This window comes from Capnocytophaga endodontalis, from assembly GCF_002209445.1.
Classification (GTDB): domain Bacteria; phylum Bacteroidota; class Bacteroidia; order Flavobacteriales; family Flavobacteriaceae; genus Capnocytophaga; species Capnocytophaga periodontitidis.
On record NZ_CP022022.1, the window covers coordinates 2,459,900 to 2,517,570 of the forward strand.

A 57,671-nucleotide genomic window follows, 5' to 3' on the forward strand; every position below is an offset into this window, starting at 1 on the left:
ATGAGGTGCTCAGTAATCCTGAAAACCGTGCTAAATACGACAAGTACGGAGAACATTGGCAATATGGCGAGGAGTACGAAAAAGCTCAACAACAGCAACGCGCTCGCGGTGGAGGCTTTGGCGGGTTCGGAGGTTTTGAAGGTTTTGAGGGCTTTAGCGGAGGCAATTACTCTAATGAAGATTATTCCGATTTCTTTAAAGATATGTTTGGCGGACGTGCGGGTGGCTTTGGCAGAGGTTATAGTAGTGCTTCAGGTAAATTCAAGGGGCAAGACCTCTATGCCGATATGTCCCTCCCTTTGCGCGAAGTGGCTACCACTCAGCAACGCACCTTTACAGTAAATGGCAAAAACATACGTATTACTGTGCCAGCAGGAGTATATGAAGGTTTACAAATCAAACTCAAAGGTCACGGACAAGAGGGATATAACGGAGGTCCTAATGGCGATTTGTACATTACTTTCCACATAGAACCCGACGCTCAATTTGAACGCAATGGTAACGACCTGAAAACAACCGTAAATATTGACCTCTACACTGCTATGTTAGGCGGAGAGGTGCAAATAGATACTTTAAGTGGCAAGGTAAAAATGAAAGTAGCCCCTGAAACCCAAAACGGTACTACGGTGCGACTCAAAGGTAAAGGATTCCCCGTATATAAACAAAAAGACAGCTTTGGCGACCTCTTTGTTACTTACCAAGTGCAGTTGCCTAAGCACCTCACTGAGAAACAAAAAGAATTATTTGAACAACTTAAAAATTCATAGTTATGGAAGAGAGAATATCAAGAGAAGACATCGTTCGTTTGTACAATATAGAAGTCACTTTTTTCGACGATTTAGCCTCCAGCGGGCTCATACAAACGGAGGTCATCAACAACACTACTTACCTTCATTATGACCAACTTTCGGATTTTGAACGCTTTACAAATTGGCATTACGACCTTGAAGTGAATATGGCAGGGTTGGAAATCATTCATCACTTGTTACAACAGATTGAAGAACTCAGAGGAGTAAAATTTGAATTAGCAAATTAACAAATTTTCAGAATTGCATTCTTACGCTCAAACCATAGCTTCTTACAAGTGGTAGTGAGGTATATTTTGGGCTATCAACATCATAAGTAGCTATTAACGACATACTAAGGTCATTCAAGCCTTTCATCTCAAATTTTCCCTTAAAATGATAAGTAAGGGCGGCTTCTTGCAAGCACACTTTCTCACCTGAGCGGGTTTTAAACAAGAAATTTAAATCAAAATCATTATAGTTCATTTTTCCGCGCCAACCTAATTGTGTATGAGGATAGGTAGCTGCAACAAGTTGGGTCTCCCAATAGAATCCTGGAGTTTTAGGGTAAGGATTGGGTTTTTCGCTAATGTAGCCTAAAACAAGTTCTACACCTTGTTTATTGATTTGATTGCGATAAAAAGTAACCCCAGCAGAGAGACAATCAAACAACCATTTAGTATCTAAACCTATCTCATAACACATAGAGCGTTCTGACTGCCAATCGTAAGGGTCTGTTATTGGGGTATAACCAGCACGCAATTTAGCATAACCTAATGTTCTTTCATTCATATCTAAAAATTGATGTAAGAGCATTGCTATACTTACTGAGGGAGTGAATAGGAGTTTATTATTGTCATAAATATGATTTAAATATTTTTCAGTACGTCCTGAAAGAGTAAGAAGCACTTTAGATTGCCAATCTACTTCGGTAATTGCAAAAGCAGCTTGGGTGTTACTTTCATCGTACAAAGCCCCTAAATGACTCTCTAAGTTAAAATTAGTTGAGAGTTTTTTACTATACCTAAAGATGATATCAGCGTATTGTTGTTTATAAGTGGAGTGTGCTGTAATAAGATTGTTATCCATACGAAAATGCCCAGTGAAGGATAAACCTCTACCTACTACATAATTTGCCTTAGCTAAAAACATATAGCGGTCTTTCATTTCAGTGTATTGATTGTGATAACCGCTTGGAGTGCGCTCATACTGATGGATATAATTAGCTGAAAGATCTATGTTCAATTTATCATTCAACAAAGAAGTTGCATTGTGTAAATAGCTATTATAGCGATTATAGGAGTCGTTAGGCACAATACTTGTTGATTCTAAAGAAGCTAAAGAAGCATATATTCTATTTTTTGCTCCTTTCTTAAAGTTTTGTCCTCCTGAAAAACTCACTGCATTTTGGTATACATATCCCGTTCTATAAATATCTTCTGAAGAAAGTGGTTTTAACAACTCGGCTGATGAAGAGAAATTGACATTCAGTTTCTTACTTGTAGATTTTTTAGTGCGAATAAGTACTACCCCATTAGCTGCTGATGCTCCATAAATAGCCGCAGCTTGAGTACCTGGCAAAACAGTAAGACTCCTTATATCCTCAGGGTTGAGATCGGAAGGATTGTCTATAGGTACTCCATCTACTATATAACGCACTTTGTTACCTCCTCTTATCTCTAAAGCATCGCGTTGTAGTAGTACCCCTGCAATCCTACCTTCAAGACTATTGAGAAAATTCATCTGTTTTACTTCAGTAAGTTCTTGACCTCCTATAGATTGTTGCGGGTAAGTAAATGTTTCTTCCTCTTTCCTTCGTTCGAGTGAAGTGTAGAAAAGTATGCTCATAGGTCCATAACAAACTGTTCCTATACTTTCTTCTTCTAAAACAATTTTAAAGTGTTTTTTCTTAGCTTTACCTTCTATTTTTTTGTATTGTTTTTCATATCCCATAAAGGCAATTTCAAGCATATCACCTTCTTTTGCTTGGAGCTGAAATTTACCGTCTAAATCTGTCATCACCACTTGTGGAGGTTCTGTAGGAGGAGAAGTTTTTACAACTATTGGAACAAAAGAAATTGGATTTCTTTCTTTTGCATCTATCACACGCCCAGTGATATTTTTCACTTGGGCGTGTAAAGTTGCTCCTAATAGAAAAAGCAAAAGTAAGAGGTGATGTTTGTTCAGTTTCATTGTCAATTTTCTGGTGGAAATCTATAACCATTGCCAGTAGCACTATCAAAAGAAGCTCCTGAGGGCAGGCTGATTATAGGCATTCCATAAGACGACCAATCCCAGAGCCCTGTTTCGTCGTCGGTTACCTCTTTGGTATTAAAATCTATTTTTTTGCCGTTGAGAGGCAAATAAAGTTGTAAATCTTTGTTAGTAGGTAAAGTATGCCATAGGTTAGCTTTAAGTTCTTGTTGAGTAAGAGCTCTTCGCCAAAAGCGTAACTCTCTCAAGCGCTGGTTACTACCTGCTATATAGAGATTTCTAAGTTGTACAGATCCTCCTTGTAACAATTGGGTAGCAACAGGTTTGCCATTTACAAAAGCACGTAAAGTGTTGCCATCATAAGTAAACGATAGAGCATACCATTTGTTTACTTGAGGAGCGAAAGCTGTTGTAGGAATTTCGAGAGCGGTAACGGTATTGAGTCGCACTTGTAATTGTCCGTTTTTAAACGCTATTTCTAATGGATTTGCTGTATTTTTATTGAGCCCTATGATAGGTACTTCACCAGTAAGACTTTCCACATACACTGTAGTTTCAAAACTCCACTGCTCAAAAACATTACTTGAAGAAAGAATTTCGGTAGAAGTTACCGAAGTTGTGCCCATTTTTAACACTTTACTATATCTGTTAGGACGAATCACCAACAGCAAATGTTCTTGCCCATCAATTGCTTGTATGCTTTTTCTATTCACAATTTGCAAGGGAAGGGCATACACTTCATCATCATTGTTAAAAATGAGATTCTTTATGGTAATTGTTATAGAAGTTTCACGTTCACCTTTGCCAAATACGATGATTTCATCAACTTTGTATTTATCAGCAGGCAACAATTTGTAGTCCACTCCATAACGTTCATTATAATCGGCGAGATACTGCGCATCCCCTGTAAGAAGTTCAGCAAATAGGTTTTTCTCAGCCGGATAGATGAGTTGAGCTTTTACGTTTTCTAAGTTGTTTTCTTGGTATTCTTGCACAAATACCTCTTGCGATTTATTGCCTACAAAATAAACCTTTTGGTCAATATTAGGATGAGCAATTTTTTCGGTAGTTTCATCTTTACAAGCTACTATTGAGAGCAAGCTGAGTATTAAAAATATTTTTTTCATCATTATAGAATTTTAGAATTGCATTTTTACATTCAATCCGTAACTTCTTACGGAAGGCAACATAAATTTATCATAACCGCTGCCATAAGTACCTACTGAAGGCACTATTTCGGGGTCGAATGGTGCTTTGTTATAGAGCATTAGCAGGTTGCTACCTACTAACGACACACTGAGATCTTTCAACCCTTTCACAATAAAACCTTCTCTAAAATGATAGGTAAGAGCAGCTTCTTGCAAGCGAATATTAGTAGCCGAATATTGATAATCGGCAGCAGTTCTATTGACTACAAAAGGAACATAGTTAGCACGATTATCAGCAGAGGCTTTAGAAACCCCATAACGATCGAAATAACGTTCTGTTTCTGAAAGGACTATCCCACCTAAACGCGCTTTGAACAAGAAATTTAAATCAAAATTTTTATAGCTCAATTTTCCTTTCCAGCCTAAGAGCCAATCAGGGTTTGTAGAGCCTAATTTATTGCCATTAGCATCGTATATATCGCCTATTTCACCTCCTTCACGCAAGGTGTACATACCATTAGTAATCTCACGAGGTAGGCTCAGTATTTTATTTTTATTAGTAGAAGCAATGATTTGAGTTTCACCTTTCAATGCTCTGTTATACTTAAAATAAGTGTATCCAAGTGCTACTTCTACTCCTTGATTTTGTACCTCTCCCGCTTGTTGCCACAAAATGGGAACTAACTGATTGTTAGTACGGGTGTGATAGAATGTAGCATTCAATGAAAGATTGTTAAACCATCGGGTATCTAAACCTACTTCGTAAGAGGTGGTACGTTCTAATTGTAAATCAGCAGGGTAGTTAGGTAAAGTATACGAATCACCTATCCAAGCGCGAGAAGTTTCGGCAACGCCTAACCCCGCATAGCTCATAGGGGCGGCTACTTGGCTGTAACCTCCGCGCAATTTGGCATCTTTCAATATATCTTTATTTATATTTACATATAAGGGTATTGCTAATCCTATTGACGGACTGAAGACTGTACTTTCGCTTGTGTAAGGAAAATCGGATGGTTTATCAGCGCGACCTGAGAGAGTGAGGTATAATTTATTTTTCCAATCTATTTCAGCCATTGCAAAGAAAGCAGTATTGCTTCTTTTTCCCCATAACGGGTGAAAAATCGCCGTAGGAGCTGCAATATTGCTTTGAGTGAAATTGTTTACATTTGTCAGATTTCCTCTATAACCATCTACTTGAGTGTCATAGCCTTCATAAGAAGCTCCTATATGAGCGTCTAAATCCAAACCTAAAACCGTTTTATTATAATGAACGATAACATCGGCATATTGTTGTTTAAAGGTTTCTTTCCAATGAGCATAATAACCGTTAGCAGCTGCATAAGCAGGAAGTGTGGAAGCATAACGCTTGTCGTCCATAGTAGAAGAAGTATTATCCATACGAAAACGAGCTGCCACTTCTAGATTATCCATAATTTTGTAGTTCGCTTTAGCTGAAAACATATAGCGATTTTTAGTAGCAGGACGCAAATTGCGATAGGCAATCCAATAAGGATTTTGGATATTTTCTCCTAAATTAGCAGGAGTATCAGGAGTTCCAGACCCCGCTATCCAATACTGTTTATCATAACCTGCTACAGCATCATAACGCTCAAAATAACGCTCTTGAGCAAATTGTTCACCTCTTGGATATAGATATAAACCTACTATAGGGTTGAAAGCAATGCCCGAAGCAACCTGATTGCGCTCATACTGACGGATATAGTTACCTGAAAGATCTATATTCAACTTATTTTTTAACAGAGAAGTGCTATTTTGCAAATAAGCGTTGTAACGGTTATATACGCTATTAGGCACTATCCCTCCTGATTGCAAAGAAGCTACTGAAGCATACGTTTTATTATTGCCACCTTCAAAATTAAATCCACCTGAAACATTTAGTGAATTTTGGTATAGGTGACCTGTTCTATAAAAATCATTGATATTAAAATCAGTACCCTTAGGTAAGGCGCGAGTAGAGAGAGAAGTGTATTGTCCTAAGTCATTGCCATAAGTTTCTTGGAACTCAGGTTTTGTTAGTTTATTTACAAATTCTACTGAGGAAGACAAGTTAATATTGAGTTGATTGTCATTAGCCTTCTTAGTGCGAATGAGCAGTACCCCATTAGCAGCCGATGCTCCATAGAGGGCAGTGGCTTGTGCCCCTTGTAGTACTACGACCTCTGCAATGTCCTCAGGATTAAGGTCGGATATACCTTCGCTGGTATCTCTGCCATTGCTCCCAAACCCTCTTTCAGCTTGGTTGGCTATAGGCATTCCATCCACCACATAAAGCACGTTGTTATCGCCAAAAAGCGAGCGAGCCCCGCGCATAGTAGCTTTAGTAGCCCCACCGATACCCGTCGCACTGCGCTGGATATGCAAACCCGCAACCCTGCCATCAAGGCTATTTACAAAATTTGCTTGCTTGACTTGAGTGAGGTCTATGCTTGATACAGCTTGTTGTAGATAGGTTAAACGATATGGGACTTTTTGAATCCCCAAAGCCATAGTTTTTGGAGGAATAGTAATAAAAGGGAGGATACAAATGCCTATTTTTTCCTCTTTTAAAACCACCCTAAAATTGATAGTTTTATTTTTCCCCTCTACTTTTCTTTTTTGGGTTTTATAGCCTAAAAAACTAAACTCAAGTATATCACCTACTCTGGCTTTGAGTTCAAATTTACCATCAATATCTGTAGAAACACTTTTAGAATTTTTTGATGAATTTGTGTTTTTAATAATTACTTCAACTGATGGTAGAGGCTCATTGTTCTCATCGAAAACTTCCCCTGTAATAGTTTTCTTTTGAGCTTGGAGAGCTCCTGAAGTTAGGAGCAACAAGGTTAAAAGAAGTTGTATTTTCTGTTTCATAGCGATATATTTATAAATATACCCCGCAAAAATAATACTTCTTAGTTAAAAATACAAAATTTTTATATTTTTTTAACGTTTAAAAATGAATTTTGAGCATCAATCCTGTATTTTTGGGTGTAGAAGGAGGTGCAGAATGGTAGAGCGACACATTGAGAAAATAGGCAACATCAAGCAAACCTCTTAAATTGTAACTAAGCGAAAGTTCTTGTAAGTGTAATTGTGTAGTGTTGGAAGTGAGCAGAGCTGTAAGTTGCCAATTATTATCACTCATATAGGTTTGCCACCCCAAACGCCAAGATGTTCCTATTTCTTTTTCATTAAATGAAGTGATGAACTTGTTGCGCCAAGTATATTGTTTGTAGTAGTATACCCCTCCTATTCTCATTTCTGCTCCTTCAGTTTGTAAGCGATTGTTGAGTAAGGAAGTATCTTCTAATGAAGTGCGATATAGGGTAGCATCACAAAAGAAACTACCCCACCATTCAGTTTCAAATCCTATTTCATAAGAAGAATCTTCTCCCCAAGTATATGCCCCACGTAATTTACTATTAGTAAGTTCTTTATTTCTCTTTTTTTGTAATTTTTTAAAGATGTGATGTGGTAACACTGAAGCTCCTATCGTAGGTCGCCAATACAAGGCGTTCGCTGAGCTTACTGTAGGAAAATCACGCCTTGCCGAAAAATACAGATAGGCTTTCTCATCATATTCTAAAGAAGTAAGCCCAAAAACAGCTGTTTTATCTCTTTCATAAGAAGTTCCTAAATGAGAATGGAGTAAAAAACCATAATCTAAATAGCATAGATAATTGAGCAACACATCGGTATAATAAGAAAGTTTTTCAGAAAGCAAAGAACGATTGTCTAACCTAAAATGAGTCCCTACATTAAAATCACTCCCATTTCTATAAGTTAGTGCTCCTGAAAAAGCATAGAAATTTTCAGGAGCTACTAATGTTTGTTGATTTTGGTGAGAATACCCCCCTGAAAGATCTAAATTCAACCCCGCTCTACCGATATAACTATTATGGCGAGCAAAGAGTTGATAGCGTTCATAAGGTGAAAATTGATTTTCTCGCCCTGATTGCAAGGAAGTAGCTGATAGATAGGTTTGATGCTCATCATTATTACCCATATATAAACTAATTGCATTTTGTGCAATTGTTTTTCCGTTGCTATAAACGCCCGTAGCCGATGAAAAATTACGTTTTGCTTCCCAGTTTTTTCTTATTTTAGTAGTAATTACAACAGCTCCATTAGATGCCTCACCTCCGTACAAGGCAGCTGCCGAGGCACCAGGCAACACTTCTATTTGTTGTATATTTTGTGGGGTTAGATACGCAATATCATCAGCATTTTGGCTTATAGGAATACCATCAACTACATAAAGCACCTTCCCACCTCGGATTGTACTTGTACTTGCGTTGAAACTCAAGGCGCGTCCTTCCAAAACATCAGTCAATTGAACCGTAGGTAGCTCTCGATAATCTCTTGAATATATATTTTGCCCTTGATAAGGCAAGTTTTCCCAATATTCGCGAACACCAGGTGCCGCTGGAAACATCAATCGTGGAGCCCCTGGAATATCACAAAGCGTTTCAGTCTCTTCCTCTTTGAGAGTAATATTAATTTTTTTAGTATCTTCTTTGATAGTGCGTTCTATCTTTTCATAACCTAAAAAAGAAAATTCTAACACTTCACCTACAGACACTTCTATACTAAAATTCCCATCAAAATCGGCTACAGCTCCACGTTTAGTGCCTTTTACCCACACCGAAGCTCCAAACATAGGGATGTGCTCTTCATCTACTACTCTCCCTGTTACAGTAAGGGTTTGAGCCAATGAAGGTAAAGCAAAAAGCCCTAAAAAAGCAATTATAAGTATATTTTTTAGATTCATAGAGCAGAAATTTAAGGCAAAGATACAAAATAATTAGTAAATTTTAAAAATTAGAAAACTAGCAAATTAGTTTTTTTTTGCTATTTCAAAAAAATATTATACTTTTGCCTGATTTTTAGTTTATAAATAGAAAAAACAAGAATGGCTCGGTCTATTGATTCTTTTAACAAACGACGATTACTCACTTCCTATTTTTCGGTAATAGTGAGCATTACCTTAGTACTCTTCCTATTGGGATTCTTTGGTTTTTTAGTGTTCAGTACTAAAAAGTTAGCCAATCACTTCAAAGAACAAGTAACTGTTACTATCCTCATTAAAGACGAAGCTAAAAGTGCCGATATCGCTCAATTACAAAAAACACTCTCAGTAGCTTCATTTGTAAAATCATTGCGATTTATCTCCAAAGATGAAGCTGCTGAAACCTTTAGCAAGGACATAGGCGAAGATTTTGTGAGCTTCATTGGTACAAACCCCTTACAAAATGTTATCGACTTGAGCTTAAAAGCCGATTATGCTGAACCCGATAAAATGGCAGAAATAAAACGTGAATTAGAACAAAACTCTTTTGTATCGGAAGTAGTATACGATCAATCCCTCGTCGCTCTCATTCACGAGAACGTAAATAGAATAGGACTTATTACTTTAGTATTTAGCGCACTCTTCACCTTTGTATCGGTACTGCTCATCAATGCTTCTATTCGCCTATCTATCTACTCTAAACGTTTTATTATCAAAACAATGCAATTGGTAGGTGCCACCCGTAGTTTTATACGTCGCCCGTTTATCCGCACTAATGTACGCTTGGGTATTTTGAGCGCTTTTCTCGCTATACTGCTATTCTACGGGGCACTCTTAGCAATTGTAAAATCATACCCTGAGTTTTCTATATTATTAGACAAAACGATATTATGTGTCGTTTTTATAGGAATTTTCGCTATGGGAATTCTCATCAGTTGGTTGAGCACTTATTTCGCTACACAACGATTCTTAAACTTAAACACAAACGATCTCTACTATTAAATAAACAACAGATATGAAACATCATTCAACTTCTATATTCGGAAAGAAAAACTATCTCATAATGGGAATAGGATTAGCGGTAATCGCTATTGGTTTTATACTGATGAGCGGTGGCGGAAGCGACAACCCCGCAGTATTTGATACGTCGATTTTCAATTTCAGACGCATTCACTTAGCCCCTGCTTTGGTGCTATTAGGCTTTGCTATTGAAATATATGCCATTTTAGTAAAACCTAACGAAGAAGAAAATACAAAAAAAAATGCATAAGGCTATGGTGATTGTGACTCTACAGCGCGAAAAGTGCATAGGATGTAACTATTGTGTAGAGATGGCACCAGAGCAGTTCCAAATGTCTAAAAAGGACGGCAAAAGTGTACTATTACGCTCTACCGAGAAAAAAGGTTTTTTTACACTCAAAAGTTATGACGATAGCATTTTTGAAGATTGTGAAAAAGCTCAAAAGGCTTGTCCTGTAAAGATTATAACTACTAAAAAAATATAATAACAATGAAGAAAATAGTATTATTATCAATATGTTTATTAGCTTCTTATAGTATAGAAGCCCAATATATAGGACTCAAAGCTGGGTACAACTACGCTACCCTAAAAGGCAATGTGAGTGACAGTGCTAGCTTTAAACCTTATCACGGTTATTTTGCAGGAATTACATTAGAGTTCCCGCTCTCTAATTTGTTCTCTCTACAAGTAGAAGGTATTTACAACCGACGTGGAGCAAATATCACCTCCAATACTTACGGCAAAGCTAAACTGAGTTTAGATTATATCTCTTTACCTGTGATGGCGCGCTTCAATGTAGGAAAAGGTATCAACTTGCACATAGGACCTCAGTTAGAATATCGTATCGACAAACCTAACTTTTACTTTGATGCAGGTACCGACCCTGTAACACGTGTAAAAGACGATGCATTAGACATTATCGATGGAGCAATGACTGTAGGCATTGGTTATATGACCGACTCTGGGTGGTTTTTTGAAGCACGCTGGGTACAAGGGCTCACCAGTATTTTTGAGTCAGACGAAACTAGTCTCACTCGCACAGGTATCAGTCCTGATTACAATTTCAAAAATAGGACACTTTCTGTAGGGGTGGGATATAGGTTTTAAATAACAAATAAATTAAGTAATAGGTTACAGATGATGAGAAAATTTATAATTATTATAATACTTTTTATAGGATTGTGGGGTTGTGAAAAAGAACGACGTGCACGCAATCCTTACTTGGGTGAGGTGCCTATTAATCTTGATGTTACAGAACTTGATATGCTAAGATATCGACTTCAGAGTATTGGTAATAGTGCTTTTATTTCTCAACAAGGGCTCAGAGGCATTTTTGTTACTTGTTATGGTGAAGGACGTTATTTAGCTTGGGAAGCTGCTTGTCCTAATCACTCTTTAGACGGCTGCTACAGCAGGTTATACAGCGTTAAAACCCCTACTGAAGAAGCTAATTATGAACTCCACGATTATACTTATGTAAGATGCTCTTGTTGCCATACAGTTTACAGTCTAACTACAGGTAATCCTTTTGTTTTAGGAAATATTGCTAAACCTTATCCTCTACTCAACTACAATGTTACTGTATCGGGAACCTCTGGTAAATATTCGTTAAAAATCCGCAATAACTAAATGCTCTCAAAATACTTTGAAAATACAAAGCCCATCACCTTTATCATAGTACTATTAGCACTTTTGATAGGCGATGGGCTATATCAATTTCAGATATTACAACAGCCTTTAGAGGTTGGGGCACATCTTTTATTTTTGTCTATCAACCTTACACTACTTCTATTTTCCTTAATATTACTACACCAAATAGATAGATGGAATGAACTCACCGAAACTAAAAACAGTTATTCTATCGCCTTCTTCAGTATTTTAATAGTGCTCTTTCCTACTCTTTTTGACAATATAAAATTAGTAGGAGCTAACTTACTGATCATCATAGCTCTGTGGAGAGTACTTACCTTAAAAACTGGAGAGGGGATTCCTCAAAAGTTATTGGATACCTCCCTACTCATTATCTGTGCGAGTTTGCTACATCCTTGGGCATTGGTATTCATACTAAATGTATGGACTTCGCTATTATTCTATGGAGCTGAAAAGCGCCGTTATTGGTTTATCCCCCTCTTAGCTCTTTTAGTAATTGCTTTATTAGGAGGAGCTATACTTATAATATTACAAATACCTTTTTCTTTTGATAGTTATTACAACTTAGTAACTACCGATATAATGCGATTATTACAACTTCCCTCCTACCCTATTGCCACAACAATTGCTTTAATGAGTTTAGGATTGTTATTTTTAGTATCAATAGTGGTGTATTATTTCAGAAGTACTTATCACAGCATTAGCTCAATAGTGGTAGTACAATTTTTATGGGTAGGTTTGCTTGTAGCATTTTTATCAAAAGAAGTGATTTATATTTTTGCCCCCATAGCCATACTTTTTGCATTGTATATCGAAAAAATACGACTATGGTGGCTAAAGGAAACTGTACTATGGATACTATTATCTCTGCCTGCTACAATACTCTTACTCCATTTTATTACCAAAAGCTAAATCGCCTGCATCACCTAAGCCAGGCACTATATAACCGTGATCGTTGAGGAGTGGGTCGATAGTAGCAATCCACAAGTGAGTGGTTTCAGGAAATTTATCTTCTAAATATTCTATCCCTTGTTGTGCCCCAATTACAGCAAATAAGTGTATTTCTTTAGGAGTTCCTAAAGGCTTCAAAGCGTTGAACACATTGGCAAACGAACGACCTGTAGCCAGCATCGGGTCGGCTAAGAAAAGTATTTTACCATCTAAAGAAGGAGAGGCAAGATATTCTACCATTATATCAAAATCGGTTTCGGAAGTATGCTTGCGATATGCTGATATAAAAGCATTATCTGCATTGTCAAAATAGTTCATCAAGCCTTGATGCAATGCCAAACCAGCACGCAAAATAGAGCAAATTACAATCTCATCTTTGGGTAATTGTACTTTTTTTTCACCTAATGGGGTAGTAATTATCTCAGTTTTGTAGTGTAGAAATTTACTCATTTCATAACACAATACTTCGCCTATACGTTCTAAATTTTTACGAAAACGCATACGGTCTTTTTGGATATTTACGTCGCGCAACTGGGCGATAAATCGGTTTAATACAGAGGGCTCTTCGCCTAAATGGTGTATAATCATTGGTGTGGTAACTTTAATATTTTCAAGCCACAAAAGTAGTATATAATTTATTAATTTCCAAATTTGCTAATTTGCTATTTTATTTTTTGGCACGCTATTTGGGATAATCACAGCGAAACATTAAACAATAATTAAGCGTATGAAAAAAACAATCACTAAATTAACAGCTTTTATTGCTATAATGCTACTCACCACTACTGCTTATGCCCAAGAGTTTCACTTAGGAGCTAAAGCAGGTGCTAACTTAGGAAAATTGGATGGTGTTGCCTATAGTAAAGGCTTCAAATTGGGATACCAATTGGGCGGCTTTGTAGAATATGACTTCAATGACAAATGGGGGCTACAAGGCGAGATTCTATTTAGCCAAACTAACACAAAGTTCCGTGATAGTTATCAATCAGTGTGGGATGAAAAGTTTGATAAAGAAAAGACTTTGAACTATGTAGGCGTACCTTTACTCTTTAAATACAATCCTAGTGGGTTGATTTCATTGCACGCAGGGCCGCAGTTTAGTTTTCTTGCTAATAAAGATGATAGCACTTGGGAAAATGGTAAAAAACTTTTCAAAGATACCGACTTCTCGTTAGTTGCTGGTGCCGAAGTAAATTTAGGTCCGCTCTTTGCTTACGGTCGTTATGTATGGGGCTTTTCTGATATTAGCAATACCCTTAAAGAGAAAGCCACTACCCAACAAATTCAACTGGGTGTAGGCGTACGTTTTTAGACTTACGAATATATTAGTTAATTAGAAGATAGGTTTTAAGGATTAACAAGTATCACCTTAAACCCTATCTTGTTTTTTTAATATAGTAGATATTTTTTTCTTACTTCTTTAAATTTTCCTAACTCTTTTTGCCAGGTTTGGCGTATTTCAGCTTCAGTTTTACCTTCTATAATTTGTTTTTTTAGAGTATCGGTACCTGCTATTCTATTGAAAGAGGAAGTGAAGAAAGGCGTTTTTACCCCCTTACTTTGTTCAAAAGCTTTTTTAAGCCAAGAAAGATTGAGTTGGTTTAAGCGAGGTGTTTTGCTCAAATCTTCACCATAACACAATTTCCCATTAAACTTTGGATTTTTATCTCCTGCATTAGGGTGGGGTGTAAAACTAAATGTACTTTTTGAAAAATAAGGTGAACCATAAATTTGAAACTGCTGAGAAGTACCACGCCCCATACTCACATTAGCCCCCTCGAAGAAACACAAACTGGGGTATAAATTTATCGACATATCATTAGGCAGATTGGGCGATGGTTTTACTGGTAGTCTATAGGGTGTTTGGTGAGTATAGTTCGCTAACGGAATCACCTTTAAATCAGCAGTAACACCTCCGTGCAACCACTTTTCACCATTAATCATCTGGGCGTATTCACCAATAGTCATTCCGTAGACCACAGGCACAGGGTGCATCCCAATAAAACTCTTAAATTGTGGTTTCAGTACTGGCCCATCAATATAATGTGCATTAGGATTAGGGCGATCTAACACTATTATAGGAATATGCTGCTCGGCACAAGCCTCCATTACATAGTGTAAAGTAGAAATATAAGTATAGAAACGCACACCAACATCTTGTAAATCGAAGAGTACGAGGTCTACCTCTTTCAGTTGTTCAGGGGTAGGTTTTTTATTTTTACCATAGAGTGAAATGATAGGTAAGCCCGTTTTAGAATCTTTGCCATCTTTTACCATTTCACCCGCATCAGCTTCTCCTCTAAATCCGTGTTCGGGAGCAAAAACCTTACTGATGTCTATTTTTTTCTTTAATAGGGTATCTATTAAATGTACATAATTACCTTTTTCAGTCTTCACAATTCCTGTTTGGTTAGTGACTACAGCTATATTTTTTGCACGCAAATCCTTAATATAAAGATACATTCGGTTTGCGCCTACAACTACTTCTTTTGTCTGTTTTTCAGCTTTTTGCACAGAAGAGTAGTCTTGCGATTGTCCATTATTTTTGCACGAAATGAACGTACATAAGAAAAAAAGTGTAATTTTGGCACTTCTAAAAGGCATTATTGTTTTGAATGTTGAATATTTCATAGCAAAAAGAGTTATTTTCTCAAAAGGGGACAAAGGTACAATTTCTTCTCCAATTATCAAAATGGCAATAGCTGCTATTGCTGTAGGAATGGTGATGATGCTCATCGCTATTGCTACGGGTATTGGTTTGCAACAAAAGATTAGAGAAAAATTAGTAGTTTTCCACGGTCACATACAAATTTTCGATTACGGCAGCAATGCTTCACAAGTTACTACCAAACCTATTAGCATACAACAGGATTTTTACCCTAATTTTTCGGCAGTACCCGAAGTTACTCATATTCAAGCAGTAGCTACCAAAGGCGGAATTATCCGTACCGAGAATACTTACGAATCCATTCTCGCTAAAGGTGTAGGGCAAGATTACAATTGGTCACTTATTCGCGATTTTATTACCGAAGGGCGCACTCCTAATGTATCAAGTGAAGAACTGACCGATGAGATACTGATGTCCACCTATTTAGCTAACAGACTGCATCTTAAACTCGGCGACCACTGCCAAGCTATCTTCTTAAAAGACGAAGCTGCTCAAGCTCCTAACCAACGCAATTTTAAAATTGTAGGTTTATACAACAGTGGTTTTCAAGAGTTTGACGCATCATATATCTTCACTGATATTCGTCATATTCAAAAAATCAACAAATGGAAAGCTGATGAGATAGGCAATTTTGAACTTTTTATTAAAGATTTTGATCGTATTGAGGCAGTAGGCAAACAGGTATACGGCAAAATCGGTACTTTCCTCGATTCACAAACAATTATTCAAAGATTTCCTTTTATTTTTGAGTGGCTCAGTATGTTCGATTTTAATATTTACCTCATCATCGGGATAATGATAGTTGTAGGTGGATTTAATATGATTACAGCTATTCTCGTGCTCATTTTAGAGAAAACCCCAATGATAGGAACTCTGAAAAGTTTAGGAGCTTCTGACCGCAGTATTCGCAAGATTTTTTTATATAATGCTACCTATATCATAGGTTTAGGTTTATTATGGGGTAATATTTTAGGTTTCTTACTATTGTGGTTACAGCAGCGTTACAGTATTATCAAGTTAGACCCAGCAACCTATTATGTAAGCGAAGTACCTATTGCTTTCATTCCCTTATGGGTAATATTGCTCAACATAGGGGTCTTGTTGTTGTGCTTACTAATGTTGCTCATCCCTACCTATGTGATTACCAAAATATCACCTACTAAATCGATGAAATTCTCCTAATTTCTAAACTTAATTAATTATAATCTATATGAAACACTTTTTGTTAACTTTAGTACTTTTTTCAGTAGCAACTTTGGCAATGGCTCAAAGCCCAAACATTTTAGATCCTGCTTATCAAAACAGCCGCCCTAATCCTTGGACTTTTGGAGGAAATATAGGCTTTAGCTATTCTTATGGCTTAGGGGTAGATATATCACCTCGTGTGGGGTATAAAATCACCGACGATTTAGAATTAGCCGCTATTGTAAATGGTTCACTACAACACAGTGAGTATTTTCGTAGCCTTTCAGTGTCAGTAGGTCCTGCTTTATCATACTATATAGGAAGGGTAGCCTATATAAGCACTAGCTATCAGCATTATTTCATCTCTCAAAAACACAAAACTACCAATATGAAATATAATACCGAAGAGGACGCTCTTTATATCGGGGGAGGATATATGCAGAACTTAGGAGGCAATGTGTATGTGCAAATAGGCGCAAGCTACAATGTGCTCTATAAAAAAGACAAAAGCATTTTTAGCACTGGTTTTATACCCAATATAGGTGTTGTTATAGGGTTGTAATTGGCTAATTGACAAATTATTCATACCTTTGCACCCTCAATCACTATAAATAATGACAAATACAGGAAAAATTGAACTAATGGCTCCCGCTGGAAACTTCGAGTCACTACAAGCAGCAATAGATAACGGTGCCGACTCAGTATACTTCGGGGTAGACCAACTCAATATGCGTGCAAGAGCAAGCATTAACTTCACCATTGCCGACCTTGACGAAATTGCTCGCCGTTGTGCTCCTAAAGGCATCCGCACCTACCTCACCCTCAACACTATCATCTACGACCACGATCTTTCTATTATCAAAACACTACTTGATGCAGCAAAAAAAGCAGGGCTTACTGCCGTTATCGCTATGGATCAGGCTGTCATCGCCTACGCCCGCCAAATAGGAATGGAAGTACATATCTCTACTCAAATCAATATCACCAATATCGAAACCGTGCGTTTCTACGCTATGTTTGCCGATACGATGGTGATGAGTCGTGAACTCAGTTTGCGACAAATAAAAAAAATATGTGAGCAAATAGAAAAAGAGCAAATCAAAGGTCCTTCAGACAATCTGGTAGAAATAGAAATATTTGGGCACGGGGCACTTTGTATGGCAGTATCAGGCAAGTGTTATTTGAGTTTGCACTCTCACAATTCTTCAGCCAATAGAGGTGCTTGCAAACAAAATTGCCGTAAAAAATACACCGTAATCGACCAAGAAAGCGGTTTTGAAATAGAACTTGACAACGAATATATGATGTCACCTAAAGATCTCTGCACTATCGACTTTCTCGACCAAGTAATTGATACTGGCGCAAAAGTATTGAAAATTGAGGGTCGTGGACGCGCCCCAGAATATGTAGCTACTGTAATTCGCACCTATCGTGAAGCTATTGATGCCTATTACGCAGGTACTTATTCTAAAGATAAGTTTGAAGGATGGATAGAGACTCTAAAAACTGTATATAATCGTGGCTTCTGGGGAGGTTATTACTTAGGACAAAAATTGGGTGAATGGAGCGAAAACCCTGGTTCTAACGCTACCCAAAAAAAAGTGTATATCGGGCAAGGCAAGCACTACTTCCCTAAAACGGGTATCGCTGAATTTGCTATTGAAGCCTTTGATATAAAAATAGGCGACAAAATCCTCATCACAGGCCCCTCTACTGGTGTGCAAGAGCTTGAGCTTACCAGTATGATGGTCAATGATGTCCCTGCCGAACGTGCTAAAAAAGGCGATTCTTGCACTATAAAAACTAATTTCAGAGTGCGACTATCTGATAAACTCTATAAAATAGTAAAAAATAACTAATAATGAACACACTACAAGCAATTATAATTGCCATTATCGAAGGTCTCACCGAGTATCTTCCTATCTCATCTACAGCACATATGGGCTTTACAGCATCCCTTATGGGTATCCCCGATGACGAATATTTGAAAATGTTTCAGGTATCTATACAATTTGGTGCTATTCTCTCAATTGTAGTGCTATATTGGCGTAAGTTCTTCAACTTTACTCAATGGCAATTCTATTTCAAATTAGCTTGTGCCGTAGTGCCTGCTCTTATACTTGGCAAACTCTTCGACGACAAAATAGAAGCCGTTTTAGGTAACCAAAAAGCCATTGCTATTACACTTATCATAGGAGGAATAATCTTATTGTTTGTAGACAAGTGGTTTAAAAATCCTACCATTCACGATGAGAAGCAAATCAGTGTAAAGAAAGCTATAACCATTGGCTTTTGGCAATGTTTAGCAATGATGCCAGGCACCTCGCGTTCGGCAGCCTCTATCATAGGTGGGATGACCCAAGGACTCACACGTAAAGCTGCTGCCGAGTTCTCCTTCTTTTTAGCCGTCCCTACAATGCTTGCCGTAACTGTATATTCTATTTTCTTGAAGAAATGGGGGGTTACCGAAGAAAAAGGTTACGAGTTGATAATGAAAACTGATGAAAGCTTTTGGTTGTTTATTATAGGTAATGTAATAGCCTTTGTAGTCGCTATGATAGCTGTAAAATTCTTCATCCATATCCTCACAAAATTCGGCTTCAAAGTATGGGGAATCTACCGCATCATAATCGGAACTGCATTGCTAATCTATTTCTCTATAAACTAACTACTGATACACCTAAAATGAAAATATTATTTCTGACAATAGCTTTTGTTTGTCTGCTCATTCACTCTATAAAAGCTCAGACAGATAGTTTATCAGTAATGGATGAGCAAGGAATCGTAGCCGACACTTTGCGCAGTGATGCGGAGAAACCACAACTCAAACAAGTAATTTTACCTGCTTCTCTCATTACCTTAGGAGTAATTTCTAATGCTACCTACATAAATCGCTACGTACAACGCCACGTTTATAATTATTCTGGCGGCCATAAGTTACGTATTGACGACTATATACAATACGCTCCCATTGTAAGTGTTTTTGCTTTTAGCAACTTAGGCGTAAAAGCTAAACACACCGTCAAAGAACGATTGATTATAGGAGCTACCGCCTATGCTATAATGGGGGCTTTGGTAAACGGAGTGAAATACACTGCCAAAATACAACGCCCTGATAGTAGTGCTTTCAACTCCTTCCCTTCAGGGCATACAGCAACTGCTTTCACAGGAATGGAAATCTTATGGCAAGAATATAAAGATGAAAATGTGTGGGTAGGTATTAGTGGTTATGCTATTGCTACTACCGTGGCAACCCTTCGTTTGTACAACAACCGCCACTGGATAGGTGATGTATTAGGAGGAGCAGGGATAGGTATCCTTAGTGCAAAAGCAGCTTATTGGCTCTTCCCTTATACTTCAAAACTGCTTAAACGTAAAGAAAAATCATCCGTACAAATGGCTATCTACCCCGTTTATTCTGATGAAATGAAAGGTGTAGGGCTAACCCTATTCCACTAAAAAATAGCTTCTAATGGCAATTATTACCACTATATTAAACAAAGTACCCCGACCTTGGCTCATCAAATTGAGCTATTGGGTGCGCCCCTTTTTATCTTTCTATCTACGAGGTAAAAAATATCAAGACCCCATTGACGGATATACTTTTAGAAAATTCTTACCCTATGGCTATGGCAAAGCACGTCCCAATGTACTCTCCCCCTCTACCCTATCATTAGAACGCCATAGATTGTTATGGCTTTACCTTACCCGCGAAACAGACTTCTTTACCAAACCCTTAAAAGTACTACACGTAGCTCCCGAGCAAGCCTTCTATAAACGATTTAAAAAGCAAGCTAACCTCGATTACCTCACAACTGACCTCTATTCGCCTTTAGCTGATGTAAAAGCCGACTTATGTGCCCTCCCTTTCGAAGATGAAAACTTTGACGTGATATTTTGCAATCACGTGTTAGAACACATCCCCGATGATACCCAAGCAATGCGAGAACTCTATCGCGTGATGAAAAAAGGTGGTTGGGGCATTTTTCAAGTACCACAAGACTATAACCGAGCAGTTACTTTTGAAGACAACAGTATCACCGACCCCGAAGAGCGTACACGTATCTTTGGTCAGTACGACCACGTGAGAATATACGGAATGGATTATTTTAACAAACTCCGTGGCATAGGTTTTGAGGTAGAAGAGATACACTATGCTTCTAAATTATCCACTGAAGAAATTGAACGCTACCGCATTGTAGCAAATGAAATCATTCCTCTGTGTAAAAAGAGGTAATAGAGAGAAAAATAACAACACTTAACTTCCTTGTTGCTAAAGAGTTGTTAAAAATGTTAAGAAAAATATAAAAAAATAATTGCAAAAATACTTGCAGATTTAAAAAATAGCTGTATCTTTGCCCTGCATTTATAAAAAAATGAAATATTTATTATTGAGTATCCCCCTACTTTTTGTAGGTTGCCAAACTGAAAAATTACACTTTATAGAAGGTGAAGCACAAGGTTCTACTTATCATATTAAATATATAAGTAGTAGTAATGAAAACTTACAGCCCGCTATCGATTCTATTTTACAGGTGATAGACCAATCTATGTCTACCTACAAGCCAGATTCTGATATTTCTAAAGTCAACAACGGAGATACCACTGTGGTAGTAGACGAGCACTTTAGAAAAGTTTTTGAAGCTTCTAAACAAATATGGCAAGAAAGTGAAGGTTTGTTCGACCCTACTGTAGGAGTATTAGTAAATGCTTGGGGATTTGGCAAACAAAAAATAGCCGATAAAGATCTCCCTACCGATGAAAAGATAACAGAACTTAAAAAGTATGTAGGCTTTAATAAAGTACAACTTACTGATAATAATCATATCAAAAAAGAGTACCCTGAAATATTGTTTGATTTCAATGCCATCGCCCAAGGCTATACCTCCGATGTCGTAGCTGCTTTTCTTAATTCCAAAGGTATTGAAAACTATATTGTAGAAATAGCAGGTGAGATGTTCTTAAAAGGAAAAAATACTTTAGAAAATAAAGAATGGACAATAGGTGTTGAGAACCCTATCAAACCCTTAGATGAAAGAGAGCTAATCACTACTATACAATTTAAAAATCAAGGGCTTGCAACCTCTGGTAATTATCGCAAAGTATGGATGGATAGCAACGGACGCAAATATGTACACTCCATCAACCCCATTACAGGGCGTGCTACTCAAAGTGATGTACTCAGTGCTACTGTAGTAGCTCCTTCCACTATGTACGCCGATGGTTATGCCACAATGTTTATGGTAATGGGAATGGAAAAAAGCAAAGCTTTCTTAGCAAAACACCCTAATTTAGCTGTACTTTTAGTATATAGCAACGATAAGAATCAAGAACTTACTTTTAAAACCCAACCTTTTGAAAAATTAGAAAAGAAACAATAAAATTTAATAGACTAAAATATCAATTTTTAAATATATGCAAATATGAACAGAAAAATTTTAACATTATGCTTGGGGGCTTTGCTCTTATTTTCTTGTGATAACACAAAGAAAACCCCAAAACTTTATGAAGTAGAAGGGAAAGGTGGTAGTGTAGCTTATCGCGTGAAATACATCTCTACCGATAGTACTGACTTGAAGCACAGTATCGATTCTCTTGTAAAAGTAGTAGATCTCTCTATTTCTTCTTACAATCCTGAATCTATTGTATCAAAAATCAATCAAGGGATTGAAACTACTAAAGTAAACGATCACTTTAAGAATGCCTTTGCCACTGCACAGAAAGTATGGAAAGAAAGTGGAGGATTTTATGATCCAACTATAGGAGTTCTTGTGAAGGCTTGGGGTTTTGGTAAAGAACCCATCCAACCTATTTCTAAATTACCTACCGAACAACAAATCGACAGTTTGAAAAAATATGTAGGTTTTGAAAAAGTTCACATTAGCAATGACGATTATGTAAAAAAACAAAGTCCAGCTATCCAGTTAGACTTAACTTCTGTACTAAGAGGTTATACCGTTGATGTAATTTCGGATTTCTTGAAATCTAAAGGCATTGAGAATTTCTATGTAAAAGTAGATAGTGAAGGCATTGTGCTTGGTAGGGATATTGTGAACAATACTCCTTGGAAAGTAGAAGCTGAAGATCCTTACGAACTAAATAATAATTACCAAGAAGTAATTCTAAACCTTAATAATGAATCAATTTCTACTGATGAGAACTATCGTAGAGTATGGATTGATGGAAATGGCAAACGCTTTGTGCACATTATCAATCCTTTTACTGGTCACCCAATGACAGGAGAAATGCTCAGTGCCACTGTAATTGCTAAAACAGCTGTAGAATCAGATGCTTACTCTACTATGTTTATGATCATAGGACTTGAAAAAAGCAAAGAGTTCTTAGCTAAACACCCTGAACTTAAAGCTTTATTAGTATATAGTGATCAAAACAATGAGGTTAAAACTTACAAAACTCAGAACATAGAACCTCTTATTGTAGCTGTAGCACAAAATTAATTGAAAGTAAAATAGAAATGAAGGGGACTGCTTGACAACTCAAACAGTCCCCTTCTAAATTGCTAATTATTAATTGATATGATTGGAATTATTGGTGCAATGGAGCTTGAAATCAACACCTTAAAAGCTTCCATTGAAAATTGTAAAGAAACAAAAATAGGGCGCTTTGTATTTTATGAGGGAAAACTCTGCGGTAAAGAGGTAGTGATTTTACTATCAGGGATAGGAAAAGTAAGTGCCGCAGTAGGTACTACCTTGCTTATAGAGCATTACCACCCTTCACTTATCATCAATACGGGAACCGCTGGAGGATTGGACAATACTTCTGTACACGATTTAATCTTAGCTACCGAAGTGCGTCACCACGATGTAGATGTAACAGCTTTCGGTTACGAAATAGGACAACAAGCGCAAATGCCTCCTGCTTTCAAAGCTGATGCCCAGTGGAATGAAAAACTAAGATCTGTAGCCTCTGCTCATCAGTACATTTTACATTACGGACAAGTAGTAAGTGGTGATTCATTTATCTCAGACCCTAAACGTTTTGATGAAATTTCACTTAACTTTCCTAAAGCTAAAGCTGTAGAGATGGAAGCTGCTGCCATTGCACAAACTTGCTATATGCTAAATATCCCTTTTGTGATGTTACGCGCTATATCTGATAAGGCAGGCGAGGGCAACGCTATTTCCTATAACGAGTTTGTAGAGGAAGCAGGGCGTATTTCAGCTTCTATAGTTGAAGCTTTCTTATCAAGCTGCTAACATCCTATTTAGTGTAAAAATCAACCGTTTTGCGAATCGCACGTTCACATACAGGGCAAAAACCCTTCGGATCGTTAGATTTCATTCGGCAATCTTGCATAGGACTATAAACCCCTTTACTAGTATACCCTCCGCCTTCAAAAGCACCGAGGGTATTTTTGTATTTCGAGATACGAGGAGTAGGAATAGGAGTTCCTTTTTTTACCATATCTTTCCACTTGCTCTCAAAATTCACTAAGGTAGTGATGTTTTCTTCCCAAGGCTCTATCTTAGGGTCATAAGTTTCTTGAAAAGTAGGATCCCAATCGTAGTAATATTCATCAGCTAAGCCCACAAAACCGTGTCCAAACTCGTGTATGTACACTTTTTCAGAGAGTTCATTATCAGCTGAGGCTAAATTGAGGTGATTATAAAAAGCTCCACCTCCATAAGTAGATGTATTTACCAATACATAAATTTGGTCATAAGGCACAGCTGAGGCAGCATCGGCAATGGCTTGCATACTATTAGTAGTAAGATAACGCTCTTGATTAAACGTATAGAAAGACGCGTTAAATGCTGTATTTTTATAAATATGTTTCCCTGGTACATCGGTACCACTTTCTTTAGAGGGCACTGCAATGGCATAGACATTAAAATCTTTTTTGAGTTTATCAAAAGGGGGAATTGTGAACATATAGTCCGTCATACGTTGTGCATCGGCGTAGAATTTTTCAGTTTCAGTAGCTGTATAACCTTCTGCTAAAATCACAATATCTACTTTTTTAGCTGCATTGCCATTGTTGAGCAATTGTTTTATAGGGTAGTTGGGTTGTGTTTCTTCAATAATAAAATAATCATCTGGAGATAATTCTTTAGTAGCAATAGTGTGAAATACTCCTTGTTTATCGCGTTTATCGAGATGCAAAAGGAGTTTTTTAGTAGGAAAAGGCAATTGCATTGCGTGAGCGAAAAGGCGTTTTTCAGCTTTTGCTTCTTCAAAAGTAGCCCATTCATTAGCTAAAGAATTAAACCCCTTAGAAAATACTAATTGAGTACCATCAAACACTTGCAGACGAAAATTCCCCAAATTAGGAGCAATGAGGTGTGAATGTGAACCTCCCCAATATGGTTCTTTCTTTAGCTGACCAAAAATTACTTCTGTTTTTTGGGCATCAGAGAGTAAGTTAAAGTCTATACGAAGACTTTTATCGAAGGTAAAAACCGTGCTATTTTGAGCGAAAATAAACTGCGTGAGAAAAAAAAGTAAAAATAAATGCCTCATATTTAGTTGATATTAAAAATTATTTACTACATTTGCACTGATTTTAGTTAGAGATGGTAGCTTTTCAGCTGCCAAAGATAATAATAAAAACATTCATACCAAAACAAAATGGAACATATCGCTGTATTTAGAATGTCGGCAATGGGTGATGTAGCCATCAGTGTACCTGTTGTAACGGCCTTTTCTGAGCAATATCCTGACGTAAAAATTACCTACCTCACACGTCCGTTATTTGCTCCAATGTTTTCTCATCTACCTAATGTAGAGGTTTTTAGCCCTGAACTCAACGGTAAACACAGTGGCTTAATGGGTTTGTATAGGCTCTATAAAGAGCTAAAAGCAAAAGGAATTCAGGGAGTGGCTGATATTCATAATGTATTACGCACTAATATCCTTAAACTTTTTTTTAAAGGCTCTAAAATACCTTTTAAACAGATTAACAAAGGCAGAAGAGAAAAGTACGCTCTTACACGCTATAAATTTAAAGTTTTTGAACCGTTAAAACCTTCGTACCAGCGATACGCCGATGTATTCGATGCCCTAGGTTTCCCTATTGATTTGAGCGACGACTATTTGCTCCCTCCTACCCCACTGAGCGAACCTGTAGAAAATTTGCTAAATGGAAGTGAGTTGCACATAGGGGTCGCACCTTTTGCATCCTTTATAAGCAAACAATACCCTTTTGACAAAATGTGTGAGGTGATTGAAAAACTCTCTCAGCGCTACCCTAATAGTATGATTTACATCTTTGGAGGTGGCAAAGAAGAAGAGCAAAAAGTAGCTCAAATTCAGTTGCCTAATACCGAAAATATGGTAGGTAGGCTCTCGTTCAAACAAGAATTAGAACTCATTTCTCATTTGGATATAATGATAGGAATGGACAGTGGTAATGCGCACCTATCAGCAATGTATGGAATTCCAACTATTACTCTTTGGGGAGTTACACACCCTTACGCAGGCTTTTATCCGTATGATCAACCTAAAGAGAATGCCCTTTTAGCCGATAGAACACAATATCCGCTCATTCCTACTTCAGTTTATGGAAAAAAATACCCAAAAGGCTATGAAAAAGCCATAGAAACCATTTCAGTAGAAATGATATTAAACAAAGTAGAACAAATATTAAATGTATTATGAAAAAAATTATGACTTTTATGATGACTGCTCTATTAGTAGGAGTAGTGTATTGCCAAAAAAATACTAATGGCGAAAAAGAAATCAAAACTGAAGACCGAAAAGTAGCTGCTTATGAGTCAGTCGAAGTATCGGGAGCTTATCATCTTGTGCTCACAGAAGGCGAAGGAGGTGCTTTAAAAATTAAAGGACAAAAAGAGGTACTTCCGTATTTGAAAACAAGTGTATCAAATAAGGTACTCTACGTGAGTATAGACAATAAATACAAACTAAAAACTTCATTAACAGTATATGTACCCATTAATACTTCTTTGAAAAAGATAGTAACAAAAGGTGCTGTTGATGTTTCTACACAAGGAAAACTAAAAGTAGGTGAGTTACAGCTCAAAATAGAAGGCAGTGGCGACCTCGATGCTACTGTAGAGGCTACCGCTCTTGATGTACAGGTAGCTGGAGCAGGCGATGTAGATATAACAGGTACAGCCGAACGACTCAATGCCGTAGTAAAAGGAGCGGGCGATATAGACCTTAAAAATCTCATCGCTAAAAAAGCTACTTTGCGTATAGCGGGCGCTGGAAACATTTCAGCTCACGTAACTGAAGATGTAGACGCTTCTATAGCAGGCGCAGGTGGCATCACTGTAAAAGGTAATCCGCCTGTGTTTAAGAAAAGTGTAAAAGGTATAGGGCGCATCAAAATAGAAGAGTAGGATGTGTTTATGAAAAAAATAATGATTATCAATGGGCCTAACCTCAACTTGTTAGGAACTCGTGAACCTGAAATTTACGGCTCTCAAACTTTTGAAGCGATATTAGCCGAGTTACAAACTAAGTTCCCTCAATGTGAATTGCTCTACTTCCAAAGCAATCACGAGGGAGCTCTTATTGATAAAATTCACGAAATAGGCTTTACTTTTGAAGGAATAGTGCTCAATGCTGGCGCTTATACCCACACTTCTATCGCTTTAGCTGATGCTATCAAAGCTGTTAAAACTCCTGTAATAGAGGTACATATCTCCAATACTTTTGCCCGAGAAACTTTCCGTCATCATTCTTATTTATCAGCAGTAGCCAAAGGAGTGATTGTAGGGTTGGGAATAAAAAGTTATGAATTAGCAATACGAAGCTTTATCGACTAAATGAAGAAATATCTACTTAAAACGCTGAAATACTTAGGAATAGTAGTGGGATTACTACTAGCCTTTGTAATTGTTTTCCCAATGCTCTACCCCGAGTATGTTACTGAAAAAATAAAGAAATTAGCCAACGACAACCTCAACGGTGAACTAAACTTCTCTAAGGCAAATCTCACTTTCTTTACACATTTTCCCTCTCTTACCCTCAACTTAGACGATGTACTCCTCAAAGGGTCAGCTCCCTTTGAGAACGACACTTTAGTATCGGTAAAACGACTCTCTTTAGGGATTGATGTAAAAGAATTGCTTTTCTCTAAGAAAATTGATATAGAGGAGATTTATCTTAAAAATGCTTTTGTACACATTCAAGTTGATAAACAAGGAGGTGCAAGCTATAACGTGTATAAATCATCAGGAGAGACCGATGAAGGTGATGATGACGATACTCGTGTAGACCTACAACGTATTGAACTGAAAAACACCCAGCTGATCTACGACGATAAATCTACAGGAATTTATATCCAAGCCAATGGATTCAACTATTTAGGAAAAGGAGGTTTAGAAGAATCCATTTTTGATTTGCGCACCAAAGCCCAAATACAATCATTAGATTTTATCTTTGGTGGTGAAACTTACCTAAAGGACAAACACGTAAATGCAGAGCTTATCACTCAAATCAACACGCATTCATTATCGTTTATTTTTCAACAAAACGATTTAAAAATAAACCAATTACCCGTAGACTTCAAAGGAAAGTTAGACTTCTTGAGCAATGGTTATGACCTCAATTTCGAAATCAATTCTAAAGATAGCAATCTCAATGATTTCTTTACAGCTTTGCCCCCTCAGTTTACCCAATGGCATAAAAAAGCAACTCTTAAAGGAAAAACTGACATTTTCTTTTCGATGAAAGGAAAATATATTGCTTCACAAAACCTGAGTCCCGATATTTTCTTTAAAATGAAAGTGAGAGATGGATATGTAGGCTATGAAGGTGTGCCTGCCCCAGCCGAACATCTCTTCCTAAACATAGAGACGAGTCTGCCCTCTTTAGATGTGAATAAAGTAGGGGTTAAACTCGATTCTATCTATTTTACAATTGGCAAAGAATATTTTTCAGGTATCTTGAATTTAAACGGTATCAATCCCCCAGTGATTGATGCTAAAGTGCGTGCAAACATCAATGTAGCAAATGTAATGCACTTACTGGATATGAAGGATTTAGAGGTAAAAGGGATGCTCTTAGCCAATATAAAATCTAAAGGAACGTATGCTCCAAAACAAAAGCTATTCCCTATTACCAAAGGCGATTTGGAATTCTCCGAAGGTTATGTAAAAACACCTTATTACCCCAATCCTATCACCAACATACATTTTAAAGGCAAAGTAGAGAATACTGATGGCAGTATGAAAACACTAGCGTTGCAACTCAATCCTCTCAATTTTCTTTTTGAAAATAAGCCTTTTACTGTGAATTTAGCAATGGAAAATTTTGACGATATTCACTATGATATCCAAGCAAAAGGTGAACTCAACATTGCTAAGATTTATAAAGTATTCTCACAAAAAGGCTTGGAATTAGAAGGTTATGCCAATGCCGATGTATCGCTAAAAGGTACACAGAGTGATGCAACTAATGGGCGTTATCACTTATTGCAAAACAAGGGTAGCATTGAACTTCGCAATATCAAAACAACATCAGAATATTTGCCTAAACCATTTATTATTCAGCAAGGACTTTTTAGATTCCAGCAAGATGATATGCGTTTTACTAATTTCCGTGCTACTTATGGTAAATCCGATTTTTTGATGAACGGACGAATGAGCAATGTTATCAACTTTTTATTCTCTAAAAATCAGATACTCAGAGGTAATTTTTCTGTATCCTCTAACTATATTGATGTTGATGAGTTTATGTATGCTTCCCCTGCTCCCTCACCTGAAGAAACAAAAGATGAAACTACTACAAGCCCAACAGCTACTGTCGCTTCTGAAAAAGGTGTAGTGATTGTACCTAAACCTTTTGATTTTAACCTGAATGCCAACCTGAAAAAGGTAGTTTTTCAAGGGCTTGACATTCTCAACCTCAAAGGAAGTATGCAACTAAAAAGAGGTACTTTAGCCCTGAAAAATGTAAACTTCAACGTTATAGGAGTTACCGCTCAAATCAATGCTAAATACGGCGATGAAACCCCTAAACGCGCTCATTTTGATTTTGATATCAAAGCTGAAAACTTTGATGTACAACGCGCTTATAAAGAGGTAAAACTCTTTAGAGAAATGGCTTCAATGGCTAAAGATGCACACGGTACTGTTTCTTTGGATTATAAAGTAGCTGGAAAACTCAACGATGAGATGTTGCCTATCTACCCTTCACTTAAAGGAGGAGGCGTGCTTTCGGTGAAAGATGTACAAATGAAAGGCTTTAAACTTTTCAATGTGATTAGTGATAAAACAGGTACCGATGCGCTAAGAGATTCTAAACTTTCTACTATCGATATCAAAAGTGAGATTAAAAACAACCTCATCACCGTAGAGCGATTTAAGTTTAAGGTATCAGGATTCCGCCCACGTATTGAAGGACAAACCAGTTTCGATGGAAAACTGAACTTTAAAATGCGTTTAGGTTTACCTCCTTTGGGAATCATAGGTATTCCTATAAAAATAACAGGAACTCAAGAACATCCTAAAATAGGCTTAGGAAAAAAATCTAAAGATTTAGAAGAAACTGAATACGATGCTAATAGCGAAGCTACCAATGAAGAAAAAGATACTGAAATTATACAAGAAGAAAATCATCACCCCGATAGGAGTGATGATAGCAATGGCAACGGATGAGGCTATTTGTGTATTAGATTTTCTCGACCAAACAACTTGGTATCGAGATCAAGCTGAAGTACTTTTGCGCTTGGAAGCTAAAGATATGGAGCAAGAAAACGCCTTGCTTTTAGAACTCGAAAAGCAACTAAAAGAGTACTTTGCTAAAGAACGCAAAGAGTTTACGTTACCCATTACCTTAGTGGGGACACCCTTTCAAGAAGAAGTGTGGAAGGTATTGCAAACCATTCCGTATGGCGAAACGCGTACTTATAAAGAACAAGCAATTGCTGTAGGAAATCCCAAGGGTGTTCGTGCTGTTGCCAATACTAATAGTAAAAATCGCCTCTCTATTATCGTACCTTGCCACCGTGTGATTGGCAGTAATGGTACACTCACAGGTTATGCAGGTGGTCTTAGCCGAAAGGAGTTTTTGCTGAATTTAGAAAAAAGTAATTCCTAAACATTATAACTATGGATTTTAGAACAATTGTACCTATCTCTAAAGCAAACTCAAACATTACTTACTATAGCTCTATAGTGAGTTTAGGCTCGTGTTTTGCTGTGAATATGGCACAAAAGTTCGCTTATTACAAATTTTCTATTACAGTAAATCCGTTTGGAGTGCTCTTTCATCCACAGGCTATTGAGTATATTCTGCAACATACCATTGCACACACTCCTTATACCGCTGAAGATTTCTTCCTTCACGATGAATTGTGGCATAGTTTCTACTTTCATTCGGATATGAGCCGCCCCTCACTCAAAGAGGCAATACACTTGGCTAACAGCCAGCAAATACAATTGCAACAAGCCTTGCAAGAGGCGAGCTTTTGTTTTATCACCTTGGGGACAGCTTGGGTATATATCTACAACAGCACCGATACTATCGTAGCAAATTGTCACAAACTACCTGCTCAACACTTCTCTAAACGCTTGCTCTCAATAGAAGAAATCACCGAGAGTCTCAATCATATTATTACACTACTCACACAGCTCAACCCCTCAATAAATGTGATTTTTACTATTTCTCCTGTACGCCATATCAAAGACGGCTTCCTTGAAAATCAGGTGAGTAAATCACAACTCTTCTCAGCTCTATACCCTCTTATCACCAACAACAAGAGCCTTTATTTTCCTGCTTACGAATTGTTATCAGACGAATTGCGCGACTATCGTTTCTACGCCAATGATATGGTGCATCCATCGGAAATGGCTATCAATTATATTTGGGAACGTTTGGTTACTACCTATATAGAAACTGCCACTCAAGCAGATATGAAACAAGTAGACAGTATCCAAAAAGGCTTATCTCATCGTCCGTTTAATCCTGAAACTGAAAGTCATCAGCAGTTTTTAGCACAATTACAACAAAAAATGGAGGCATTTACTATGAAATACCCCCATATTAGGTTTTAGGAAGCTCTTTCTCCTTCAAGAGATACGAATATCCAAATAGGTAGTATTAACTGCTAAAAAAAAGAAAACAAAGAAAAATAAAGAAAAATTTTCTTTTAATAAAAGAAAGTTGTATCTTTGTGGCGATATAAGCTATTAAACCTAATGATTATGGATAAAAAGAAATTTATCACTGTTGTAACAGCTGGTTTTGCTCTATTTGCGATGTTTTTTGGGGCGGGCAATTTAGTTATCCCTCCCTATATAGGATTAAAAATAGGAGCTTTAAGTGGTGTGGCTTTTGCAGGTTTCTTTGTATCGGACATACTGCTATCGTTTTTGGCGGTGGTAATGGTAGCCTCCATAGGGCTCACCTTCACCGATTTAGGCAAGCGTTTTCCCCCATTATTCGTCAATGCGCTTGTTTTCATTATCATCGTTACGCTAGGGCCTCTCATTTGTGTACCACGAACGGGTTCTACTACTTATGAAGTAGCTGTACAACCTTTCTTCCCTCAAATAGACAAGATTACCTTTGGTGTGTTCTACTTTGGTATTACCTTATTGCTTTCTATTTCAAAAGCTAAAATAGTGGATATCATAGGTAAAATCCTCACACCTTTTTTGATTCTTTCGCTTACAATTTTGATAGTTGTGGGTACTCTCAATGCCCCTAAAGAGTTGGCTGATAATGGTTATACCTTTAGAGAGGCCTTTGCTTTTGGTTTTTCGAAAGGGTATTTAACTTTAGATGTGCTGGCGGGGGTTATTTTCTCAGGCTTAATTATTTCATCTATAGTTCGTGAAGGGTACCAAAGAGAGGCTGATAAAAAACAAGTTACTATACTCTCAGGGATAATATCTGCAGGCTGTTTGGTGTTTATCTACGGAGGACTATTATATTTAGGTGCAACCTCTAATCTTTCCCCTTCAGAAGAGGGCGTTAGTTATATAGATATCCTAAAACACATAGCTTACAATGTATTGGGTAGCAATGGAGGAATTGTTATCTCAGTAGCAGTAGCTTTTGCTTGTCTAACCTCAGCGATTGCTATTGTATCGGCTATGGGTGAGATTTTCGAGAATATCAGCAAAGGGCGTATTCCTTATAAATGGGGGGTATGGATTTGTAGTATAGTATCCTTTGTCCTTTCTATTCAAAGTGTTGAAGAAATCATACATTACGCCGGTTATCTGTTAGATTTTTCATACCCTATCACCATCGCGCTTACGCTGTTTGTACTTTTCTTTGGTAAACAAGTAAAAAGCAATACTCCTTATATAGTAGGAGTGACACTCACCGCTGTATTATCAGGACTTTTTATCATCGGCGATTTGCAGAATATAGAATGGATTATTAAATTCAGAACATTGTTGCCCTTAAGTAGTTATAAAATAGAGTGGTTTTTACCTGCTTTCTTATCGTTTGTCATAACAACAGTGATAATACGAATCCAAAGTTTCGCAAAGAACTAAGCTAATTCTATTTAACTAATATATAAAAAGGCTACCTACAACACTGTAGATAGCCTCTTTTCATTTAGGGATTTTTGTAAGACATTATCTTTTTTCTTTGAGTGACCAACCGGTTTTGAGTCCGATGATGAAGTATACCAATAGCAATTCACCTATAGCTAAGAGAGTATCACCAGGTATACGCAACCAACGTATGGTTTGCATCAAATCGGTGTGCATAAATTCCTCAGAACGCGCTGACCAATAGCCGTTTTGAATAGCTTCTACTGCTTGCATAATACCTATAGGAAGCAAGCTCACTACTAACATCACAAGTAATCCGATGTTTATCAACCAGAATGCCCAACCAAGAATTTTGTTATTCCAGTGGCGATCGGGGTATAGACCGCGAAGTACAAACAAGATGAGACCTATACCAAGGATACCATATACCCCAAAGAGGGCAGCATGACCGTGTACGGCTGTAGTGTTCAAGCCTTGTATGTAGTACAAAGCGATAGGTGGGTTGATAGCAAAACCAAAGATACCTGCTCCTAAGAAGTTCCAGAAACACATTGCGATAAAGCAATAGATAGGCCATTTATAGGCTTTAATCCACTCAGTAGATTTAGAAATTTTATAGTTGTGATAAGCTTCAAAACCTATAAGTACTAAAGGTACAATTTCCAAAGCACTGAATGTAGCACCTAAAGCTAATACACCTGTAGGGGTCGCACTAAAATACAAGTGGTGGAAAGTACCTAATATACCTCCTGCTAAAAATACGATAGTAGAGAACAATACTGAAGCACTCGCTACTTTCAAGCGCAACAAGCCCATACGTGAGAATAAGAAAGCAGCTACAACGGTAGCAAACACTTCAAAGAAGCCTTCTACCCAAAGGTGAACTACCCACCAACGCCAATATTCGGCGATAGCCATATGAGTTTGGCGACCATACATTAAGCCTGCACCATAGAAAGCGGCAATAGCTATAGAAGCCAATACAAAGAGTAATAACAAATGGCGGTTTTCGTCTTTTTTACGCAAAGCAGGCAATAAAGCTCTCACCATTAAGAACAACCATAAGAATAAGCCTACAAGCAATAAGATTTGCCAGAAACGACCTAATTCTATATATTCATAACCTTGATGACCAAACCAGAAGTTTTCAACCAAGCCTAATTTTTGCATTACACCGAACCATTGTCCTGCTAATGACCCTAATACAACAATCAATAAGGCAATAAAGAGAATGTTCACACCTAATTTTTGGTATTTAGGCTCGTGACCTGATACAGCAGGAGCAATGTAAAGCCCTGTGGCTAACCAAGAGGTTGCAATCCAGAAAATAGCCAACTGTACGTGCCAACTACGTGAAATAGCTTGCGGCAATACCAAATCAAGAGGAATACCAAAGAATCCTTCACCTTCTACGCCATAGTGCGCTGTGATTACCCCAGCCACCATTTGTACTAAAATAAGCAATGATACAATCCAGATGTATTTAAGGGTTGCTTTCATTGAAGGTGTAGGTTTCATACCACGCATAGGATCTTCAGCGGGGAGGTGTTCGTTTTCTTCTTCTTCTTTGTTACTTGCATGGTAGTACACCAAAAGTCCTACCCCAAATAGCAACATTAGCACACTAAATCCTGACCACATTTGTAGTGAGGTAGACGGATGATTACCTATCACGGGGTCGTAAGGCCAGTTATTGGTGTAGGTTACATCACTATTAGGGCGATTAGTGCTACATACCCAAGAAGTCCAAGTAAAGAACGCATTCATTTGTTGCATACGTGCAGGGTCTTTGATTGCATTCTTAGGAATCGCATAATGGCTACGCGTTTTGTCTAACGATGGGTCGTTCATAAAGAGTTTGGTGTAATAAGCTGCCAACTCTTTAGCTACTTGCGCACGTTCAGGAGAGAAAGTAATCACTCCTGTACTTTGGTCAAAAGTGTTTGAGCGAAGTTCTTTGCGCAACTGCACTTGGTATTTAGCCTGCTCTTCTTCAGAAAGGTCTTTGTAGACCTTACCATCTTTAGCTGCAAAAATATCCAAGAGCATTTCAGATTCGCGGTGTAGGTAATCAGCATTCCAGTCGGGTGCGATATAAGCACCGTGTCCCCAGATACTACCTACCGTTTGTCCTCCCATTGACTGCCAAACATTCTGACCGTCTTTAATGTCTTGCCCATTATAGAGCAATTCCCCATCAGTAGTTACAATTTTTTCGGGGAAAGGAGGCGTAGTACGGTATATTTCTACACCGAAAAAAATCAGTACGAGGAATGAGGCAGCTACTGTTGCCCCAAGCCAAATCCATAATTTCTTAGCTGTCATAAATAAAATATATTAGTGTTTTTTTATTATTTGCGGGTACAAAGATATGAAAGATAATTGTATTTAATATAACACTTATAAGTTTTTTTTTAAACATCTAAGCTAATTTAGAAACATTAAAAAAGGTTATCTATTGATTTACAACAGATAACCTTATCTTTTTCTTCTTAATAGTTTTTAGTTATTGCACTAAAATTATTGTGCTTTAGGATTGGTAAGAACTATTAACTTCTCTGTTATCAATTCTTTTAAGTTTTTATCAGAAGGCATTGGTAGATTCGCATTGATGATATTTCCTTTTTCATTTATCAACATATAACGCGGGATGCTTCTCAAATCGTACAATTCTTTGAATAATTCCTTTGTTTCAGGAGAGGCATATAGATGAATACCACGAAGTTTCTTTTCCTTTACCATTGCTTTCCACGCTTCTTTATCGCGGTCTACCGAAATACTTACAAAGGTAATAGGTAGCGTTTTGTAATCTTCTTGTAAGGCTTCTAAAGCAGGCAACTCCTTACGGCAATCAGGACAATAAGTAGCCCAAATATCTATGAACAGCAATTTACCTTTCAGTGGTAAATGCTCGTATTTCACCTCTTTATCGTTCAAATCGGTGAGAACAGGAAGAGCAGGGAAAGGCTGTCCTGCTTTGAGTTTGTTTAGCAAGTCAATGTGATGGTCAAGCTCGTGTTGAAACTCTATTCCAGACATTCCTTTTCTATTTTTCAGTAACTCTGGCAATAAATCAATAATTTCTTCATTAGTGTCAGTTGCCGAAGTAGGCGATACGCCCTCTATGAGTAAAGGGGCTAATTCCTGCTTGATATTTTCCGATTTAAGCGCTTTGAAATCGGCTAATACTTTGCCCCAAGGGTCATCAAACTCATATTGTACTTTATGAGAGTAAATGCGCCACTGAAAGAGATTGCGTACTAAAATTTGATAATCAGGATAATCGTTAAAATCAGCGGCATTATCTAAATCTACAGTAGCACACAAGGCTTCCAACTCCTTGATAGCAGGAGCTTCTTCTTCGGTATATTTGCGGTGATTCAACAAATATTCCGATACTATAGCCAACTGTTGATAGCGGTTAGCTTTCTCTTCTTTAGCTGCGAAATCTGCTGGTAAGTTTTTCTGTATTTCAGCGTATTGTTGGGCTATTGCCTGCATACTTTGTTTAAAAGCCATAGGAGATTGCCCTAAGAGTTCATTTTGTTTCTCAGCTGATTGTAAACCTATGGTGTCTTTTTGTTGCTGATAAGCCTTTATTGCTTCTTCTGGATTGGAGCACGACACTAAGGCGCATACAAGGATTGCAAATATCTTTTTCATAACACTATGATTTAAAAAATAATGACAAAGGTACAATATTTTTTGGAAATCCCTCTAATTTTAGCAATTATTCCTATTTTTGCACTCAAAAGCCCTCTTATAGGAAACAACAATTCATTTTATGAATATAAATATTGAAGATTTCAGTCTTACTAATTTTATCTCTTCTGTTGAAACTATCCCTTTTGATTATGCTGGTGTAGAAGGTATAGCCGATTGTTTGGGGTATTATATTATCTGCTTTAAGGAAAGAAACAGTGATATTCTCTCTGCTATCAGTTTTGAGGATATTTTACTATACGAAGGACTTACAGAAATAGCTAATCATATTTTACAAACACTGTGTATTCCTATCCGTTTTGGAGATGATAGTCTTCTTGCTGAATCTACCTTAGGACAGCCTTTCTGTATTGATGAAAAACTTTTTGCTGACCGAAAGATATGGTATTATTACATCAATGAAGGAAAAGGACTTTTAAGTGTTGGTATTAATTCAGTAGATAAAGTTATGAGTTTAGAGATTATCACTCACCCCACAATTATAAAAGAACGAAAAGAAACCTTATCTATATCATAAAAAAAATCCGACCTATTACTAAGTCGGATTTTTGTATAATGTAGGTAGTTATTAACCACCAAAGTCGTCGAAACGGATATTTTCATCGGGCATACCAAAGTCTTGACCCATTTTCTGAACAGCTTTGTTCATCATTGGAGGACCGCAGAAGTACAATTCTATATCTTCTGGAGCTTCGTGTTTGCTCAAATACTGTTCAATTACAGCGTTGTGAACAAATCCTAAGAAGCCATCGCCTTCAGGATCATTAATATCTTTCTTCACTTTCCAGTTGTCTTCAGGTAGTGGTTCAGAAAGTACAATAAAGAATCTAAAGTTAGGAAACTCGCGCTCCAATTCACGGAAATGTTCTACATAGAACAACTCGCGTTTTGAACGACCTCCGTACCAATAAGTAACTTTCCTATTAGTTTTTAAGGTTTTAAAAAGGTGATACAAGTGCGAACGCATAGGCGCCATACCAGCTCCCCCTCCTACATATAACATCTCAGCGTTAGAATCATTGATGAAGAACTCGCCATAAGGTCCTGAGATGGTTACCTTGTCACCTGGTTTACGTGAGAAGATATAAGAAGAAGCTACCCCAGGATTTACGTCCATCCATCCTCCTTTAGCTCTATCAAAAGGAGGCGTAGCGATACGCACATTCAACATTATACGGCGTCCCTCTGCTGGATAGGAAGCCATAGAGTAAGCACGCTCTGCCGGTTCTGGATTCTTCATTACAAGAGGCCATAACTTAAACTTATCCCACTCCATTCTGAACTTATCAGGCTCTCCTGGGTGTTCTTTAGGGTGTGCAGTGATATCAATATCAGAATATTTCACTTCACAAGCAGGAATTTCAATCTGAATGTATCCTCCTGGTTTGTAGTCCATATCCTCTGGGAGTTCTACCACAAACTCTTTAATAAACGAAGCCACATTATAGTTGCTCACTACAGTAGCTTCCCATTTCTTGATACCAAACACTTGTTCTGGTACGCCTATTTGCATATCTTGTTTTACTTTCACTTGGCAAGCTAAACGCATACCTTCTTTGAGTTCCTTCTTTGTAAAGTGAGGCGTTTCTGTAGGAAGAGCCTCTCCTCCTCCCTCATACACGTGGCATTTACATTGTAAACAAGACCCCTTACCACCACAAGCTGATGGCAAGAAAATCTTCTCGTTACCCAAAGTAGAAAGCAATGAACCGCCGATAGGCACTTCAATTACTTTGTCTTTATTAATTGTAATTTTCACAGGTCCCGATGGGGTTAGTTTCTGTTTTACGTAAAGCAAAATAGCTACTAACAGCAGGATTATTACCAATAATCCTATTACCGTTACCGTAATAGTTGTTAATATTTCACTTGCTAATATCATTGCTTAAATCTTTTGTGTTATGAGCTAATTTATCAGTTTTAACTTCTTGTTGGATAGTAGTCTCTTGTTTAGGAGCTTCTTTAGCTTCCTTTTTGCTGCTACCACCTGTAAGCATACCACCAAAACTCATAAAGCCGATAGCCATAAGCCCTGTAGTGATAAAGGTGATACCCAAGCCACGCAAGGGTGCAGGTACGTGTGAATAACGTATTTTCTCACGGATAGCTGCTAACGCTAAGATAGCGATAGCCCATCCCAATCCTGAACTGAACCCGTAGGCTACTGAAAGACCAAAAGAGTGAATAGTTTCCTCACGTGATTGCATAAATAGCGACCCTCCCAAGATAGCACAGTTTACGGCTATCAAAGGCAAGAAAATACCCAACGAGTTATATAACGATGGAGAAAACTTCTCTACAATAATCTCTACCAACTGCACCATCGTAGCTACAGTGGCAATGAATAAGATATAGGTAAGGAAGCTCAAATCATAATTAGCATACTCTGGACCTAACCAAGCTAAAGCACCTTCTTTGAGGATATACTGGTTCAACAAGTAGTTCATAGGTACGGTAAGAGTCTGTACAAAAATAACAGCAGCTCCTAAGCCTATGGCAGTAGATACTTTTTTAGATACAGCCAAGTACGAACACATACCTAAGAAGGTAGCGAAAATCATATTCTCTACGAATACCGATTTAAAAATCAGTGTTAAATATTCTAACATTTTCTTTTCTTTTTAAATGATTAATGACTGTCTTCTATCAAGGCTTTATTGCGTGAACGTTGTACCCACACTACTATACCGTAAGTTACTAATGCCATAGGCGCTAACAACATAAAACCGTTGTTTTCATAGCCCCAAGCATATACACCAGTTTTCTTAATAGGGTCACCTAATACTTGGAAACCAAGCAAAGTGCCTGAACCTAACAGTTCACGGAAGAAGGCGACGATAAGCAAAGCAATAGAATAACCACCTGCATTACCAATAGCATCTAAGAACGATTTTCCTGGAGGATTTCCTAAAGCAAATGCCTCAAAGCGTCCCATCAAAATACAGTTGGTGATGATAAGCCCTACATATACCGATAGCTGTTTGCTAAGGTCGTACACATAAGCTTTCAGAACAAAGTCCACCACGATTACCAAAGCAGCTGCTACAATTAGCTGGGCGATGATACGGATTTTAGGTGGTATTACATTTCTAAGTAAAGAAATGGTTACGTTACCCATTACAAGTACAAAGGTAAAGGAAAGACTCATTACAATAGCGGCTCTCAATTGGGCTGTAATTGCTAAAGCTGAACAAATTCCTAATACTTGTACCGTTACGGGGTTGTTATCCCATAGAGGGTCGGTTACTAATTTTGTATCTTTTTTTGAAAGTCCCATAGTCTCTTATTTGTTTAAACTTTTAATATAGGATATATAAGGCTTTATGCCATCGCGTATCATTGCTTGCACTCCATTACCAGTAAGGGTAGCTCCTGCAATAGCATCTATTTTCCCATCTTCTTTACGTTTGTTTTCTGGGTCACCATTGCTTTTTGATATTTGAATGCTTTGGAAATTACCAGCAGCATCCAATAAATGTTCCCCGATAAAGTCGTCCATAAAGAAACGTTCTTTGATATTGGCTCCTAAACCAGCAGTTTCTCCTTTGTGGTCGAAGAAAACGCCACGTACGATAAGGTCTTTATCTACGGCTATATATCCCCAAATAGCATCCCACAAACCACGTCCGTTTACGGGAATGATGTAGAGGGTAGTTCCATCTTTTTCACCTACATAAAGAGGCAAACCTTCACGATGACCGTTGAAGTTGATAAGGTCGTTAGCACCTTCTACTTTTTCAGCGGTATTCCCTTTGATAAGGTATTGTTCTTTCACATAGTTAGGGAACTCTTTTTCAGCATCAGTTGTAGAAAGAAACTCTACTTTACCTCCTCCGAGCTCACCTTGGTTGTGATTTACACCCATAGCGTAGAGGATGTTTTGTTTCTTTTCTAACTTTTTATTGTTACTGATATCGCTGCTCAATGCTGACGAAATACCAGCGAGCAAAGCTCCTACGATTACCACCATTATAATGGCGAAAATCACTGTATACGAATTACTTTCTGTTTTTACTGCCATAATTTATGCGGTTTTAGTAACTGTTTTTAAACGTTTTTTACGACGAGATACATTAGCTTGTACTACGAAGTGGTCGATAGTAGGAGCCAATACGTTCATTAATAGGATAGCGAGCATTACCCCTTCAGGATAAGCAGGGTTGAAGCAACGGATAGCAATAGCAATGAAACCTGCTAAAAACCCGTAGATATACTTACCAGTATTCGTTTGTGCTGCTGTAACTGGGTCGGTAGCCATAAATACAGCTCCGAAAGCCAAACCTCCAATGAGCAAGTGTTGATAAGCTGGTACACTCCAAATAGTGTAGAACTGAGTACCTACCATACTTGGTGCTAAAGCATTGAAGATAGCGCCCATTAACCAAGCTCCTATAAACATACTAATCATCACACGCCAAGAAGCAATTTTAGTATAGATGAGGAATAAACCTGCTAAGAGGATAATGATAGTAGAAGTTTCACCTACTGAACCTGGGATAAACCCGAAAAGAAGGTCAGAATCGGTGTAGTGAATAGGGTGTCCTTGTGCCAAGTTACCCAAGATGGTTTCGCCTGAAACAGCATCTAAGTTTGCTCCAGCAGCAATTTCTTTAGAACGATCTAGTACGCCAGTTACCCATACTTTATCGCCTGTCATTGAAGTAGGATAAGCAAAGAATAAGAAGGCGCGAATGGTAAGCGCAGGGTTTAAGATATTCATACCTGTACCCCCGAATACCTCTTTACCGATGATTACTCCAAAAGCTACTGCTACAGCAAGCATCCAAAGAGGAATATCCACTGGAACGATAAGTGGCACCAACATACCAGTTACCAAGTATCCTTCTTCTACTTCGTGACCGCGGATGGTAGCAAAGATAAACTCAATGCCCAAACCTACTACATACGAAACGACTACTAAAGGAAATACTTTAATAAAACCAATACAGAAGTTTGTCCAGCTCCAAAAATCACCACTACAGAAAGCTAAGCCTTCAGCAGGATGGGTTAAGTGACCAAAAGCCACTTCGTGCTGGTAACCTGCATTGAAAATACCAAAAATCAAACAAGGAATGAGTGCTAAAACCACCATATTCATTGTTCGTTTTAGGTCGTCGGCAGCCTTAATGTGGGTACCTCCGTGGGTTACCTCATTAGGCGTATAGAGGAAAGTGTGGAGCGCATTGAAAGTTGTCTCCATCTTGGTTCCTTTATACTTTTCTTTTAATGTATTTAATTTACTTTTTAAACTCATTTTCTTAATGAATAAGTTAATTATTTCTTTTTATTGATTTGCGAATTAGTTTTAAAGCCCAATCATAATGACTTGATGTTGCCGAAACTAAGTAAGAGCCGAGTGAGGTCGTACCCGTCCAATGATACTTCTTTTTGGTAAAAAGCTCTTCATCTGAGTGTTTCTGTATAAGTTGGAACACTTTATTATGAGAAGCTTCAAAAAGTGAGAGTATCTCAGCAAGTGATACTTTTTGACATTGCTCCCATATTTCTCGGTTGAGTTTAGGAGTGTCAGAAAAAGTATAACCCTCTTTGGGTATTTTAGGTTTTTCACCTCGCATTCCTACCTCATACCAATTTAGGAATAATAAATGCCAATGATATAAGTGTCCTATAACATCGCGAATATTTCTATTCATTGTACCTTCTGGGAAGGAGTCTTCTCGCTGCCCCTCAGGTAGTGTTTCTATCAAAGAAAGTAACTTTTGGTAATTTTCTTTAGCTAAAAACTCTAAATCTAGTTTCGTTGCAGGTCTTGCCATTAATTTAAGCTTTTGACTTTAGCATATCGTAAACAGTTTTGTCAATACGCAGATGTACTATAAAATTATCAGAGTCAAACTCTACTTTATCCTTGTTGTTTACTTTAGCTCTTTCATTAGTTACTGAAAGGTAATATTCATTACCTGAAGCAAACAAAGTGAAAACGCTATGACTTTGCTCTTTGCTACTTCTTTGAATCATAGGTTCTAATTGCTCCCAATTACCTTGCTCTGCTTGTTGTTTGAAGCTACTTGCATTTTCTATATAAGAAAAAGCAGGTAATTCTACTTCTTCAAACCACTCGTCAAGAGTTTCGTTGAAAGGATGCTTAGAATGAGGTATTGCTATAAATATGGCTACCCCAATGATAATTAAAAGCTCTATTATCCAAATAATAGTAAGGAAAGTTCCACTCACTACCGCACCTTTAAAACTCCAAGTACCACTTTCGTTGATAAATCCTATCAGCTGGAAAAGGTCAAAAGGATTGGATAACAAGTATAAAAGTTGTGATTCTTCACCACTTGAAGTAAGTACTAAATTAGTCCATACCACCCATTGGAAGTAATAAGCGGCAAGTGCTGCAATAAGAGCTAACAAAATTGCAAGCCCATAGTTGCGGACTTTACCCAGTTTAATTACTATCTGCCAAACAGCGATACCTATAGCAAAGCCTAAACCAGCAGTAATTAAAAAGTTGATATACACAAATGGAATATACCATATTAAGTATGCATAGATAGTTGCTAATATAGGCATTGCTATCACACATACCAATAATAAGTATACGAATGATAATGATGAGAATTTGCCTGATGGCTTATAATAGTTTGACATTTTTCAATTATTTAAAAACTGTTACTTTTTCTATAATTTTAGGTGTTTATACATAAGACTTTTCTCTTTTTAAATCGGTGATGAGCAATGGATTGTCTTCTCTCATCTTATTGATGAGTTCCTCTACTCTACTTGTATTGGGTTCTTGCCAAAGCCAATCCAATTCCTGTTGTGTAATCCCTACCATTTGCAAAAAAGCTACTTCGCCATTAGGGGTTTCAATAGTGCCCAACTGAGGGTCGGGCGCAAAAGCAATTCCTACGAGCTTAGTATCGCATTCCAAACGTATAGGCCCATTAGCTGGAATAAAGTGATAGGCTTCAAACCATTTTTTGCTATCGAATACATAGCGAGCTAAATTCTGCATCATATTCATAACCCAAAAAGGTTCGTTTTTAGTACCCTCCGCATCTTTATCTCCTTCAAAAGGCACGATGCGAAAAGTAAACTCAAACCCCCATCCACTAAATTCATTTTCAGCACTTTCAGGAGAATAATACAACTCACTCATTCCGTAAGAAACTATATGACGGTGGAAAATTTGCTTGTGGTTGTCGTAGATACTAATACCATCAAGTGGGTCTTCTCCTCCCAACATATATTTTAGAATAGTACCATAGTGGCGAGGTTCTTGCTCAGGATAAACCTTCAATAAAGCCTCATCTATAGCGTCCCACCCTACAGCATCTTCTTCTTCAAATTGTGTTTTGTATTGTTCTTCTGTGTATCTCATCGTTAAAAAGATAAAATTCTTTTTTATAAGCTATTAGCCTAATTCTGCCATCATTAAATCAAGTCCATCTCTGATGATTTGCTGATGTGGTTGTTTAGACACACACACAAATTCAGTAAGGGCAAAATCTTCAGGTGCTACTTCGTAAGCTCCTAAGTTTTCCAACTCGTCTAAATCCTTATACAAGCAGGCTTTAAGCAGTTGCATCGGATAAATATCCAATGGGAAAACCTCTTCGTACATACCTGTTACCACAAAAGCACGTTGTTCACCATTGGTATTGGTATTGAGGTCGTACTTTTTCTTAGGATTTAACCAAGAGAAGGTAAGCGAACGTGTAAGCGAAATCTTGTTGGCTACTGGTTTTGCCCAACCGAACAAATCATAATCATTTCCTTCAGGAATTGCTGTAATTTGATCGTCGTAAAAACCTAAGAAGCCTGTTTCGCTCACCTTAGTACCAGTAAGCACATCGCCGCTAATAATACGGGTTGCAACCACATCTTTTACTTGGCTACCTACGACGCCACTGATTTGAGCACCAGCAAGGGCTGTAACATAGTGAGGTTTCTCAATGCGCGAACCTGTAAGAGCTACTGTACGGGTGAGGTTCACTTTACCTGTTAAGAAGAGTTCTCCTATCACCACCAAATCTTGAGGAGTTACTACCCATACCACCTCACCTTTGTTAATAGGACTAATCTGTGCAATTTGAGTACTGACGTTCCCAGCAGGGTGAGGTCCAGATACATTGTGCACTACGATGTCCTTAAGGTTGCGGAAAGGCGACAACGAGCTGTCTTTGAAAACAGACACGTGTACTTTACCTGTAGTAAGTTTAGACAAGGCAGTAAGAGCTGTTTGCAGTGCTTGCTCTTTACCTTTAAGCACATAGTCGTAATCGGGAGCGAGCGGATTGGTTTTGCAAGCCGAAACGAAAATAGCTTTAGGCTTTCCGTCGGGATTGGCAATCACGTCGTAAGGGCGTTGTTTGATAAAAGGCCAGCAACCTGAAGAAAGGAGGTGAGCCTTGATGTCTTCGCCCTGCATCTCGTTTACATTTTTCTTTCCATAGTCTTTGAAGGTTTGTTCTTGGGCTGGTGCAATGTGTATTTCCAACACTTTACGACGTTCACCCCGTACAATCTCCTTGATAGTACCACTTACTGGAGAAGGGAACAAAACACGCTCATCACTCTTTGAAAAGAACAGTGCTTCACCTGCTTTCACTTCATTACCCTCACGCAATAAAAGCTTAGGAATAACACTGTGAAAATCACTGGGTTTGATGCCATACAAAGCAGCAAGAGGAAGCTGTTGTGTAGTTTTATCAGCTTCTCCTTCTAAATGTATGTCCAACCCTTTTCGAATGCGGATGTCGTTTGACATATCTAAATAATATTAGTTAGTTTTATTAAATTGGCGACAAATATACGAATAATTCTTTACAAAAAAATAAAGTCTATTTTTTTAAAGCTAAAAAAGAATCATTCTACATTAGATATATCTTTTGAAAATCTTGAGACTTTCGCAAGAAAATGTGTAAAATGATTCTTTTTATTTATCAAAAAAAGTTATTATTCTTTAAAGAAGGAATCTACAAACTCGTATTTATTAAAGATTTGCAAATCGTCTATTCCCTCCCCTACTCCTATATATTTCACAGGAATTTGAAATTGGTCGGAAATACCTATTACAACACCACCTTTAGCTGTGCCATCGAGTTTGGTAACAGCCAGAGCAGTAACTTCAGTAGCTTTGGTAAATTCTTTGGCTTGTTCAAAAGCATTTTGTCCTGTAGAACCATCGAGCACTAAGAGTACTTCGTGAGGGGCATCAGGCAATACTTTTTGCATCACGCGCTTGATTTTAGAGAGTTCGTTCATCAAGTTGATTTTGTTATGCAAGCGTCCTGCTGTATCGATAATTACCACATCGGCATTTTGTTTTACGGCAGAGCTCAGCGTATCGTAAGCTACTGAAGCAGGGTCGCTCCCCAATTGCTGTTTGACCATTGGTACCCCTGTGCGGTCAGCCCATACTTGTAATTGGTCGATTGCAGCTGCACGGAAAGTATCGGCGGCACCTAATACTACTTTCAAGCCTTTTTTAGCAAACTGACTTGCGAGCTTACCTATAGTAGTGGTTTTACCAGCACCATTCACACCTACTACCATCATCACATAAGGTTTTTTGTCGGCTGGGAGGACAAAATCAGTTGCCTCACCGGTATGTGTTTCGGAAAGGAGACCTGCTATTTCTTCACGAAGAATGGTATTAAGTTCGGAAGTGCCTAGATACTTATCTTTAGCCACACGTGCCTCGATACGGTCGATAATCTTAAGTGTAGTATTCACGCCTACATCACTGGCAATGAGGACTTCTTCGAGGTCATCAAGCACCTCATCATCTACTTTAGATTTTCCCATAACCGCTTTCCCTAAACGGTCGAAGAAGCTATTTTTAGATTTTTCTAAGCCTTTATCTAAGGTTTCTTTCTTTTCTTTAGAAAAGATATTTTTTAGAAATTGGAATGCCATAACTTATTGTATATATTTAGATATGAGTGCAAAGGTAATAAAAAAGTTTATATATGCAAAAAAGCCGTCTCACGACAGCTTTTTTAGATATGATAAAAATAGAGAAAATTTAATTATTTCTTCTTCAAAAATTCATCAACAAGTTCAGGAGCCATTACGCTTTCTACGAAAGTGTAAGCACCTGTTTTAGGTGATTTCACCATTTTGATAGCTTTAGTAAGCTTTTTAGATTTACCTTGTAGGGTTGCTACTGTTTTCTTTGCCATAACGTTTTAATTATTTAATTTCTTTATGAACAGTTACTTTTTTAAGGATAGGGTTGAACTTTTTAAGCTCTAATCTATCGGGTGTATTTTTTTTGTTTTTGGTAGTGATGTAACGTGAAGTTCCTGGAAGTCCAGATTCTTTATGCTCAGTACACTCCAAAATAACCTGAATTCTATTTCCTTTTTTAGCCATTTTAGTATTGTTTTAAAATTTAGTTAATATATCCGTTACGTTCTACTTCTTGTAGCACTGCATAGATACCTTTTTTATCGATAGTTTTAATTGCAGCTGCTGAAACCTTGAGGGTAATCCAACGATTCTCTTCAGGGATGAAGAAACGTTTTGTACGGAGGTTTACATTAAATTTACGTTTAGTTTTGTTCATTGCGTGCGACACGTTGTTGCCCACCAATGCTTTTTTGCCTGTTAAGTCACAAACTCTTGCCATTTTTTTCTCTATTTATTAATGTGTTATTTATATTCAGGGCGCAAAGGTATAACTATTTTTTGAAATAGCAAAACTTTTTTTGAGAATTTTGAGATTTACATTCTATAAAAGAACAATTTTATGCTAATAATCAAATGTTTAAATTCTAAATGAAAGATATTTTCTCCTTTTCAAATAAATAAAAAGTTTTTCTTTTTCTTTTAATAAACTACCTTATTAATTTTATAACTGAAAGTATATATATTTTTCTTGTGAATAAACAACTCTAAAATTCCATTTTTCTTCACAATCAGTTCCATCTACCTGAAAAATATTCTTCAAAATATCATCCGCATATGTAAAATATAATGAGTACTTTTTTTTCTCTCTATTAGTATTTCTAAGTAATCTCGCAAACACTTCCTTATTTGGAAGATTATATTTATTATTCCCACTACTACTAATTATGTAATTAAAACACTTTAACACACTAAAAAATTCTATATTGTTATTACCTTTACTTGCGTGATGTGACAAAATAACATAATCACATATAAGAGGATTCTTTATAGAATATCCTTTTTGTTTTAAAGAATTTAATACAATAGAAGAATGCGAATCTGCTAACCATAAAATTTTTTTATTCTGGAATTCAAATAATGCAGCAATACTACTTTTATTTTCTAAAGAATTATCTTCATTGTATTCTTCTATATTAAACTCTTCTAACTTTTTATTGTAGTCATTAGAAAATACCGATATAGGAAAGCTAACTTCATCTACCTCATTTTTTTTGGGAAAAATATTTTTTCTATACTTATTTCTTAAATCTTCAATTACTAAAGGTGTAGGAGAAAGAATAGAAATTTTCATTCCATAAATATTATAAGTGTTAATATCCGTTGTTATATCATTTTGTCCATCTTTATTCTGTGTTAAATACTCACTTATTATATCACTTTGGGCAATACTCATAGGTAAAGATATAATATCATTTTGTCTTTTCTTGCTAATTTCTTGGGGTAAATTATAAAACCATTCTTTTGTAATATCATCTAATTCACCATTATTAATTGCTTTAATATATTCTATTACTCCTCCTATATGATCATTATGAATATGAGAGAGTATCCAAAGATCTATTTTTTCTTCCCTTTTAATAAGAGTATTTATTTCTTCTTTTAAAATTTTGTTGTAAGTCCGTTTGTAACCAGAATCTAAAAAAATATTATGACGCTTTTTATCATTTCCTACAAAGCTAATACGAATTGCATCTCCACATTCTGCTTGATAACAATATAATTCCATAAAAATTATTCTCTATTATATAATTTAAAAAATTCTTTTTTAACATTATTTTCTTCTAAATAGAAAAGTCCTTCAAGCTCTGCTAAATACCATTCTTCCTGCTTATTCTTAATGTACAAAAATTTTTCTCCAACTAATGTCCAAATGATATCCAAATCATTTTGATCCAAAAAATTGATTAATTCTTTTTTTCGTATTAATACACTATCAGGTTTAGTATTTATAACTATTGTCTTTCCTTCATCTAAACTTAATCCACAATCAAAAGTTGTGTATTTGAGTTTCATTCCCTCAAAAATATATCTACAAGGTATATTGTATGGCTGATTAGCTCCAGAACTATCTCGATCAAATATTCCATTAGCAGATTCAGTTGAAACTATAACTTCATATTTTGTATTGTCTATAGTTTTCCAAATATTTTCGGCATATTGTTCTTTGTACGCAGGAGACCAAAATTTTTCACGATTAATTAAACTTGAATAGTCATCTTTATTTTCTGGAAGCCATCTTCCCCAAAATCTTTTTTCTTTGAGATAATTTATAATCTCTTGCTTATCCTTCTTTTTAACTAATAAACCTTGTATCAAATAACAAATTTCTCTTCTTCTTTTTTCATCTTCAGCAATTTTAAATACTTCAGGCTCTTTCCATTTAGTAGAATGCTGTAAATATAGCCATTCTTGATCTTCCTTATCCTTTTTTTGTATTATTTGCTGGGGATCAATTAAATCATCTAAGCTTTCTTTCCATTTTGAATCAGAAGTATCCCAATAAGAATATTCTATATCATTCCACCATTTATTATAATCTTGACTAGTAGTTTTCACTTCACTTTCTTTTTTATCTTTAGTAATATATGCAGGATCAATATCTCGTACATCTAATTGCCAAGCTCCTTGATACCTATTTTCTGTGTCAGAATACCTACTATTCATTTTACAATTATCTGAAACAATTGCTAAAATTTGGTGTAAAGCAATCCATTGATATTTCTTTCCGATACGCTCTTCAATATTACTTGCCAAAGCTACTATACTACTATCATACTCTCCATGCAATTTAGTGTTATATCCATATTTTTCAAAAATCCATTCAACAGCGAGATTACTTAATAGATCAATATTTAATTTTTTAGGTAATTCAAAATTTGAAATCTCTCTTTGGAAAACATATCTACCAAAATCTCCATACATACCTATTCCTCGTCCATATTCTGTAACCATCGATTTTAATATTGCTGTAATACCCCAGTTTTCATTTCTCCAATTACCAGATTTATCTTTAGGTTTATACTTTTTATCAAGTTCATCATTAGAAAGAGGTTTATAATTAAACTTAGTATCATAAGGAGGTAAAATTTTTCTTATATCTATATTTAATTCTATTTTTTTACTAATTGCATATTCTATAGTATTTCTTGCATAGTCTCTTATAAGAATATGTAGAGGTGGTTCTCCATTTTTAAAAGTTATATCATAAATATATTGTGCTATTTTTTGTATAGATTCTTTTTCTTCTGTTCGCAAAATACATCCATAAGTTACTGCATACAACCTATCTAAAATATACCAATCACTAACTTTTTTAAAGGTTTTTAAAATCCTTATCAATATTTCAGCTTGTTGTTCTAATAAGTTTACTAAAGATTTTGTTACTTGATCTCTAACGGTATTGTTTGTGCTTGATAAAAACCAAACTAAAGTCTGAGCTACTAAATAGACAATTTCAGTGTCTACTTGATGTAATGATATATCAAATGACCATGCCCAATCAATCAAACGTCTCATAGGGAAAGGTACTCCATTATCATCATATCCATTATAAAATCTTATATAATTTTGCAAAAAAGCATCTCTTTCAGCCATTGAAAATCTTGACAATATTTCATACAATCTATTACTATTGAATGGATGATTAGGTATTGCTGCTAATTCAGTTAAAATTAACCAGCAATAATACTCATCAACTATTATAGCTCTTTCTTGAAGCCATTTGGTAATTTTATCATTATTAATATATTCTGTTTTTCTCCATTTCAAACTATCAAGCAAAATTCTTGTAACATCTGCATTTATATGTTTTTTTATGTATTGTTCATTTCTATCATTTATATACCTATTCTTTGAAATAAAAACATCTATTAATTCAAATAACTCCAAATCAAACTTTTCAGGTAGTAAAATTGCAAACATCTCTACTATTCCTCTTTTTGACCTCTCATAATCACTTATAACTTCTCCTAAAAGTGAGTCTTTTTCAAAAGCTTTTAAAACCTCTTCTTTAGTAGAGTAAGATTTCAATAAACGTTCTGCTAAAAAAAAATCACCTAATTTTTGATATGAAAAATAAATAATATCTTCAGACTCTAAATCACTTTTTGTTTTAATTAATATATTTTCTTCTATCAAATCTAAAAATAATAGTTTATAACTACTAAACTCCAATTTTAAAAAATCTATGACCTCATAAACTTTCAAACTAAAATACTCTGTAGAAAAAAACTTAAGAGCTAATTTTTCTATCACTTTTGACACTATATTTTGAAACTTATACTCTTCCCTTTTTTCTTCAAACTTTTTATCTAAAGATTTCTTATATGAATTATAGACATCATTAATACCCTGAAATCCTTTTGGAAAACTTTTATTAGGAAGTTCTTTTACTGTTTTACAAATTATTTGCAGAAATAAAGGATTGGTGAATTCTGAAGATAAAATAGGAAAATTAGGAAACTGCAACTTATAATATTCACAAAACAACCTTAAAGCCTCTATCTCATTTCCCATAAATCCTCTGTGTTCTAAAATTGTAACATTAGAAAATGTTTCAGGTATAATATCTTGAAAGTATGTACTTCTTATTGTCATAACCAATGCTATTCCTGTAAATTTACTAATTCTATTTACAAAACCAGCTATTTGGTTTTTCCATAAATCAACTCCAGCCCCTTCATTTATTGCATCAATAAGCATTAGCACTCTTGAATTTATCTGTAATCCTATATCATTTAAACCTTTCAATAAATCTTCAAAATTTCCTTTAAAGTCTATTTTATCAATAATATTTTTTTCAATTGTTGTATTTTCAAATGTTGTTCCTAAAAGAAGAATTGTAGGTAGTTCTAACATTATTCTTTCTGTTGCAATATCTCCTAATAAATGAGATTTTCCACTACCAGCATCTCCTTTTATAATTAGTATAGGATGATTTGCTAAAGCAATATTCATTTGATCTATATTTTCAAAAAATATTCTATTTCTTTTCCTAAGTTCTCTTAAATTACTTAATTCTAAATCAAAATTACTTATTGTTTTATCCTTTTCTTTTTTATGATTCCAAGTAAGATTATTAATTTTAAACCACTTATCTTCTATTTTTTTATCAAATTCTCTTATCTTTTCTACTATTGGAATCACAGTTATTTCTTTGTCAAAAGAATAATCATCTTGAAAATTAATTAACCAATTCTTCGTTTCTTTTTGTAATTCATCGAATTCTTTTTTTATATCATTAAAATATTCATTCTTATTTAATCTAATATTTTTTAGCCAATCAGATATATTTGAAATAAGTGTTTGACAATAGACACTATTTTTAGTTAAACTATTGAATTTTTGAGATATAGAAAGTTTTAAATTTAAATTTTCATTAAATCGATCTCCTAAGTTTTTTACTTGTTGTTCTACTTGTTGTTTAAAAAAATGTTGTGTAAGATTATGTTCTCCTAAATATGAATAAGAGATTAAAGGTAGATAATTTTTCCTTAAGATCTTATTAATAGAATCTATATATTGACAATAGACTACACGTCCTTTTTCTTCAGCCCTAAAACGTGTAAGAATACCTAATAAATACACATTATCATTATTCCTTAAAAAAACACCTGATCCAGAAGCCCCTGATATATTATTTACTATATAATCAGATTCTATTTGCAATTGAAAACAACTTTCATTTATCATTTCTTGTAACCAAGTGCAAGGAATTAAAACTAACTCGTCCATATTTGTAGCCATAGAAAAACCTTTAATAAAAAAACTCTCAAATGATTTTCTATTGTTTATTACTTGAATTTTATACAAATCAGAATTAATAGGGTCTATTATCCTTTTTTCCAAAATAATTACAGCCATATCTTCATTTTTTTCCGAAGAAATTATTTTTCCTGCAGGAATAAATTGATATTTGTTATTTTTAGGATTATAAAGACCAATATTTATATCTCTAAATTTATCTTTAGTGTCAAATAAACAGTGTCTTGCTGTTAGTATATATACTTTATCTCCTAAATTATTATTATAGTATAATATTCCTGTCCCTATAATATTATCATTCCTCCTGATTTGAACTGTAATTAATGAGAGTTCTCTCTCAATTGTTTTTTCTTTATTCATATTTTTTTCTATATATTAACCCCCATCTAATAATTTCTATCAGATGAGGGTTGTTTATTATTGTTATTATTTTACTTCTTCAAAGTCTACGTCTTGGACATCGGGACCGTTGTTGCCGCCTTGTTGTCCACCAAATGGATTTGCATCTCCAAAAGGATTGGTTGCATTAGGATTTGGTCCTTGTGCTGCACCTCCTTGTTGTGCTTTGTAGATATCTTCAGAGGCTTGTTGCCAAGCAGTGTTGATTTTGCTGAGAGCTGCTTCTACTGCTGGGAGCTCTTTGCTTTCGAAAGCTGTTTTGAGTTCACCAAGTGCTGTTTCAATAGCACCTCTCTTATCAGCTGGGATTTTATCACCAAACTCTTTCAATTGTTTTTCAGTTTGGAAAATCATTGCGTCAGCTTCGTTGAGTTTTTCAGCTTTTTCTCTGGCTTGCTTATCGGCTTCAGCATTAGCTTCAGCTTCACGTTTCATCTTTTCAATTTCTTCTTTAGAAAGACCTGAAGAGGCTTCTATACGGATATTGTGAGATTTACCTGTACCTTTATCGGTTGCTGATACGTTGATGATACCATTGGCATCGATATCAAAAGTTACCTCAATTTGTGGTACTCCACGTGGTGCAGGTGGAATATTATCTAAGTGGAAACGACCGATGGTATTATTATCGTGTGCCATTGGGCGTTCTCCTTGCAATACGTGAATTTCTACGCTTGGCTGATTGTCGGTAGCGGTAGAGAACACTTGTGATTTCTTGGTAGGAATAGTGGTGTTTGCATCGATGAGTTTGGTCATCACACCACCCATAGTTTCGATACCTAAAGAAAGTGGGGTAACGTCCAAGAGCAATACATCTTTCACATCACCGGTGAGTACACCTCCTTGAATAGCTGCTCCAATGGCTACTACCTCATCAGGGTTCACACTCTTATTAGGTTTTTTACCAAAGAATTTTTCAACGGCTTCTTGTACAGCAGGAATACGAGTAGAACCACCTACTAAGATTACTTCGTTGATATCACTTACACTGAGACCAGCATTTTCTAACGCTTTTTTACAAGGCTCAATAGTACGTTTTACAAGGTCATCGATGAGTTGTTCGAATTTAGCACGAGAGAGTTTACGTACCAAGTGTTTAGGCCCTGAGGCTGTAGCGGTGATATAAGGTAAGTTGATTTCAGTTTCAGTAGTTGAAGAAAGTTCAATCTTAGCTTTTTCAGCAGCTTCTTTAAGACGTTGCAACGCCATAGGGTCTTTACGAAGGTCGATTTGTTCTTCTTTTTGAAACTCTTCAGCCAACCAATTGATGATTTTTTCATCAACATCATCACCTCCAAGGTGAGTGTCACCATCAGTAGCTAATACTTCGAATACACCATCGCCAAGTTCCAAGATAGAGACGTCGTGTGTACCACCACCAAAGTCGAATACAACAATTTTGTGGTCGCTATGATCTTTATCCAAACCATAAGCCAAAGCAGCAGCTGTAGGTTCATTGATGATACGTTCTACTTTCAAACCTGCGATTTCACCAGCTTCTTTAGTAGCTTGACGTTGAGCGTCGTTGAAGTAAGCTGGTACAGTGATTACTGCGCTTGTTACTGTTTGTCCTAAGAAATCTTCGGCTGTTTTCTTCATTTTTTGAAGAATCATAGCTGAAATTTCTTGTGGTGTATATAAACGTCCGTCTATATCCACACGAGGGGTATCATTGTCGCCACGTACTACTTTATAAGGTACACGAGCGATTTCTTTTTCTAATTCTGAAAATTTGTTACCCATAAAACGTTTGATAGAATATATCGTGTTTTTAGGGTTGGTAACAGCTTGACGTTTAGCAGCGTCACCTACTTTTATTTCACCACCTTCGGTAAAAGCTACCACTGAAGGAGTTGTGCGTTTACCTTCGGCATTGGTAATTACCACTGGGTCATTACCTTCCATTACAGAAACACAAGAGTTTGTGGTTCCTAAGTCAATACCTATAATCTTACTCATATTAATTAATTATCGTTTTTTTTAAGTTCAACATTATTTTTTGTAAGCCTTACGCTTACGTAATCAGTAATAGTCAATGATTGTGCCAAAGGACTAAAAACTGACAAATTGTCAGAGTTAAAGATTAGAGATAGGCTTTAGGAGTTAGCCATTGTTACTAATGACTGACAACTAACTCCTAAATTTCCTAATTCCTTGTTAATTATTCTCTGATTTTTGATTTCTAAATACCAATTGGTTATCAAAAGCATCTAATAAGATGACTGCATCACGTTGTACTGTACCGCTCAATATTTCTTTAGAGAGTTTATTGAGTACTTCTTTCTGAATGATACGTTTCACTGGACGAGCACCAAACTGAGGGTCGAATCCTTTTTGTGCTAAGTAATCAATAGCCTCATCGGTAGCATCGAGTAAAATACCTTCTTTGGCAACCATACGGAACACTGATTGCAATTGCAAACGCACAATACTACGGATATCCTTGGCGTTGAGCGGTGTAAACATTATAATGTCGTCTATACGGTTTAAAAATTCTGGACGTACAGTTTGTTTGAGGAGTTGTAACACCTCGTCACGTGACTCATCGATAGCGCGCTCGGTATCCTTAGGATACTTTTCAAAAGTTTCCTGAATGATGTGGCTACCCATATTGGAGGTCATAATGATAATCGTATTCTTAAAGTCGGCGGTACGACCTTTGTTGTCAGTAAGCCTACCTTCGTCGAGTACTTGCAACAAGATGTTGAAAGTATCGGGATGAGCTTTTTCGATTTCGTCTAAAAGTATTACGGAATACGGACGGCGACGCACAGCTTCAGTAAGCTGACCACCTTCGTCATATCCTACATATCCTGGAGGCGCACCTACTAATCGGCTAACAGCGTGTTTCTCTTGGTATTCGCTCATATCTATACGCGTCATTGCATTTTCATCGTCGAATAGATACTCGGCTAAGGCTTTGGCAAGCTCGGTTTTACCTACCCCCGTAGTTCCTAAGAAAAGGAATGAACCTATAGGGCGACGTGGGTCTTGCAAACCAGCACGACTACGACGTATGGCATCGGAAACTGCCTCGATAGCTTCTTCTTGACCTACTACACGACGATGCAATTCTTTTTCTAAGTTCAACAGCTTTTCGCGTTCACCTTGTAACATTTTAGCTACAGGTATACCTGTCCATTTTGCGACTACTTCAGCGATGTCTTCGGCGGTTACTTCTTCTTTTACAAGAGCATTTTCGTGTGATTTGCTATCTAAATTCTTTTGCAATTCCACTAATTTGTCTTCCGCTTCTTTGATTTTGCCATAACGCAATTCGGCTACTTTACCGTAGTCGCCTTCGCGTTCAGCTCTATCGGCTTCCAAACGGTATTTCTCAATAGCTTCCTTAGTGGTTTGCACTTCATCAATTACGCTTTTTTCACTCTGCCATTTAGCATTGATAGCGTTACGTTCTTCTTTAAGATTTGCCAAATCTACATATAGCATTTTGAGCTTATCTTCGTCTTTCTCACGTTTGATAGCCTCAATTTCTATTTCGAGTTGCATTATCTTGCGGTCGAGTACGTCTAACTCTTCGGGTTTAGAATTGATTTCCATACGGAGCTTGGCAGCTGCCTCGTCCATTAGGTCTATTGCCTTATCGGGTAAGAAACGATTGGTGATGTAGCGTTCAGAAAGCTCTACTGCTGCGATAATCGCCTCATCTTTGATACGCACTTTGTGGTGAGTTTCGTATTTTTCTTTGATACCCCGAAGGATAGAAATTGCACTTTCGGTATCTGGTTCGTCTACCATTACCTTTTGAAAACGACGTTCCAAAGCTTTGTCTTTCTCAAAATATTTTTGGTACTCATCGAGGGTTGTCGCTCCAATAGCACGAAGTTCACCACGCGCTAAGGCAGGTTTTAATATATTAGCAGCGTCCATAGCACCTTCGCCTCCTCCTGCTCCCACAAGGGTGTGAATTTCATCTATAAACAGAATGATATTGCCATCGGAAGAGGTAACCTCTTTCACTACCGATTTGAGTCGTTCTTCAAACTCACCTTTGTACTTTGCACCTGCGATAAGAGCCCCCATATCGAGTGAGTAAATTACCTTGTCTTTTAGGTTTTCGGGCACGTCACCTTTTACAATACGGTGTGCTAAGCCTTCGGCTATAGCCGTTTTACCTACCCCAGGTTCACCCACCAACATAGGGTTGTTCTTGGTACGACGTGAAAGAATTTGTAACACGCGACGTATTTCCTCATCACGACCAATCACAGGGTCGAGTTTCCCACTATCAGCTAACTGATTGAGGTTTTTGGCGTATTTGTTGAGCGAATTGTAAGTATCTTCAGCCGAAGCCGAAGTTACGCGTTCGCCTTTGCGCAATTCTTGAATGGCTTTCTCCAACTCTTTTTCACTTACGCCTTGGTCTTTGAGGGCTTGGGCGATTTTACTGTTTGATTTGAAGATAGCCAATATAAGATGCTCTAAGGATACATACTCGTCATTCCATTTTTTAGCGATATTGACAGCTTCGTTCAGCATAGAGTTTGCTTCGCGTGAGAGCCCCATATCGCCACCGCTTACTTTGGCAAAGCCTTGTAGAGCAGTTTCTAATTGTTTATTTAATTGCTCGCGGTTGATATTCAATTTTTTGAATAGGAAAGGCAATACGTTCTCATCTACCTGCTCAATGGCTTTGAAGAAATGTTCGTTTTGCAATTCCTGGTGCCCGTACTGCTGGGCAATTTGCTGAGCGGTTTGTACCGCTTCTTGCGCTTTGATAGTAAAGTTATTAAAGTTCATAT

General features: G+C 36.7%; 52 protein-coding genes (1 of these 52 cut by a window edge). 26 read left to right on the forward strand and 26 right to left on the reverse strand.

The features are described from left to right. A protein-coding gene (locus CBG49_RS11105; protein ID WP_088595317.1) for a DnaJ C-terminal domain-containing protein crosses the window boundary here: on the forward strand, window positions 1-767 show its 3' portion. 154 nt of this gene lie to the left of the window's left edge; the window shows 767 of its 921 coding nt (coding positions 155-921); its start codon lies beyond the left edge, outside the window; it ends in the stop codon at window positions 765-767. Window positions 768-769: 2 nt separating this feature from the next. Continuing rightward, window positions 770-1,036 carry a chaperone modulator CbpM gene (locus CBG49_RS11110; RefSeq protein WP_009414023.1) on the forward strand — a complete coding sequence of 89 codons (267 nt, stop codon included), beginning with the start codon at window positions 770-772 and terminating at the stop codon, window positions 1,034-1,036. A 7-nt stretch (window positions 1,037-1,043) separates the two neighbouring features. Here CBG49_RS11110 and CBG49_RS11115 read toward each other — a convergent pair whose 3' ends face one another. From CBG49_RS11115 to CBG49_RS11130, 4 genes are all read right to left on the reverse strand, one after another. Next, entirely contained in the window at window positions 1,044-2,978 is a 1,935-nt protein-coding gene (locus tag CBG49_RS11115) for a carboxypeptidase-like regulatory domain-containing protein (RefSeq protein ID WP_088594526.1), read from the reverse strand. A 2-nt stretch (window positions 2,979-2,980) separates the two neighbouring features. Further along, a complete protein-coding gene (locus CBG49_RS11120; RefSeq protein ID WP_088595318.1) occupies window positions 2,981-4,126 on the reverse strand; it encodes a DUF1735 and LamG domain-containing protein in 1,146 nt (381 codons plus the stop codon). A gap of 12 nt (window positions 4,127-4,138) precedes the next feature. Continuing rightward, the gene (locus CBG49_RS11125; RefSeq protein ID WP_088594527.1) at window positions 4,139-7,018 is read right to left on the reverse strand and encodes a SusC/RagA family TonB-linked outer membrane protein; all 2,880 of its coding nucleotides are present in this window, start codon (window positions 7,016-7,018) and stop codon (window positions 4,139-4,141) included. A 79-nt stretch (window positions 7,019-7,097) separates the two neighbouring features. Continuing rightward, entirely contained in the window at window positions 7,098-8,918 is a 1,821-nt protein-coding gene (locus CBG49_RS11130; RefSeq protein ID WP_088594528.1) for a carboxypeptidase-like regulatory domain-containing protein, read from the reverse strand. 141 nt (window positions 8,919-9,059) lie between these two features. Here CBG49_RS11130 and CBG49_RS11135 point away from each other — a divergent pair, with 141 nt between their 5' ends. The 6 genes from CBG49_RS11135 to CBG49_RS11160 are packed head-to-tail and all read left to right on the forward strand — an operon-like array spanning window position 9,060 to window position 12,519. Next, window positions 9,060-9,938: a cell division protein FtsX gene (locus tag CBG49_RS11135; RefSeq protein ID WP_088594529.1), complete on the forward strand. Its 879-nt coding sequence runs from the start codon at window positions 9,060-9,062 to the stop codon at window positions 9,936-9,938. A gap of 13 nt (window positions 9,939-9,951) precedes the next feature. Beyond that, window positions 9,952-10,206 carry a DUF3098 domain-containing protein gene (locus tag CBG49_RS11140; RefSeq protein WP_009414016.1) on the forward strand — a complete coding sequence of 85 codons (255 nt, stop codon included), beginning with the start codon at window positions 9,952-9,954 and terminating at the stop codon, window positions 10,204-10,206. Window positions 10,207-10,210: 4 nt separating this feature from the next. Next, window positions 10,211-10,441 carry a ferredoxin gene (locus CBG49_RS11145; protein ID WP_002680813.1) on the forward strand — a complete coding sequence of 77 codons (231 nt, stop codon included), beginning with the start codon at window positions 10,211-10,213 and terminating at the stop codon, window positions 10,439-10,441. A gap of 5 nt (window positions 10,442-10,446) precedes the next feature. Then, window positions 10,447-11,064: a porin family protein gene (locus tag CBG49_RS11150; RefSeq protein ID WP_009414014.1), complete on the forward strand. Its 618-nt coding sequence runs from the start codon at window positions 10,447-10,449 to the stop codon at window positions 11,062-11,064. Window positions 11,065-11,097: 33 nt separating this feature from the next. Further along, window positions 11,098-11,586: a hypothetical protein gene (locus CBG49_RS11155; protein WP_225883633.1), complete on the forward strand. Its 489-nt coding sequence runs from the start codon at window positions 11,098-11,100 to the stop codon at window positions 11,584-11,586. After that, entirely contained in the window at window positions 11,587-12,519 is a 933-nt protein-coding gene (locus CBG49_RS11160; protein ID WP_088594530.1) for a hypothetical protein, read from the forward strand. Here the strand turns inward: CBG49_RS11160 and upp are convergent. Beyond that, window positions 12,493-13,146, reverse strand: coding sequence for a uracil phosphoribosyltransferase (gene upp, locus CBG49_RS11165; protein WP_088594531.1), 654 nt, complete (start codon window positions 13,144-13,146; stop codon window positions 12,493-12,495). The two genes, CBG49_RS11160 and upp, sit on opposite strands and share 27 nt — an antisense overlap. A 139-nt stretch (window positions 13,147-13,285) precedes the next feature. On the opposite strand from upp, the gene CBG49_RS11170 reads away from it, so the two are divergent. Then, window positions 13,286-13,870, forward strand: coding sequence for a porin family protein (locus CBG49_RS11170; protein ID WP_088594532.1), 585 nt, complete (start codon window positions 13,286-13,288; stop codon window positions 13,868-13,870). A gap of 77 nt (window positions 13,871-13,947) precedes the next feature. Here CBG49_RS11170 and CBG49_RS11175 read toward each other — a convergent pair whose 3' ends face one another. Beyond that, window positions 13,948-15,189, reverse strand: coding sequence for an exo-beta-N-acetylmuramidase NamZ family protein (locus tag CBG49_RS11175; protein WP_418219516.1), 1,242 nt, complete (start codon window positions 15,187-15,189; stop codon window positions 13,948-13,950). Window positions 15,190-15,250: 61 nt separating this feature from the next. Between CBG49_RS11175 and CBG49_RS11180 the strand changes: the two genes are divergently transcribed. From CBG49_RS11180 to CBG49_RS11220, 9 genes are all read left to right on the forward strand, one after another. Beyond that, entirely contained in the window at window positions 15,251-16,408 is a 1,158-nt protein-coding gene (locus CBG49_RS11180) for an ABC transporter permease (protein WP_088594533.1), read from the forward strand. Window positions 16,409-16,436: 28 nt separating this feature from the next. Continuing rightward, window positions 16,437-16,973 (forward strand): hypothetical protein, encoded by a 537-nt coding sequence (locus tag CBG49_RS11185; protein ID WP_009414005.1) that lies wholly within the window; start codon window positions 16,437-16,439, stop codon window positions 16,971-16,973. A 52-nt stretch (window positions 16,974-17,025) separates the two neighbouring features. After that, window positions 17,026-18,270, forward strand: coding sequence for a peptidase U32 family protein (locus CBG49_RS11190; RefSeq protein ID WP_088594534.1), 1,245 nt, complete (start codon window positions 17,026-17,028; stop codon window positions 18,268-18,270). 2 nt (window positions 18,271-18,272) lie between these two features. Continuing rightward, window positions 18,273-19,079, forward strand: a complete 807-nt coding sequence (locus CBG49_RS11195; protein ID WP_088594535.1) for an undecaprenyl-diphosphate phosphatase — start codon at window positions 18,273-18,275, stop codon at window positions 19,077-19,079. Between the two features lie 17 nt (window positions 19,080-19,096). Next, the gene (locus tag CBG49_RS11200; RefSeq protein WP_088594536.1) at window positions 19,097-19,870 is read left to right on the forward strand and encodes a phosphatase PAP2 family protein; all 774 of its coding nucleotides are present in this window, start codon (window positions 19,097-19,099) and stop codon (window positions 19,868-19,870) included. A 13-nt stretch (window positions 19,871-19,883) separates the two neighbouring features. Beyond that, window positions 19,884-20,648, forward strand: a complete 765-nt coding sequence (locus CBG49_RS11205) for a class I SAM-dependent methyltransferase (RefSeq protein WP_088594537.1) — start codon at window positions 19,884-19,886, stop codon at window positions 20,646-20,648. Between the two features lie 139 nt (window positions 20,649-20,787). Further along, window positions 20,788-21,792 (forward strand): FAD:protein FMN transferase, encoded by a 1,005-nt coding sequence (locus CBG49_RS11210; protein WP_088594538.1) that lies wholly within the window; start codon window positions 20,788-20,790, stop codon window positions 21,790-21,792. 42 nt (window positions 21,793-21,834) lie between these two features. Continuing rightward, window positions 21,835-22,869, forward strand: a complete 1,035-nt coding sequence (locus CBG49_RS11215) for an FAD:protein FMN transferase (RefSeq protein WP_088594539.1) — start codon at window positions 21,835-21,837, stop codon at window positions 22,867-22,869. Window positions 22,870-22,947: 78 nt separating this feature from the next. Continuing rightward, window positions 22,948-23,631 (forward strand): 5'-methylthioadenosine/adenosylhomocysteine nucleosidase, encoded by a 684-nt coding sequence (locus tag CBG49_RS11220; RefSeq protein WP_009413998.1) that lies wholly within the window; start codon window positions 22,948-22,950, stop codon window positions 23,629-23,631. A gap of 4 nt (window positions 23,632-23,635) precedes the next feature. Here CBG49_RS11220 and CBG49_RS11225 read toward each other — a convergent pair whose 3' ends face one another. After that, complete coding sequence (locus CBG49_RS11225; RefSeq protein WP_088594540.1) at window positions 23,636-24,895, reverse strand: M64 family metallopeptidase; 1,260 nt, start codon at window positions 24,893-24,895, stop codon at window positions 23,636-23,638. A 108-nt stretch (window positions 24,896-25,003) separates the two neighbouring features. Here CBG49_RS11225 and CBG49_RS11230 point away from each other — a divergent pair, with 108 nt between their 5' ends. The 7 genes from CBG49_RS11230 to brnQ all read left to right on the forward strand — a co-directional run bounded on the left by CBG49_RS11230 (window position 25,004) and on the right by brnQ (window position 32,856). After that, the gene (locus tag CBG49_RS11230; protein WP_088594541.1) at window positions 25,004-26,032 is read left to right on the forward strand and encodes a glycosyltransferase family 9 protein; all 1,029 of its coding nucleotides are present in this window, start codon (window positions 25,004-25,006) and stop codon (window positions 26,030-26,032) included. Continuing rightward, window positions 26,029-26,739 (forward strand): head GIN domain-containing protein, encoded by a 711-nt coding sequence (locus CBG49_RS11235; protein ID WP_009413995.1) that lies wholly within the window; start codon window positions 26,029-26,031, stop codon window positions 26,737-26,739. Before CBG49_RS11230 ends, CBG49_RS11235 begins: the two co-directional genes overlap by 4 nt. A 9-nt stretch (window positions 26,740-26,748) precedes the next feature. Continuing rightward, window positions 26,749-27,168, forward strand: coding sequence for a type II 3-dehydroquinate dehydratase (gene aroQ, locus CBG49_RS11240; RefSeq protein WP_009413994.1), 420 nt, complete (start codon window positions 26,749-26,751; stop codon window positions 27,166-27,168). After that, window positions 27,169-30,003, forward strand: coding sequence for an AsmA family protein (locus tag CBG49_RS11245; protein ID WP_088594542.1), 2,835 nt, complete (start codon window positions 27,169-27,171; stop codon window positions 30,001-30,003). Next, window positions 29,981-30,445, forward strand: a complete 465-nt coding sequence (locus CBG49_RS11250) for a methylated-DNA--[protein]-cysteine S-methyltransferase (protein ID WP_418219540.1) — start codon at window positions 29,981-29,983, stop codon at window positions 30,443-30,445. The genes CBG49_RS11245 and CBG49_RS11250 overlap by 23 nt, the downstream gene beginning before the upstream one ends. Window positions 30,446-30,456: 11 nt before the next feature. Next, window positions 30,457-31,401, forward strand: a complete 945-nt coding sequence (locus CBG49_RS11255; protein WP_088594544.1) for a GSCFA domain-containing protein — start codon at window positions 30,457-30,459, stop codon at window positions 31,399-31,401. A gap of 150 nt (window positions 31,402-31,551) precedes the next feature. Continuing rightward, on the forward strand, window positions 31,552-32,856 hold the full coding sequence (brnQ, locus tag CBG49_RS11260; RefSeq protein ID WP_088594545.1) for a branched-chain amino acid transport system II carrier protein: 1,305 nt from the start codon (window positions 31,552-31,554) through the stop codon (window positions 32,854-32,856). A gap of 84 nt (window positions 32,857-32,940) precedes the next feature. On the opposite strand, the gene CBG49_RS11265 is transcribed toward brnQ, so the two are convergent. Both CBG49_RS11265 and CBG49_RS11270 read right to left on the reverse strand, forming a co-directional pair. Beyond that, complete coding sequence (locus tag CBG49_RS11265; protein WP_088594546.1) at window positions 32,941-35,184, reverse strand: nitric-oxide reductase large subunit; 2,244 nt, start codon at window positions 35,182-35,184, stop codon at window positions 32,941-32,943. 195 nt (window positions 35,185-35,379) lie between these two features. Next, a complete protein-coding gene (locus tag CBG49_RS11270) occupies window positions 35,380-36,522 on the reverse strand; it encodes a TlpA family protein disulfide reductase (RefSeq protein ID WP_088594547.1) in 1,143 nt (380 codons plus the stop codon). A gap of 121 nt (window positions 36,523-36,643) precedes the next feature. Here CBG49_RS11270 and CBG49_RS11275 point away from each other — a divergent pair, with 121 nt between their 5' ends. Continuing rightward, window positions 36,644-37,099, forward strand: a complete 456-nt coding sequence (locus CBG49_RS11275; protein WP_088594548.1) for a hypothetical protein — start codon at window positions 36,644-36,646, stop codon at window positions 37,097-37,099. Window positions 37,100-37,150: 51 nt separating this feature from the next. Here CBG49_RS11275 and nqrF read toward each other — a convergent pair whose 3' ends face one another. The 17 genes from nqrF to clpB all read right to left on the reverse strand — a co-directional run bounded on the left by nqrF (window position 37,151) and on the right by clpB (window position 57,669). Further along, entirely contained in the window at window positions 37,151-38,464 is a 1,314-nt protein-coding gene (nqrF, locus tag CBG49_RS11280; RefSeq protein WP_009410222.1) for an NADH:ubiquinone reductase (Na(+)-transporting) subunit F, read from the reverse strand. After that, a complete protein-coding gene (nqrE, locus tag CBG49_RS11285) occupies window positions 38,448-39,191 on the reverse strand; it encodes an NADH:ubiquinone reductase (Na(+)-transporting) subunit E (protein ID WP_009410221.1) in 744 nt (247 codons plus the stop codon). Before nqrE ends, nqrF begins: the two co-directional genes overlap by 17 nt. A gap of 20 nt (window positions 39,192-39,211) precedes the next feature. Further along, complete coding sequence (locus tag CBG49_RS11290) at window positions 39,212-39,859, reverse strand: NADH:ubiquinone reductase (Na(+)-transporting) subunit D (RefSeq protein ID WP_009410220.1); 648 nt, start codon at window positions 39,857-39,859, stop codon at window positions 39,212-39,214. Window positions 39,860-39,865: 6 nt separating this feature from the next. Continuing rightward, the gene (locus CBG49_RS11295) at window positions 39,866-40,603 is read right to left on the reverse strand and encodes a Na(+)-translocating NADH-quinone reductase subunit C (RefSeq protein WP_088594549.1); all 738 of its coding nucleotides are present in this window, start codon (window positions 40,601-40,603) and stop codon (window positions 39,866-39,868) included. 3 nt (window positions 40,604-40,606) lie between these two features. Then, entirely contained in the window at window positions 40,607-41,836 is a 1,230-nt protein-coding gene (locus CBG49_RS11300; RefSeq protein WP_088594550.1) for an NADH:ubiquinone reductase (Na(+)-transporting) subunit B, read from the reverse strand. Window positions 41,837-41,852: 16 nt separating this feature from the next. Then, window positions 41,853-42,359, reverse strand: a complete 507-nt coding sequence (locus CBG49_RS11305) for a ClbS/DfsB family four-helix bundle protein (RefSeq protein ID WP_088594551.1) — start codon at window positions 42,357-42,359, stop codon at window positions 41,853-41,855. Between the two features lie 4 nt (window positions 42,360-42,363). Continuing rightward, window positions 42,364-43,197, reverse strand: a complete 834-nt coding sequence (locus CBG49_RS11310; RefSeq protein ID WP_088594552.1) for a hypothetical protein — start codon at window positions 43,195-43,197, stop codon at window positions 42,364-42,366. Between the two features lie 46 nt (window positions 43,198-43,243). Further along, entirely contained in the window at window positions 43,244-43,930 is a 687-nt protein-coding gene (locus CBG49_RS11315; RefSeq protein WP_088594553.1) for a suppressor of fused domain protein, read from the reverse strand. 33 nt (window positions 43,931-43,963) lie between these two features. Beyond that, window positions 43,964-45,319: a Na(+)-translocating NADH-quinone reductase subunit A gene (locus CBG49_RS11320; RefSeq protein WP_088594554.1), complete on the reverse strand. Its 1,356-nt coding sequence runs from the start codon at window positions 45,317-45,319 to the stop codon at window positions 43,964-43,966. 188 nt (window positions 45,320-45,507) lie between these two features. Then, window positions 45,508-46,470 carry a signal recognition particle-docking protein FtsY gene (ftsY, locus tag CBG49_RS11325; protein WP_088594555.1) on the reverse strand — a complete coding sequence of 321 codons (963 nt, stop codon included), beginning with the start codon at window positions 46,468-46,470 and terminating at the stop codon, window positions 45,508-45,510. A 113-nt stretch (window positions 46,471-46,583) separates the two neighbouring features. Beyond that, window positions 46,584-46,736: a DUF4295 domain-containing protein gene (locus CBG49_RS11330; protein ID WP_002680984.1), complete on the reverse strand. Its 153-nt coding sequence runs from the start codon at window positions 46,734-46,736 to the stop codon at window positions 46,584-46,586. Between the two features lie 10 nt (window positions 46,737-46,746). Further along, a complete protein-coding gene (gene rpmG / locus CBG49_RS11335; protein ID WP_002672545.1) occupies window positions 46,747-46,929 on the reverse strand; it encodes a 50S ribosomal protein L33 in 183 nt (60 codons plus the stop codon). A gap of 19 nt (window positions 46,930-46,948) precedes the next feature. Then, complete coding sequence (gene rpmB / locus CBG49_RS11340) at window positions 46,949-47,185, reverse strand: 50S ribosomal protein L28 (RefSeq protein ID WP_002680811.1); 237 nt, start codon at window positions 47,183-47,185, stop codon at window positions 46,949-46,951. Window positions 47,186-47,407: 222 nt separating this feature from the next. Then, window positions 47,408-48,472: an MBL fold metallo-hydrolase gene (locus tag CBG49_RS11345; RefSeq protein WP_088594556.1), complete on the reverse strand. Its 1,065-nt coding sequence runs from the start codon at window positions 48,470-48,472 to the stop codon at window positions 47,408-47,410. Between the two features lie 5 nt (window positions 48,473-48,477). Next, window positions 48,478-52,869, reverse strand: a complete 4,392-nt coding sequence (locus tag CBG49_RS11350) for an NACHT domain-containing protein (RefSeq protein WP_088594557.1) — start codon at window positions 52,867-52,869, stop codon at window positions 48,478-48,480. 66 nt (window positions 52,870-52,935) lie between these two features. Beyond that, complete coding sequence (gene dnaK, locus CBG49_RS11355) at window positions 52,936-54,867, reverse strand: molecular chaperone DnaK (RefSeq protein ID WP_088594558.1); 1,932 nt, start codon at window positions 54,865-54,867, stop codon at window positions 52,936-52,938. 198 nt (window positions 54,868-55,065) lie between these two features. After that, window positions 55,066-57,669: an ATP-dependent chaperone ClpB gene (gene clpB, locus CBG49_RS11360; protein ID WP_088594559.1), complete on the reverse strand. Its 2,604-nt coding sequence runs from the start codon at window positions 57,667-57,669 to the stop codon at window positions 55,066-55,068. Window positions 57,670-57,671 lie beyond the last annotated feature (2 nt).

Excerpts from the sequence above, each read along its gene's own strand:
- CBG49_RS11195 (WP_088594535.1), top strand. The coding sequence starts at position 18,273 with ATGAACACACTACAAGCAATTATAATTGCCATTATCGAAGGTCTCACC.
- CBG49_RS11290 (WP_009410220.1), bottom strand. The coding sequence starts at position 39,859 with ATGGGACTTTCAAAAAAAGATACAAAATTAGTAACCGACCCTCTATGG.
- brnQ (WP_088594545.1), top strand. The coding sequence starts at position 31,552 with ATGGATAAAAAGAAATTTATCACTGTTGTAACAGCTGGTTTTGCTCTA.
- CBG49_RS11275 (WP_088594548.1), top strand. The coding sequence starts at position 36,644 with ATGAATATAAATATTGAAGATTTCAGTCTTACTAATTTTATCTCTTCT.
- CBG49_RS11345 (WP_088594556.1), bottom strand. The coding sequence starts at position 48,472 with ATGGAATTATATTGTTATCAAGCAGAATGTGGAGATGCAATTCGTATT.
- nqrE (WP_009410221.1), bottom strand. The coding sequence starts at position 39,191 with ATGTTAGAATATTTAACACTGATTTTTAAATCGGTATTCGTAGAGAAT.
- CBG49_RS11350 (WP_088594557.1), bottom strand. The coding sequence starts at position 52,869 with ATGAATAAAGAAAAAACAATTGAGAGAGAACTCTCATTAATTACAGTT.
- CBG49_RS11235 (WP_009413995.1), top strand. The coding sequence starts at position 26,029 with ATGAAAAAAATTATGACTTTTATGATGACTGCTCTATTAGTAGGAGTA.
- CBG49_RS11145 (WP_002680813.1), top strand. The coding sequence starts at position 10,211 with ATGGTGATTGTGACTCTACAGCGCGAAAAGTGCATAGGATGTAACTAT.
- CBG49_RS11225 (WP_088594540.1), bottom strand. The coding sequence starts at position 24,895 with ATGAGGCATTTATTTTTACTTTTTTTTCTCACGCAGTTTATTTTCGCT.
- CBG49_RS11265 (WP_088594546.1), bottom strand. The coding sequence starts at position 35,184 with ATGACAGCTAAGAAATTATGGATTTGGCTTGGGGCAACAGTAGCTGCC.
- rpmG (WP_002672545.1), bottom strand. The coding sequence starts at position 46,929 with ATGGCTAAAAAAGGAAATAGAATTCAGGTTATTTTGGAGTGTACTGAG.
- upp (WP_088594531.1), bottom strand. The coding sequence starts at position 13,146 with ATGATTATACACCATTTAGGCGAAGAGCCCTCTGTATTAAACCGATTT.
- CBG49_RS11255 (WP_088594544.1), top strand. The coding sequence starts at position 30,457 with ATGGATTTTAGAACAATTGTACCTATCTCTAAAGCAAACTCAAACATT.
- CBG49_RS11310 (WP_088594552.1), bottom strand. The coding sequence starts at position 43,197 with ATGTCAAACTATTATAAGCCATCAGGCAAATTCTCATCATTATCATTC.
- CBG49_RS11220 (WP_009413998.1), top strand. The coding sequence starts at position 22,948 with ATGATTGGAATTATTGGTGCAATGGAGCTTGAAATCAACACCTTAAAA.
- CBG49_RS11155 (WP_225883633.1), top strand. The coding sequence starts at position 11,098 with ATGAGAAAATTTATAATTATTATAATACTTTTTATAGGATTGTGGGGT.
- CBG49_RS11305 (WP_088594551.1), bottom strand. The coding sequence starts at position 42,359 with ATGGCAAGACCTGCAACGAAACTAGATTTAGAGTTTTTAGCTAAAGAA.
- CBG49_RS11210 (WP_088594538.1), top strand. The coding sequence starts at position 20,788 with ATGAAATATTTATTATTGAGTATCCCCCTACTTTTTGTAGGTTGCCAA.
- CBG49_RS11270 (WP_088594547.1), bottom strand. The coding sequence starts at position 36,522 with ATGAAAAAGATATTTGCAATCCTTGTATGCGCCTTAGTGTCGTGCTCC.
- CBG49_RS11180 (WP_088594533.1), top strand. The coding sequence starts at position 15,251 with ATGGCAATAGCTGCTATTGCTGTAGGAATGGTGATGATGCTCATCGCT.
- nqrF (WP_009410222.1), bottom strand. The coding sequence starts at position 38,464 with ATGATATTAGCAAGTGAAATATTAACAACTATTACGGTAACGGTAATA.
- CBG49_RS11150 (WP_009414014.1), top strand. The coding sequence starts at position 10,447 with ATGAAGAAAATAGTATTATTATCAATATGTTTATTAGCTTCTTATAGT.
- clpB (WP_088594559.1), bottom strand. The coding sequence starts at position 57,669 with ATGAACTTTAATAACTTTACTATCAAAGCGCAAGAAGCGGTACAAACC.
- CBG49_RS11190 (WP_088594534.1), top strand. The coding sequence starts at position 17,026 with ATGACAAATACAGGAAAAATTGAACTAATGGCTCCCGCTGGAAACTTC.
- CBG49_RS11245 (WP_088594542.1), top strand. The coding sequence starts at position 27,169 with ATGAAGAAATATCTACTTAAAACGCTGAAATACTTAGGAATAGTAGTG.
- ftsY (WP_088594555.1), bottom strand. The coding sequence starts at position 46,470 with ATGGCATTCCAATTTCTAAAAAATATCTTTTCTAAAGAAAAGAAAGAA.
- CBG49_RS11230 (WP_088594541.1), top strand. The coding sequence starts at position 25,004 with ATGGAACATATCGCTGTATTTAGAATGTCGGCAATGGGTGATGTAGCC.
- CBG49_RS11110 (WP_009414023.1), top strand. The coding sequence starts at position 770 with ATGGAAGAGAGAATATCAAGAGAAGACATCGTTCGTTTGTACAATATA.
- CBG49_RS11315 (WP_088594553.1), bottom strand. The coding sequence starts at position 43,930 with ATGAGATACACAGAAGAACAATACAAAACACAATTTGAAGAAGAAGAT.
- CBG49_RS11130 (WP_088594528.1), bottom strand. The coding sequence starts at position 8,918 with ATGAATCTAAAAAATATACTTATAATTGCTTTTTTAGGGCTTTTTGCT.
- CBG49_RS11125 (WP_088594527.1), bottom strand. The coding sequence starts at position 7,018 with ATGAAACAGAAAATACAACTTCTTTTAACCTTGTTGCTCCTAACTTCA.
- CBG49_RS11330 (WP_002680984.1), bottom strand. The coding sequence starts at position 46,736 with ATGGCAAAGAAAACAGTAGCAACCCTACAAGGTAAATCTAAAAAGCTT.
- CBG49_RS11140 (WP_009414016.1), top strand. The coding sequence starts at position 9,952 with ATGAAACATCATTCAACTTCTATATTCGGAAAGAAAAACTATCTCATA.
- CBG49_RS11215 (WP_088594539.1), top strand. The coding sequence starts at position 21,835 with ATGAACAGAAAAATTTTAACATTATGCTTGGGGGCTTTGCTCTTATTT.
- CBG49_RS11115 (WP_088594526.1), bottom strand. The coding sequence starts at position 2,978 with ATGAAACTGAACAAACATCACCTCTTACTTTTGCTTTTTCTATTAGGA.
- CBG49_RS11200 (WP_088594536.1), top strand. The coding sequence starts at position 19,097 with ATGAAAATATTATTTCTGACAATAGCTTTTGTTTGTCTGCTCATTCAC.
- CBG49_RS11135 (WP_088594529.1), top strand. The coding sequence starts at position 9,060 with ATGGCTCGGTCTATTGATTCTTTTAACAAACGACGATTACTCACTTCC.
- dnaK (WP_088594558.1), bottom strand. The coding sequence starts at position 54,867 with ATGAGTAAGATTATAGGTATTGACTTAGGAACCACAAACTCTTGTGTT.
- CBG49_RS11185 (WP_009414005.1), top strand. The coding sequence starts at position 16,437 with ATGAAACACTTTTTGTTAACTTTAGTACTTTTTTCAGTAGCAACTTTG.
- CBG49_RS11170 (WP_088594532.1), top strand. The coding sequence starts at position 13,286 with ATGAAAAAAACAATCACTAAATTAACAGCTTTTATTGCTATAATGCTA.
- CBG49_RS11205 (WP_088594537.1), top strand. The coding sequence starts at position 19,884 with ATGGCAATTATTACCACTATATTAAACAAAGTACCCCGACCTTGGCTC.
- rpmB (WP_002680811.1), bottom strand. The coding sequence starts at position 47,185 with ATGGCAAGAGTTTGTGACTTAACAGGCAAAAAAGCATTGGTGGGCAAC.
- CBG49_RS11160 (WP_088594530.1), top strand. The coding sequence starts at position 11,587 with ATGCTCTCAAAATACTTTGAAAATACAAAGCCCATCACCTTTATCATA.
- CBG49_RS11300 (WP_088594550.1), bottom strand. The coding sequence starts at position 41,836 with ATGAGTTTAAAAAGTAAATTAAATACATTAAAAGAAAAGTATAAAGGA.
- aroQ (WP_009413994.1), top strand. The coding sequence starts at position 26,749 with ATGAAAAAAATAATGATTATCAATGGGCCTAACCTCAACTTGTTAGGA.
- CBG49_RS11295 (WP_088594549.1), bottom strand. The coding sequence starts at position 40,603 with ATGGCAGTAAAAACAGAAAGTAATTCGTATACAGTGATTTTCGCCATT.
- CBG49_RS11175 (WP_418219516.1), bottom strand. The coding sequence starts at position 15,189 with ATGAAATATTCAACATTCAAAACAATAATGCCTTTTAGAAGTGCCAAA.
- CBG49_RS11320 (WP_088594554.1), bottom strand. The coding sequence starts at position 45,319 with ATGTCAAACGACATCCGCATTCGAAAAGGGTTGGACATACATTTAGAA.
- CBG49_RS11120 (WP_088595318.1), bottom strand. The coding sequence starts at position 4,126 with ATGAAAAAAATATTTTTAATACTCAGCTTGCTCTCAATAGTAGCTTGT.
- CBG49_RS11250 (WP_418219540.1), top strand. The coding sequence starts at position 29,981 with ATGATAGCAATGGCAACGGATGAGGCTATTTGTGTATTAGATTTTCTC.